Annotated in this window: 47 protein-coding genes, 3 tRNA genes and 1 other annotated feature (1 of these 51 running past the window's edge); of the genes, 2 read left to right on the top strand and 48 right to left on the bottom strand. The window is 49.9% G+C overall.

The window, feature by feature from the left end; genetic code table 11:
• The 7 genes from ACFVVF_RS23535 to ACFVVF_RS23505 all read right to left on the bottom strand — a co-directional run.
• On the bottom strand, window positions 1-896 hold the 5' portion of the coding sequence (locus tag ACFVVF_RS23535; protein ID WP_387814843.1) for a TIGR02677 family protein. The gene continues 586 nt to the left of window position 1, outside the view; the window shows 896 of its 1,482 coding nt (coding positions 1-896); the start codon lies at window positions 894-896; the stop codon falls past the left edge of the window.
• Window positions 897-971: 75 nt separating this feature from the next.
• Complete coding sequence (locus ACFVVF_RS23530) at window positions 972-2,714, bottom strand: UvrD-helicase domain-containing protein (RefSeq protein ID WP_387814841.1); 1,743 nt, start codon at window positions 2,712-2,714, stop codon at window positions 972-974.
• A 5-nt stretch (window positions 2,715-2,719) separates the two neighbouring features.
• Window positions 2,720-4,861: an ATP-dependent nuclease gene (locus tag ACFVVF_RS23525; protein ID WP_387814839.1), complete on the bottom strand. Its 2,142-nt coding sequence runs from the start codon at window positions 4,859-4,861 to the stop codon at window positions 2,720-2,722.
• A 693-nt stretch (window positions 4,862-5,554) separates the two neighbouring features.
• Window positions 5,555-5,640, bottom strand: a tRNA-Leu gene (locus ACFVVF_RS23520).
• A 17-nt stretch (window positions 5,641-5,657) separates the two neighbouring features.
• Window positions 5,658-5,734, bottom strand: a tRNA-Ile gene (locus tag ACFVVF_RS23515).
• Window positions 5,735-5,770: 36 nt separating this feature from the next.
• A tRNA-Met gene (locus ACFVVF_RS23510) sits at window positions 5,771-5,847 on the bottom strand.
• A gap of 123 nt (window positions 5,848-5,970) precedes the next feature.
• Complete coding sequence (locus ACFVVF_RS23505) at window positions 5,971-6,135, bottom strand: hypothetical protein (RefSeq protein WP_387814837.1); 165 nt, start codon at window positions 6,133-6,135, stop codon at window positions 5,971-5,973.
• A gap of 82 nt (window positions 6,136-6,217) precedes the next feature.
• Between ACFVVF_RS23505 and ACFVVF_RS23500 the strand changes: the two genes are divergently transcribed.
• Window positions 6,218-6,736 carry a 2'-5' RNA ligase family protein gene (locus ACFVVF_RS23500; RefSeq protein ID WP_387814836.1) on the top strand — a complete coding sequence of 173 codons (519 nt, stop codon included), beginning with the start codon at window positions 6,218-6,220 and terminating at the stop codon, window positions 6,734-6,736.
• Window positions 6,737-6,835: 99 nt separating this feature from the next.
• Here ACFVVF_RS23500 and ACFVVF_RS23495 read toward each other — a convergent pair whose 3' ends face one another.
• From ACFVVF_RS23495 to lspA, 17 genes are all read right to left on the bottom strand, one after another.
• Window positions 6,836-8,377, bottom strand: a complete 1,542-nt coding sequence (locus tag ACFVVF_RS23495) for an ABC transporter substrate-binding protein (protein ID WP_387814834.1) — start codon at window positions 8,375-8,377, stop codon at window positions 6,836-6,838.
• Between the two features lie 6 nt (window positions 8,378-8,383).
• Complete coding sequence (locus tag ACFVVF_RS23490) at window positions 8,384-9,268, bottom strand: ABC transporter ATP-binding protein (RefSeq protein ID WP_387814833.1); 885 nt, start codon at window positions 9,266-9,268, stop codon at window positions 8,384-8,386.
• 6 nt (window positions 9,269-9,274) lie between these two features.
• Complete coding sequence (locus ACFVVF_RS23485; RefSeq protein ID WP_387814831.1) at window positions 9,275-12,169, bottom strand: ABC transporter permease; 2,895 nt, start codon at window positions 12,167-12,169, stop codon at window positions 9,275-9,277.
• A gap of 3 nt (window positions 12,170-12,172) precedes the next feature.
• Window positions 12,173-13,258 (bottom strand): efflux RND transporter periplasmic adaptor subunit, encoded by a 1,086-nt coding sequence (locus ACFVVF_RS23480; RefSeq protein WP_387814829.1) that lies wholly within the window; start codon window positions 13,256-13,258, stop codon window positions 12,173-12,175.
• Window positions 13,224-13,991: an ABC transporter ATP-binding protein gene (locus tag ACFVVF_RS23475; protein WP_387814828.1), complete on the bottom strand. Its 768-nt coding sequence runs from the start codon at window positions 13,989-13,991 to the stop codon at window positions 13,224-13,226. The genes ACFVVF_RS23480 and ACFVVF_RS23475 overlap by 35 nt, the downstream gene beginning before the upstream one ends.
• A gap of 175 nt (window positions 13,992-14,166) precedes the next feature.
• Window positions 14,167-15,894, bottom strand: coding sequence for a methyl-accepting chemotaxis protein (locus ACFVVF_RS23470; protein ID WP_387814826.1), 1,728 nt, complete (start codon window positions 15,892-15,894; stop codon window positions 14,167-14,169).
• Window positions 15,895-16,076: 182 nt separating this feature from the next.
• Window positions 16,077-16,724: an orotate phosphoribosyltransferase gene (pyrE, locus tag ACFVVF_RS23465; RefSeq protein WP_387814824.1), complete on the bottom strand. Its 648-nt coding sequence runs from the start codon at window positions 16,722-16,724 to the stop codon at window positions 16,077-16,079.
• Between the two features lies 1 nt (window position 16,725).
• Window positions 16,726-17,451 carry an orotidine-5'-phosphate decarboxylase gene (pyrF, locus tag ACFVVF_RS23460; RefSeq protein ID WP_387814822.1) on the bottom strand — a complete coding sequence of 242 codons (726 nt, stop codon included), beginning with the start codon at window positions 17,449-17,451 and terminating at the stop codon, window positions 16,726-16,728.
• Entirely contained in the window at window positions 17,435-17,566 is a 132-nt protein-coding gene (locus ACFVVF_RS23455; RefSeq protein ID WP_387814820.1) for a hypothetical protein, read from the bottom strand. The genes pyrF and ACFVVF_RS23455 overlap by 17 nt, the downstream gene beginning before the upstream one ends.
• Window positions 17,567-17,572: 6 nt before the next feature.
• Window positions 17,573-20,794, bottom strand: coding sequence for a carbamoyl-phosphate synthase large subunit (gene carB, locus ACFVVF_RS23450; RefSeq protein WP_387814818.1), 3,222 nt, complete (start codon window positions 20,792-20,794; stop codon window positions 17,573-17,575).
• Complete coding sequence (locus tag ACFVVF_RS23445; RefSeq protein WP_042159856.1) at window positions 20,781-21,926, bottom strand: carbamoyl phosphate synthase small subunit; 1,146 nt, start codon at window positions 21,924-21,926, stop codon at window positions 20,781-20,783. The genes carB and ACFVVF_RS23445 overlap by 14 nt, the downstream gene beginning before the upstream one ends.
• Before the next feature lie 40 nt (window positions 21,927-21,966).
• Window positions 21,967-23,259 (bottom strand): dihydroorotase, encoded by a 1,293-nt coding sequence (locus tag ACFVVF_RS23440; protein WP_387814816.1) that lies wholly within the window; start codon window positions 23,257-23,259, stop codon window positions 21,967-21,969.
• Window positions 23,260-23,326: 67 nt separating this feature from the next.
• Window positions 23,327-24,226, bottom strand: a complete 900-nt coding sequence (locus tag ACFVVF_RS23435) for an aspartate carbamoyltransferase catalytic subunit (protein ID WP_387814814.1) — start codon at window positions 24,224-24,226, stop codon at window positions 23,327-23,329.
• Entirely contained in the window at window positions 24,223-24,795 is a 573-nt protein-coding gene (pyrR, locus tag ACFVVF_RS23430) for a bifunctional pyr operon transcriptional regulator/uracil phosphoribosyltransferase PyrR (protein ID WP_387815086.1), read from the bottom strand. Before pyrR ends, ACFVVF_RS23435 begins: the two co-directional genes overlap by 4 nt.
• 1,046 nt (window positions 24,796-25,841) lie before the next feature.
• A complete protein-coding gene (locus ACFVVF_RS23425) occupies window positions 25,842-27,077 on the bottom strand; it encodes an LL-diaminopimelate aminotransferase (protein ID WP_387814812.1) in 1,236 nt (411 codons plus the stop codon).
• A gap of 147 nt (window positions 27,078-27,224) precedes the next feature.
• Window positions 27,225-28,214: an RluA family pseudouridine synthase gene (locus ACFVVF_RS23420; protein ID WP_387814810.1), complete on the bottom strand. Its 990-nt coding sequence runs from the start codon at window positions 28,212-28,214 to the stop codon at window positions 27,225-27,227.
• On the bottom strand, window positions 28,195-28,719 hold the full coding sequence (gene lspA, locus ACFVVF_RS23415; protein ID WP_387814808.1) for a signal peptidase II: 525 nt from the start codon (window positions 28,717-28,719) through the stop codon (window positions 28,195-28,197). Before lspA ends, ACFVVF_RS23420 begins: the two co-directional genes overlap by 20 nt.
• A 151-nt stretch (window positions 28,720-28,870) precedes the next feature.
• On the opposite strand from lspA, the gene ACFVVF_RS23410 reads away from it, so the two are divergent.
• The gene (locus ACFVVF_RS23410; RefSeq protein ID WP_387814806.1) at window positions 28,871-29,593 is read left to right on the top strand and encodes a TraR/DksA C4-type zinc finger protein; all 723 of its coding nucleotides are present in this window, start codon (window positions 28,871-28,873) and stop codon (window positions 29,591-29,593) included.
• A 59-nt stretch (window positions 29,594-29,652) separates the two neighbouring features.
• Here the strand turns inward: ACFVVF_RS23410 and ACFVVF_RS23405 are convergent, their stop codons facing one another.
• The 24 genes from ACFVVF_RS23405 to ACFVVF_RS23290 form a co-directional block, all read right to left on the bottom strand.
• Window positions 29,653-30,024, bottom strand: coding sequence for a DUF5665 domain-containing protein (locus ACFVVF_RS23405; RefSeq protein ID WP_387815085.1), 372 nt, complete (start codon window positions 30,022-30,024; stop codon window positions 29,653-29,655).
• Window positions 30,025-30,135: 111 nt separating this feature from the next.
• On the bottom strand, window positions 30,136-33,228 hold the full coding sequence (gene ileS, locus ACFVVF_RS23400) for an isoleucine--tRNA ligase (RefSeq protein WP_387815083.1): 3,093 nt from the start codon (window positions 33,226-33,228) through the stop codon (window positions 30,136-30,138).
• A 41-nt stretch (window positions 33,229-33,269) separates the two neighbouring features.
• Window positions 33,270-33,588, bottom strand: a binding site (T-box leader).
• Between the two features lie 92 nt (window positions 33,589-33,680).
• Entirely contained in the window at window positions 33,681-34,190 is a 510-nt protein-coding gene (locus tag ACFVVF_RS23395) for a DivIVA domain-containing protein (RefSeq protein ID WP_387814804.1), read from the bottom strand.
• A gap of 100 nt (window positions 34,191-34,290) precedes the next feature.
• Entirely contained in the window at window positions 34,291-35,073 is a 783-nt protein-coding gene (locus ACFVVF_RS23390; RefSeq protein ID WP_387814802.1) for a YlmH family RNA-binding protein, read from the bottom strand.
• An 18-nt stretch (window positions 35,074-35,091) separates the two neighbouring features.
• Window positions 35,092-35,343 carry a YggT family protein gene (locus tag ACFVVF_RS23385; RefSeq protein ID WP_387814800.1) on the bottom strand — a complete coding sequence of 84 codons (252 nt, stop codon included), beginning with the start codon at window positions 35,341-35,343 and terminating at the stop codon, window positions 35,092-35,094.
• 28 nt (window positions 35,344-35,371) lie between these two features.
• Complete coding sequence (locus ACFVVF_RS23380) at window positions 35,372-35,824, bottom strand: cell division protein SepF (protein WP_387814798.1); 453 nt, start codon at window positions 35,822-35,824, stop codon at window positions 35,372-35,374.
• 4 nt (window positions 35,825-35,828) lie between these two features.
• Window positions 35,829-36,542 carry a YggS family pyridoxal phosphate-dependent enzyme gene (locus ACFVVF_RS23375; RefSeq protein WP_387814796.1) on the bottom strand — a complete coding sequence of 238 codons (714 nt, stop codon included), beginning with the start codon at window positions 36,540-36,542 and terminating at the stop codon, window positions 35,829-35,831.
• 8 nt (window positions 36,543-36,550) lie between these two features.
• The gene (gene pgeF / locus ACFVVF_RS23370) at window positions 36,551-37,411 is read right to left on the bottom strand and encodes a peptidoglycan editing factor PgeF (RefSeq protein ID WP_387814794.1); all 861 of its coding nucleotides are present in this window, start codon (window positions 37,409-37,411) and stop codon (window positions 36,551-36,553) included.
• Between the two features lie 32 nt (window positions 37,412-37,443).
• Window positions 37,444-37,722 (bottom strand): PRC-barrel domain-containing protein, encoded by a 279-nt coding sequence (locus ACFVVF_RS23365; protein ID WP_188892978.1) that lies wholly within the window; start codon window positions 37,720-37,722, stop codon window positions 37,444-37,446.
• A gap of 164 nt (window positions 37,723-37,886) precedes the next feature.
• The gene (locus ACFVVF_RS23360) at window positions 37,887-38,939 is read right to left on the bottom strand and encodes a stalk domain-containing protein (RefSeq protein WP_387814791.1); all 1,053 of its coding nucleotides are present in this window, start codon (window positions 38,937-38,939) and stop codon (window positions 37,887-37,889) included.
• Between the two features lie 143 nt (window positions 38,940-39,082).
• Window positions 39,083-39,865: an RNA polymerase sporulation sigma factor SigG gene (sigG, locus tag ACFVVF_RS23355; protein ID WP_042159827.1), complete on the bottom strand. Its 783-nt coding sequence runs from the start codon at window positions 39,863-39,865 to the stop codon at window positions 39,083-39,085.
• A 104-nt stretch (window positions 39,866-39,969) separates the two neighbouring features.
• On the bottom strand, window positions 39,970-40,692 hold the full coding sequence (sigE, locus tag ACFVVF_RS23350; RefSeq protein WP_042159826.1) for an RNA polymerase sporulation sigma factor SigE: 723 nt from the start codon (window positions 40,690-40,692) through the stop codon (window positions 39,970-39,972).
• A 49-nt stretch (window positions 40,693-40,741) separates the two neighbouring features.
• Complete coding sequence (gene spoIIGA, locus ACFVVF_RS23345; RefSeq protein ID WP_387814789.1) at window positions 40,742-41,665, bottom strand: sigma-E processing peptidase SpoIIGA; 924 nt, start codon at window positions 41,663-41,665, stop codon at window positions 40,742-40,744.
• A gap of 1,116 nt (window positions 41,666-42,781) precedes the next feature.
• Complete coding sequence (gene ftsZ, locus ACFVVF_RS23340; RefSeq protein ID WP_387815081.1) at window positions 42,782-43,909, bottom strand: cell division protein FtsZ; 1,128 nt, start codon at window positions 43,907-43,909, stop codon at window positions 42,782-42,784.
• 15 nt (window positions 43,910-43,924) lie between these two features.
• Complete coding sequence (gene ftsA / locus ACFVVF_RS23335) at window positions 43,925-45,166, bottom strand: cell division protein FtsA (protein WP_387814787.1); 1,242 nt, start codon at window positions 45,164-45,166, stop codon at window positions 43,925-43,927.
• 241 nt (window positions 45,167-45,407) lie between these two features.
• Window positions 45,408-46,163: a cell division protein FtsQ/DivIB gene (locus ACFVVF_RS23330; RefSeq protein WP_387814785.1), complete on the bottom strand. Its 756-nt coding sequence runs from the start codon at window positions 46,161-46,163 to the stop codon at window positions 45,408-45,410.
• A gap of 74 nt (window positions 46,164-46,237) precedes the next feature.
• On the bottom strand, window positions 46,238-47,515 hold the full coding sequence (gene murA, locus ACFVVF_RS23325) for a UDP-N-acetylglucosamine 1-carboxyvinyltransferase (RefSeq protein ID WP_387814783.1): 1,278 nt from the start codon (window positions 47,513-47,515) through the stop codon (window positions 46,238-46,240).
• 15 nt (window positions 47,516-47,530) lie between these two features.
• Window positions 47,531-48,436: a UDP-N-acetylmuramate dehydrogenase gene (murB, locus tag ACFVVF_RS23320; protein WP_387814781.1), complete on the bottom strand. Its 906-nt coding sequence runs from the start codon at window positions 48,434-48,436 to the stop codon at window positions 47,531-47,533.
• A gap of 463 nt (window positions 48,437-48,899) precedes the next feature.
• Window positions 48,900-49,997: a stage V sporulation protein E gene (gene spoVE / locus ACFVVF_RS23315; protein ID WP_387814779.1), complete on the bottom strand. Its 1,098-nt coding sequence runs from the start codon at window positions 49,995-49,997 to the stop codon at window positions 48,900-48,902.
• Window positions 49,998-50,043: 46 nt separating this feature from the next.
• A complete protein-coding gene (gene murD, locus ACFVVF_RS23310; protein ID WP_387815080.1) occupies window positions 50,044-51,474 on the bottom strand; it encodes a UDP-N-acetylmuramoyl-L-alanine--D-glutamate ligase in 1,431 nt (476 codons plus the stop codon).
• 153 nt (window positions 51,475-51,627) lie between these two features.
• Window positions 51,628-52,590, bottom strand: coding sequence for a phospho-N-acetylmuramoyl-pentapeptide-transferase (mraY, locus tag ACFVVF_RS23305; protein WP_387814777.1), 963 nt, complete (start codon window positions 52,588-52,590; stop codon window positions 51,628-51,630).
• Between the two features lie 4 nt (window positions 52,591-52,594).
• Window positions 52,595-53,995 (bottom strand): UDP-N-acetylmuramoyl-tripeptide--D-alanyl-D-alanine ligase, encoded by a 1,401-nt coding sequence (locus ACFVVF_RS23300; RefSeq protein WP_387814775.1) that lies wholly within the window; start codon window positions 53,993-53,995, stop codon window positions 52,595-52,597.
• A complete protein-coding gene (locus tag ACFVVF_RS23295) occupies window positions 53,992-55,479 on the bottom strand; it encodes a UDP-N-acetylmuramoyl-L-alanyl-D-glutamate--2,6-diaminopimelate ligase (protein ID WP_387814773.1) in 1,488 nt (495 codons plus the stop codon). The genes ACFVVF_RS23300 and ACFVVF_RS23295 overlap by 4 nt, the downstream gene beginning before the upstream one ends.
• Window positions 55,480-55,521: 42 nt before the next feature.
• Window positions 55,522-57,465 carry a stage V sporulation protein D gene (locus ACFVVF_RS23290; protein ID WP_387814771.1) on the bottom strand — a complete coding sequence of 648 codons (1,944 nt, stop codon included), beginning with the start codon at window positions 57,463-57,465 and terminating at the stop codon, window positions 55,522-55,524.
• Between the last annotated feature and the right edge of the window lie 206 nt (window positions 57,466-57,671).

The following is a 57,671-nucleotide window of genomic DNA, read 5'->3' as shown; positions in this document are numbered from 1 at the left end:
CTCGCGTGACCAGTAATATCCTCAATCCACTCCTCAGCCTGTTTCAACATTACTGTGATATCACCATTTTCAGCAAAATAAGCTGTTATACCTTGTATATCACGTAAACACTGTAATTTCTCCCTGCCCTCATCAAGACGTGTACCATCTGACCTTACTTGCTCACTTGAAATAGCAGCAACTTCTTCAGAAATATATTCCGTATACGGTTGAAGAACTTGAAGTTTATACCGAATGTATTCTCGTCGTTGATATATCTTTTCAATGTTTTGAGAAAGATATTTTGTAATAATATCCCTGTAGTCCCGGTAGCCAGATAAATCAATTACGTCCTTCGGACGGTGTCTGGGGAGATCGCTCAGGTAGTCCTCCATTGAACGAGCAAAGTCAGTAAATGTTCTTAACGTAGAATGCCAAAGTCGATAAGTATCCTCCCAGTCAACACGGTAACCTTTTCCTACATGCTTGGCAGTCCACTCAACTAGTTCAGCGAGACTCTGAATAAAATGTTCGAGCGCCGTTGGATTAAGACCCGCCGCCTTATCTCCTTCTTCTTCTACTTCTACTCTTAATTGCTCCAGTTTTAGAGCAACACGTTCTGCTTGATAAATACGAGGCAAGTTCTTGAGTTCCCGAAGATTAGCAGGCTTGCTTTGCGTAGGAACCAACCTAATCAAGCCCCACTTCACCAATTGATCAAGATTTCGCCGACAACTTAATTCATCATAGTCTGGATAAACCAACCGAACTGCATTAAGAACCCTATCTGAATGAATGTAATGAATATGGGCTTTATGTTCACGGTAAAAGAAGCGCATAATAATGCGACAGTAGGGAAGTTCTAAAACTAGATATTCTGCTTCCTTCATATTATTCAATGCGGCTTTATCGGTCATTAATTGAGCCCCCAATCTCAACTTTCATGGAACGGCATCAGCCCTTACTTAACATATCCTATGAAATGCAAAAAACTAATCCAAATCGAACATGTTGCATAAATTGATTAATTCGTCTGTTGGAGTTAGCGAATCTCCTCTTTTCGTAGTTCTCCCTTGTTCCGAGAATAAATACAAATTTTTTTTTGAACGTGAACATGCAACGTAAAGTAATTTTAGTGTTTCAGTAGTTCTACTATCTTTTTTATTAATAATAAGATCCCAATTCGGTATTAATCCATTTAAAAATCCAAAAGCAATAACAGTTGTATATTCTTCACCCTTCACTCCGTGATAAGAATTTATAACCACTCCACTTTTTTCTTGGAAACTTTTTTTGAAAGTATTCATGTCTGCAGATAAACTATAGTCAGTAATTCTCTGATTAATTTTATCGATAAAATCAGTGTATGCTTTTTTTAAGTGGTTCTCTTGTTCTAAATCAATTACACAACTAGAGCACAAAAAATCTAATGTATTTGTTAACGTTTCTACCCCATTCTCATCACATACTTCTGCAGAATTAATGCATTTTAAAATAAAGTAACAATCAACGTAAATAGGAAGATGTATTTTATAATCCTCTGTTAAAATTGAAATGATTTCATTCGCTATACGTTTCCTCATGCTAGTGTTCTTTCCAGCTACTGAAAACTTGAGTTTAGAAATAAGATAGAAAACATTCATTGGATCATATTTGATGGGCGTTACATCCGGAGCATCAAACCCTACATTAGGCAACAACGCACGCAGCGATTTGCTGACAGGATATAAAAGTGCCCATTGTGGTGCAATGATACAGATTTCTTTTTCAGGAACCCCGAGTTCTAATTGTTCGTTGATAATTGTTGCGATTTTTACGGGAAGATCATCCTTATCTATTGTTTTGTCATGAGTTATTATCCCTAATTCATCTTTCAAATTTGATTCAGATGAGATATCTGATGAAGCTACTTGAAAGTTAGAATAAAAGTCAATGACTCTTTGAGTGGAACGATAACAACCATCCAGTTGTTCCACTTCAAAATTCGTACCACATATTTCATCCAATTCAGTTTTACTTTTAGCTATGCCACCTATCCCACCGTATATTGCTTGATTAACATCGCCTATAAAAAAGAATTTAATTCTATTATTTTCACAAGCAATGAGCCCCAATATCTTGTACTGTATGTCATTAGTATCTTGATATTCATCAACATGAATACTTCGCAGTATGTTAGAAAGATTTTGTCTTATAAAAGCATTATTATTTAGCAATTCAAATGATAAATCTAAAATTATATCAAAATCGATTTCTTTATTTTCTTCCAGCCTTCTTTTATATTCTTTATCTATTTTAGGGTGTGCGAACGGATCTTCATTGAACCCTAATCTAATTTGAAACTGCTCACATATTTCTTTAATATACCTTTTTTGGACAAATTCATCTATGATACGATATCCCCGACTTATACGTTTTGAATACATAGAATATGGTCTTATAATAAATTCCAAACAAAATTGATGAATAGTTCCTGCCCAAATTTTAGAAAGATCAATATTAAAGCTTAAAAGTCTATTTCTTATTTCTTCAGACGCACGATTTGTATATGTAATTGCAATATTTAAATTATTTGAATCGGCATGCATTATTGAAAGAAATGCTAGTCTATAAGTAAGTGTTCTAGTTTTTCCGCTACCAGGACAAGCGGTTAAAATCGCATTTTTATCACTTGTACAAACTGCTCTTTGCTTGGGATTCAGATCAGCTAAAAACCATAATTCTTCTACGTTCATTGTTTTCACCCTAGATAAAGATTGTCCATTTTTTCTAAAAACAACGAGACTATATCTGAGGGATAAGCCTCACAAAATCTAGATATTGCCTGTTCCTTCTCTTCCACGGTTACTGCTCCTTTCATTATTGAAAGCATCTCGTCATTGCTTACGCCATACGCAGATAAAGAATAAGACACCATTTTGAGTTTGATTTCTGTCGTAATAATTTCTTCGCAAGCAAATGCTATTGCAGATAAGATATAAGCAGGTATCTGAACGGATTCATCTATTTTACTAGCAAGTAATGTCGCATACCATCCTTTACCAACTGATTTAGCCAATGTTAATACAGTATTTGCACGTTCTTGATCTGTTCCCTTCAAAGATTTTTTATGCCTCTGTATTGTCGCAGCATCAGAGTAATTAATGTCAATAATTTCACTTATAAAAGTTAAATTATCATTGCTGTTCGCAAATTCAACTTCAAATGTATTTTCAGCATAGAACGTTGAGACCCAAGGGTTATTCTCAAATAAACGATTAAGCTTAGTTTGTCTACTAATTCCTCTTTGCTCAGCATTTTCACTATAAAAAGAACTGCTAACTTCAACTGCTTGAATATCTCTATCAGTAATAATGGAACAACGTCGTTGAATTCTGTCATTATCAAACAAACATGCAATGTACTCAAATACAGTACTCCCGACATTTACTAATCCTATCCCCAGCTCATCGAGTGTCACTCCCAACCCAATTTTGACCATATTAGGAATTAAGATTTCTTCTCCATCACCCTCGACTAGAAGAACTCCTTTTGAGAATAACAAGACAGACCGTTTTGCATCAAGGTATCTTTCAATACACTCAGATAACTTTAAATTTTTCAATTTAAGGTTATCCTCTCCAAATTGATCCAAATTTAAAATGGGTTGCATTACATGCGATACGTTTCCGATAGTCTTTACAACGTTTATCTTGCTAATCTCTGAAACTTCCGAAAGATGGGCTGAATGAGTTGTCATAATAACTTGAGTATAATCTTTCGTAAGTTTTAAATTGTCAAATAGGGTCTTCTGAATATGAGTGTGAATATGTGCTTCAGGTTCTTCAATAATCATTATGTTAATAAGTTCACGGGTACGGTTGAATTTGTATTCAACTAATTTAAGCGCCATATAGATCATATTTAAATGACCAAGTCCCAATAATTCGATATCATTCTGATTAGATGGCTTTATTGATAAATAACGAGACAACGCGTTTATTTCATCATTAAGCTGCGATTCCAATGCAATTTCAGGAGAATAGACCATTCCAATCATGTCCATGAGCTTAGAATTAACTTGTTCGCCAATTTTTCCAATCTGCTCTACTTCAGAAATAGAAGCATTCAACTCACTAATCTTTTCTTTTATCCTTTCAATATCAGTTGGCTTAATCTGGGCTTCTACCACCTCTACGATCCTTCGAATAGGATTTCTGGGCTTACGCATTTCATTCGCAACATCTCTTAGCGCATCTATAAACATTACTGAGATATGTTCCTGAACATCTGTAATATTCAGCTTACTTCCTAATACCGCTGCGTCATCATCGTCAGGGTTACAATAAACTCCATGTTCAAAATCACCCACAATATTTCTGTAAACCTCTGGATCTGTAAAATCAGTTTGTGAACGTGATGTATAATAAAACTCATAATCAGATAGCTTAACCAATCTAATACATTCATCAAATTCTGCTTTTGAATCCGCCTCATAAAGTTTCTTTCTTAAAGCTTTCTGAGGTCGAATAAATAAAGTGACTACTCCAATATCCTCATTACCGCTATTGATATAAGATTTAAGGAAATTTTCATTTTCTTCTTCTGGAACAATTTCGGCACAGACTTCATTCTCCTTGTCTGTTGTTGTAATGTCCACAAAAACACCAGATATAATAATCCAATGTCCACGCCATTCGTTCAGATCATATGAAAAGTCACTATCTTTTAGTTTTTTACTATTATAATAATAAGAATCATCTAATAGAAGTCTTAATGCATTAACAGTATTAGACTTTCCGGAATCATTCTCACCAATAATCGTATTGGCACCTTGAGAAAAGTTAAATTTTACCGATTTCAAATTTTTATAATTAACTACCTGTAAATATTTCAAGTACATAAAAACATTCTCCTTATCCACCGCAGATTTATACAATAGATTACGTTACTTTTCGGTAATTTGTATTGTTGAGAAATTGGTGCGGTTGCGGGATAATTTGCAACCACCACAAAAGATGAACCTAAACCGGCTCAAAAGAATGGTTATTAATATGTCCATAGTAATTCTTAGGCCACAATACCATTATCATATCAAAAACTATTAGAACTAAAATTCGACACTTTCCTTGATTACCCTTTTTTAATAGTTACTAAATGAACTAAATAAATTATATACTATACCCCAATATTTATATGTTATAGGCAGTTCTAGCAAAAAACCTATCGCACAGGTTTCATACACAGTCTGATGTGTCCTGCTCTTTCTACTCTCTTTTCTAAATTCCATTATCAGTAGGATCCACAAAGAACCTTCGCCACAATGTTTGTTCACTAAGATTATTCGCTTTCTTCCAATTGATGAACTATATAAATGCTTCTTCCATCCTTGCTGGTGCAGATTTCTTCACTCCCGTTCATCCTTTATCAGCAACGAAAAAAACCTCCTTCAACTACCTGAGCTAGTCAGATAAGTCAAAGGAGGTTTTTTCATTTCCATTCAAATCCTGTATACTTTATTCAAATACACAGAACTATGTTTTTATTGCAAGTATGTACATCGTAAAAAACCAATAAGTTCAAGGTTTTTTTAGTATGCCGAGGACGGGAATCGAACCCGTACGGTGGTCACCCACCGCAGGATTTTAAGTCCTGTGCGTCTGCCAGTTCCGCCACCCCGGCATGGTTGATGTTTCAAATGGTGGGCCCTGAGGGACTCGAACCCCCGACCAATCGGTTATGAGCCGACCGCTCTAACCAACTGAGCTAAGGGCCCTCGTAAAAATGTCCGTGCGACATTTAATCGAAAGGTTGGTTGCGGGGGTAGGATTTGAACCTACGACCTTCGGGTTATGAGCCCGACGAGCTACCGAGCTGCTCCACCCCGCGACAGTTCCATTTGGTAAAACATCGTAATGGCGACATCAATTAATATACAACATACGCTATTACATAGTCAAGCATTTTTTTCTCTGCTAAGGAAAATAAATGAACAACGCCATTTTTGAAGCTTTACGGCAAGAAACGGACCCCGTATCTTCCCTTACGCGAGCGGAACACTTCGATCTCCCTAGGACAATCGTAGCCGTATACCCACCAGTCATTCTCCATCCTTCGAACGAGGACGCCTGCCTGAAACTTCGTTTCGTACAGCCTAACCCAATATATCCATTTCACTGTCGTATCCCTCCTTGGTTTTTAGAGTACCCTAATTTAGCAGAATATAAAGATGCTCCCACGGAGCAAAAAGGAGCTGATCATGATGATGCAATTCGGCATTGCTGCATTTCCGTCAAAAGAGGTACAGGATTTCGCCAACGGCTGGCGGATCCGCCATGATCCCAAATATAATGCGATCCCTCCTCACCTGACTCTCCGGGACAAGGAAGAGCTGTCCAAAGAGCAATTGAAAGAAGCAGTAGCACATTTGGACACGGTCACTTCCGCTTTATCGCCGTTCACGATCCGATTTAATCGCGTGTCCACCTTTTTCCCGGTCAGCAACGTGCTCTATTTGGCGCTGGAAGACCCGCTGCCCGTTCAGCAGCTTCAGCAGGCAATATGCAGCGGGCCGCTAGCTATACCCGCTCCTAACTACGTCTACACGCCGCATGTTACGATCGGCCAGCAGATGGAGCCAGGCGAGCTGCATGACTTGTATGGCAACCTCCGGATGTCCGATGTGAGTCTGGAATCGGTCATCGACCGGATACACCTGCTTCATGCGACGGAGAACGGCTTCTGGACCGCCTATCAGTCGTTCCAGTTCCGCGCTTGAATTTCTGCCCCCAACAAAAACGAGCAACGCATACAGGACCTCTAAACGTCCCATACGCGTTGCTCGTTTTGATATTCATCCTGTATTGCTGCTTAACGCTTACTCTCCGGCTGCTGCTTTCAAAGCCGCTTCGTCATTGAGAGGCTTCACATCGATCGTTCCGCCTCCGTCAGTAACGCCGCCGGTCGGATTGTTCTTCATTTTCTCAAGGATAGCATTGCCTTTCGTTTCCCATTCCTGCAGAGCCTCTTTAACTGTCTTATCGCCTTTGACTACTTGCTGGAACAACTCATAGCCAGGCTGCTGCGCTTCCCACAGGTTAGGTTTTGTCCGCCACAGCGCATCAGCGTCGGTCGAAGTCGGAGGTACCGGCTTCAGCGTCGTGAACGCGTTAATGTTGTAGTTTGCGCCGTTTTTAGGCTTAATGAACTCTTTACGCGACACCAGCTCATATGTGCTGCGTGCTTTCAATTCAGCCCATTCTTTGCTGTTCGTGAATTCGATAAATTTCCAAGCGTCGTCCGGATTTTGAGCGTTTTGGTTAATCCCCATCAGCTGGCTGTAATAGATATTGCCGCCGACACCTGGTTTTGTCGCATGTGTAGGAGGTGTAACAACATCCCATTCAAACGTTTCAAAGCCTTTGATTTTCGATGCGTTGTTCATTGTATTGTTAATTTCGTTAATGTAGCCATAATCGCCTACCGTCATAGCCACTTTACCGCTAATGAACAAGTCACCGGAAACCGGGTTAAAGCCTACATCACCTGATGCTTGTTTTTCGTTGATTTTCTGCATATCTTCTTGCGTCGGAGAAATCTTCTCTTTGTACAAGCCTGCAACCGTCGACCATGCCATTTCCCAGTCACCGGAATTTACGAGCATTTTCTCGCCTTTGTCATCCCACATTTTCAGCTGCAGCGCAGCTCCAAAGGTCTGTGCGTCGCTGAAGCCGTCGCCTCCCCAGCGGTTGATTGACAGACCGAATTTGCGGTCCGCACCTGTGCCGTTAGCTACCAGACGGGCTTTGGCAATAATATCGTCCCATGTCATGTTGTCCGTTGGAGGCTCAACACCTGCGTCTGCAAAGATCTTCTTGTTATAGTAAAGAGCGGAGGATGAGAATGTTGGCGTCAACGCATACAGATTGTCGTCGCCTGCCGCTTTAATGCCGTCGATAACCGTTGGAACGTAGTCGCTCAGATCGAATTTCGCTTTCTGAATGAGCGGATCAAGCTGCTTGAGCAGGTTATCCTGCGTCAATCTCCGCAGCATGCTGTAGTCAATTACGACAACGTCTACCGGGTTTTTGCCGGTAAGCATTTCTTTCATTTTCTCATAAGGGTCCGGCTGATTGTTTGCGCCTTCTGGATTAGGCGTTTCGAAACGCTGTTCGTTCCAGTCAATCGCATTAACGATTTCGAATTCGATGTTTTTGTGTGTCATCTCATACATATCCGTGTACTGTTGACGGAAATATTGATCATTGTCTCCGCTTCCGTACAATACCCCAATCCGAAGTACGCGTTTTTCCGCTTCGCTATTCCCTCCGCTTCCGCTGCATGCTGACAGAAGAGCGATTACCATCGTTAGTGTCATGATGATAGCTACCCATTTTCTAACCGCTTTCCCCTTATTCATATTGACCTATCCCCCCAGTGATTTAGGCGGCGTAATGATGATACGCTCACCGTCAAATTCCATTGTTGCTTTGTCTTTGATCTCGAGTGCCGACAAATATTCTTTCGGCACCTGCAGCCGGCCTACCCGGTCAACCACGACATAGGCCTCGTGTACGGCTTGCAGCCCTGTACCCGTATGCTCTTCCTCACCTCCACCCGAAGTCATATTCGGATTCCGCTTAATGAATTCCGTACTCGTAAGCCCGTCGCGAATGGCTACGACGCGGTCTACTTTGCCGGCTAACGACAGGTCATGGGTTACGATGACTATCGTAATGCCCATCTCGCGGTTCAGCCTGCGGAAAATGCCCATGATCAGATCAGAGGTTGCCGTATCGACGGAACCTGTCGGTTCATCGGCAAGCAGCATTTTCGGACGATTGGACAAAGATATTGCAATCGCTACCCGCTGCTGTTCACCGCCGGAGAGCTGATGCAGCTTGTTATGCATCCTCTCCTTCAGACCGACCCACTCCAGCAGCTGCTTTGCATAAGGACGGTCTACTTTGCCGGAGAGCATCATCGGCATCTCCACGTTTTCTAGAGCCGTCAAATACGGCAATAGATTGCGGGCATTGTTCTGCCAAATGAAGCCGACGGTTTCCCTCTTGTACTTCACAAGCTCATCATCGGTGATTTTGAGCAAATCCCACGGTCCTACACGTACGGAACCAGCGGAAGGGTGGTCAAGACCACCCAATATGTTCAGGAGAGTTGATTTGCCGCTGCCGCTGTTGCCGATAATGGCCATCAGCTCTCCGTCTTCCACCTTCAAGTTCAAGCCTTGCAGAGCGACGACCTCAAGATCGTCTGACTTGTAAATTTTGACTAGACCTTCGCAATCAATCATTGTTGATTACCGCTCCTCTCCCATTTTGACCGCTTGATGCACACGCAGCCTGCGGATATGCAGGAAAAGCAGCATCGCGCCTGTCAGCATCATGAAGCCGACGACAGCGTATAGCTGGTTCGTATCCTTCGAATCAAAGATGACCCGGAACGGCGGAACGGTTTCCGCTATATTCTCCGCTGTCTGCAGAAACGGCAGGAACAGCAAGCTCGTTACTTTGCCGATTGCAACGCCAAGTCCGATAGACAGCCCCGCCGTGAACAGCTGCTCCAATAGCAGCATGCCGGTCAACTGCTTGCGGGACAGTCCCATCGCCCGCAGCACACCGAATTGAACGACACGGCCGGATAAATTAAAGAACCAGTAAAGCACATAGCCCATCAGCGTGACGATAACCGACACGAGGAATCCGAGCGATAGGATACCGAATACGCCCCCGCGGGTCGGATGCTTCGATTGGATCGTCAGCTCGGTTCGAACGTCCTTCACAGACGCCAGCTCCAAGCCTTGTTTCTGCAGTGCTGTGATGATTGGAGCAACCTTCGCATCCGGCTTCATCTTCAGCCAGACCTCGTACGGCATAATCGGAAGCTGATCGTACAGATAGTCCAGATTCGTAATGACAAATGGCGACTGATCCGGGTATTGACTCGGCCAGTATGGCAAAATGCCTACGATGACAAAATCAAGCTTGCCTTCCGCAAAGCCTACAGAAATCGGATCTCCCGGCTTCAGCTGATACTTCTCCGCTACCTTGGAAGGAATAAGTGCTGCTTGCTCATACATCCCCAAATAATTCAAATAATTGTAAGGATGCGTAGGGAATAAATCGTTGCGGAACCAGGCCACCTTGGCAAAATCGACATTGTCGATGCCCATTACCGTTCCTTGGCCGATGGAACGGCCGGATACGACAACATTGCCTTTCGTCTGGAGCACGCGGGCCGCTGCCTCGACGCCTTCCAGCTTGCGGAATAATTCAAACGGCGGTTCTGTGTACAATATTTTGCTTGGCGGGGTTTGACCGCCACCGCCGCCACCACCGTTTCCGCCGCCACCTGGGCCGCCTCCGTTACCGCCTCCGCCATTACCTCCACCGTTGCCACCGCCGCCATTACCCCCGCTAGGCTGTTTAAATTCAGGCGTACCGTACCAAGACGTCTGGATAATGACATCAGAGCCGTATTTGTACAGCGTGCGTTCCGTAGAGTTCAAATCGATCGTACGTGCAGCCGACGCGTTGTACACGCCAAGGCCCAGCGTTAAGATCAGCAGAATCATCAACGGATAATAGCCTTTGGATGAACGGGACAGCTGCGTCAGCGTCAAGTAAAGCGGCACCGGCAAAAACTTGCGTCCGAGCCAGTTAAACAGCTTGAGCAGCCATGGGAACAGCCTTAAGCAGAACAATCCGAATGCGAATATCGCAAGCGCCGGAACGAAGAAGAGAAACGGCTGCACATTCAGCTGGTCGGTCGTCATTCCCGTCTGGAACGTCAGCATTTGACGCTGATTGAACAGATACCAGCCGTAGCCTGCTGCGCCCATCAGCAAGACGTCCAAGAACCAGCGCTGCCAGAACGGACTGCGGTCCGAACGGGCCAAGTCCCGCTTATAGCTGACAATCGACGATCTTGCATAGATGATGGCCGGAATGACTGTGGACAATATCGCCAGCAGTACAGCTGCGCCGCCTGCAATAATGGCTTCAGTCGAAAAACCGACCGGTATCGATTTGCGGTTGACGAATGACAGGAAGCCATTCGCCGAACCGATGCTTTTGGCCATATACCAGCCCAGCATCGGACCTATCACCATAGCAACGCCGCCTAAGATTAGGCCCTCCAGCAGATAGATCCCTATAATCTGCCTCGTCCCCGCGCCACGGCTCCGGAGTACGGCGATATCGCTCCGCTGCTTGTCGAGCGACTGACGTGCATTCATCGCGATGAAGTAGAAGACCATCGCAATCATTGGCGCTGCCAGCGTGAACAGCAAGGTCTGCAGCTGCAGGCTTTGCTTTTTGAATTCATTGAGCGTATCGGCGAAGGAAATCTCAACTCTCGTTTCCTTCAGCTTCTGATAGAGCTCAATATTCAAGCGCTCCAGCGTACGTCCTAGCGGCGAGAGCTGGCTCGTCTTCACATTGGACAGATCGAAAGCGTAGTACCAGCTTGCATTGTGAAGCGGAATGCCCGCTTTCTCGAACAAGGATTTGGTCATCGCCTGCTCGCTGATCTGGAACGTGCCCATCAGCCCTTCAAGCCCTTGATACCAGAATGGATCGGACTCGTTCAAAGGCTTAATCGCCCCGACGATTTTGACGCGAAGCGTCAGATTAAGCCCGCCATAGATCGGGTATTCAAACACATCGCCAACATGGACATCATTACGGAACATCGCTTCCTCGAACATGACCGTCTCAATTATTCCATCAGAAGGAGCATCAACAAACCAGCGTCCTTGAGCCAATTCCACTTTATCCTTTAGGCCCGACATCGACATCATCGTCAACTGCCTGCTTCGGCTTGCATCTACCTTAGAAGGATCCTCAGGAATAACATCCGCGCTGCGGATAGAGTACGAGCGAACGGCCGTATTGTAAGGAAAGCCGATCTTGCCTGGCACCTCTTCAGTAATAAAGGAGCTGACATCCGTTAAGGCAGCCAGATCCGTCTTCCCGCCTTGTGACTGATACCGCATAAGCAGCGAGCCTGCCGGAAGACCTGTGCTCTTCTGCTGAAGCGACTGGGCGACTACCCGCTTCAAGGCGCCGTCCGCATACATCGGAATACTCGTTGCAAATGCAACAGCCATCGTCAAACCCGCCAGCGTGCTGATTGTCATCCAGCGGGTATTCCACATTTTACGAAATAGAAACCGGAATAACGGTATTCCCATTAGCTATCGACCTACGACTTTCTGCCCTGGCTTCAACCCTGCCACAATTTCAATCTGTGTCGGCGTTTGCTGACCGATCTCTACATCCACCTCGCGTTTGCCTTCTGCATCCACGACCTGTACATAGGTGCGGGGGCCAAGCGTACGAAGCGTTGACGGCGGAATAACGATAACGTTTTCCTTCCTTTTCGTAATGACTGTAATCGATAACGGAGTTCCACGGTTCAGGTTTTTAGGCATATCCTTGATCTCGACGAGCATAAAGTCCTCCGGACGCTCCTGCTCCGGCTGGCCATTGGGATTGCCGCCGCCTCCTCCACCGTTACCGCCGTTGTTTTGATCGTCACTCACAATCGGCATGGTTTTTACTGTGCCATTGAATTTCCCTGCATTATTAATCTCCACAGAGATTGGCATGCCGACGGCGATTTTTGCAAAATCATCCTTCGACAGCTTCGCTGCAGCCGTCAACTTGCTCGTATCGGCAATAACGACGATCGGATCATAAGCTTTGATCATATCGCCCTTTTTCACTTTCAGCGTAACGATAGTGCCGCTGAATGGCGCAACGAGCGTCGCTTTGTTGATCTCTTCCGCAAGGTCGGAAATCTTCTGCTTCTTCTCTTCGAACGCGATCATTTTCTCCTCAAACTCGATCGGGTCCATCTCATCCTTCTGGCGAAGCGTATCCTTCATTGCGTTCTCTTCACGCTTGAAGGCCAGACGCTCGTTTCTCAAATCCCGCTGCATCAGATCGACGTCCAGCACGCCAATGACTTTGCCTTTCTCGACCTTGTCGCCAACCTTCACATTAAGCTCCTTCAAATGCTTCTCGCCCAGTGTAAAGAACAGCGTCTCTTCCTGCATAGAGATCAATTTCCCGACCACTTGCACTGTCGATAACAGCGTAGTTGTCGTTACTTCGTATTCAGGCTTCTTCGCAATTTGCGGCGGAGCGATGGAAGGCAGCACTTCCTCCTCGCTTTCCTTCGGCAATAGCGAGCAGCCGCTCGTTAGCATAATGGATGCTGATAACATAATAATTGCACTTCGTTTAAATAAACTTCCCGTCCACCATTTCATAGACATGATCGGCAACCTCCAAAATCGTAGGATCGTGTGTAGTCATACATATCGTAACTTGTTCGGTGCGAATAATATTTTGAAAGACTGCCATAATCTGTGCTGACATATTTGAATCCAGCTCCGCTGTCGGTTCGTCCGCAAGCAGCAATATTGGCTGATGCGCGATGGCCTTAGCGATCGCAACCCGCTGCTGCTCGCCGCCCGAAAGCTCAAACGGCCGGTGATGCATCCGCTTCTCCAGTCCTACCAGCTCAAGGCAATGAGCAGCACGGTCCTTCCAGAGCGCTCGCGGCGTGCCCGCCATGCGGAGCGACAGTATGACGTTCTCCCATGCCGACAGCAGCGGCATAAGCGCAAACGCCTGAAAAATAAAGCCCATTTCCTTGCGGCGGACCAGCGTCCGGTCATCGTCGCTCATTTTATGGAAAGGCCGTCCACCGAACCAGATCTCCCCGCTCGTTGGCGTATCGAGTCCTCCCAGACAGTTGAGCAGCGTTGTTTTGCCTGAACCGGATCGTCCCCGGAGCATGACAAGCTGATTAGGCCTGAGCTCCATGTTCAGACCCTTCAGCACTTTCAGAGGAGCGCCGCCCGCTTGGAATACGCGTTCTACATTTATAACCTCCAACAGCTTGCCGTTATGTAACTTTTTGTCGGGCGGCTGTACGCTTTGCTCTATTGGCTTTGCTTGCTCCGTCTGCTCCACTTCTGCATTAACCCGCTTCTTGAATAACATGAATTGCTGCCATACCTCCCCTTACCCTTTTCATAATTCTCATCTTACACGATTAGACGCAGGACGAGGTGAAAAAGTTACATCAATATGCAATATCTTCTTCCGTAAAAATAAAAAAACTGAATTCGCCCGTTTTCCTAACGAAACAAGCGAATTCAGTACACTTTTCAAACCTCTATTTTACTTTAAAATGATGGATCGCGCGGTTCAATTCGCTAACGATATCATCCAGGTGAACTGCAGCGGAAGCGATGTTGTCCATCAGCGCCAGCTGCTCTTCCGTTGCTGCCGCAACGCTCTCCGTACGCTCTAGATTGGAGGCTGCCGACGATGCAGACTGCTCCATCGAAGCGTTCACTTCCTCGGAGCTTGCCGACATTTGCTGCGTAATCGCCGAATTTTCCTGCAGCTGCTCCGTCATATTGTCGATAGCGGCCACGATAACTGTCAAGCTTTGCTGAAGCTCGGCAACCCGGTCATTTCCGCGCTCTACTTCCGTCAGCGTCTGCGACATATAATCCGAAGCGCCCGAAATATCGCTTCTTGTCTCTGCTACCAGCTGATGAATGCCGTCCGCCGATTCCAGGGAATTCGCCGCCAGCTTACGGATTTCACCGGCTACAACGGCAAAGCCGCGGCCTTGTTCGCCGGCACGAGCCGCTTCTATAGAAGCGTTAAGCGACAAAATATTCGTCTGATTCGCAAACACGGTAATGTTTTCGGCAATCGTGCCGATTTGCTGGGAGCGAACTTGAAGATGGCCGATGACATCTGACAGTTGGCCAATGACCTGTTTGACCAGGCCCATTTGCTCCACAAGACGCTCCAGCGCTTCTTGCCCTTGACCGGCTTCCTCCGAGGTCGACTTGGATTGCTCCGCCGCAGTTGTCGTATTTTCTGCAATCCGCTGAATGCCGATCGTCATCTCCTCAATCGCTTTCGCGGTCTCCTCGGCGCTGCGTGCCTGCACCTCAGTACCGTTAGCAACCTCTTGAATATTGGTTGCAACATGATGAGAGGCTGCAGCCGATTCCTTAGATACAGCGTTGAGCTGCTGGGATGAGGAGCTGACATCCTGCGCATTGGCAGCAATCCCGGTAATGAGCTGCTTCATCACTTCGATCATGCGATCCACTGAACGCGATATGTCGCCAAGCTCGTCCTTGTTGTACTTCAGGCTCGTCTCAGCAGTCAGATCGCCGTCGGTTACCATTTGCGTCTTTCTCATAACGGTATTAACCGTGCGCATAACTGTCCGTATCGAGAAGAAAATCAGCAGAATCAATACAATAGATACGAATCCCATTCCCGCCAGATTTCCGATCTGCGTTCCCTTAAACTGCTGCTTGCTGCTGTTGATCTGATCTTCCGCAAATTGATTCAGCACGTTCCCGATTGCATCGAGTCCAGAACGGGTTTGGTTGAATTGCTCACGCAACTTTAAGTCTACAGCTCTATCGTAATCAGACTTTGCCGCTTTCATAATGGAATCCGACCATGCTGTAAAATCAACGCTGAATTTGTCAGCCAGCTCGGCAATCGACAAGCCTGTCTGTTCATCCGTCAATTCCATCAGTCCGCCTGATTCCATAATTTCCTTTGCAGCGGTCAGTCTTTCTTTGGCTTCTTTAATATTCAGCTCAAGATCTTTATCCCACTTTTCCTTGTCCGCGCTGCTGATCTCGTCCTCCGTCAAATACTGATAAGCCGACAACGCTTGATACAAGTCGCGGTCTGCATTCAAGACGAGTGTAGTCGTCCGGTTAGACACCCCGTAAACATCATGTGACATTCTCGTATTCGTCTTTTCCAGTTCCCCCAACAAATATAAACCCGAGAACACATAGAAAAAAAGCGGCAGCACACCAATTAAAGCCAGTCTCCATTTCAAGTTAAATCTCATCCGTATTCCGCCCCTTTTTACCATGTCTGATTGAAAGTTTCCATGATAATATATCGGCAAATCAGGTTGAAACCAACATGAAATCAAATCATATTTTGCAAAAAAACTGTCGAAAAAGACAAAAACAGACCTTTCTGAATGAAAGGTCTGTCCGGATAACTGGAAATGTTCGCAAGCAGCTTTTACTTGCCGAAGGAATGAGGATCTTGACGCCAGGATTGCAGCAATTCAACGTCCCCGCTCTCAACCTTGCCAGCTTCAAGTGCGGCTTGAATCAGTGCCGTATAGTTCGAAAGCGTCTCAAGCGGCATATTCTCTGCTGCAAAAGCGGCGGAAGCCGATTCGAATTGATACGTAAAGATTGCGAGAACAGCAAGAACTTCTGCTCCGGCTTCACGAACAGCCAGGCCCGCTTTGAGCGAGCTGCCGCCTGTGGAGATCAGATCTTCGATGACGACGACCTTTTGACCCGGAAGAAGCTTGCCTTCAATTTGATTCTGTTTGCCGTGTCCCTTCGCTTTATCGCGAATGTAGACCATTGGCAGGTTCAGCTTTTGCGATACCCAAGCCGCATGAGGAATGCCTGCCGTCGAAGTTCCGGCAATGACTTCCGCATCGGGATAGTTCTCACGGATAACGGCTGCAAAGCCTTCTGCGACCAGGTCGCGAATAGCCGGGTAAGACATCGTCAGCCGGTTGTCGCAATAAATCGGCGATTTAATGCCCGACGTCCATGTGAACGGCTCATTCGGACGAAGCGCCACCGCTTCGATCTCCAGCAATTTGGCCGCAATTTGGGCCGGCAGATTCGTCAATGTCACTTCACTCATCTTAGATCAGCTCCTCAATAATGGATTCTAAAGCAGCACGGGGATCGCTAGCAGCCGTAATCGGACGGCCGATTACCATGTAGTCCGTGCCTTGGTTCAAGGCTTCACGCGGCGTCATAATTCGGGACTGGTCATTAAGCGCTGCGCCGCTTGGCCGGATGCCTGGCGTAACCGTCTGGAATGAAGCACCGCAAGCGGCCTTAATCGCTTCAACTTCCATCGGAGAAGCGACCACACCGTTCAGCCCTGCCTGCTTCGCAAGCTGGGCGTAACGGATAACTGCGTCCTCCACCGTTCCAGCAATTCCGATCTCATTGTTCAACGTTGCCTGACTCGTACTGGTCAGCTGCGTCACCGCAATGACCGCAGGACGGGCTTGTCCGGAATGAAGCGCAGCATCTGCGCCTTCCAGAGCGGCTTCCATCATGGCTGCTCCGCCAGCCGCATGGACGTTGAACATATCGACGCCCAGCTTCGTTACGCTATTCGCGCCGCCTTTGACCGTATTCGGAATATCATGCATCTTCACATCAAGGAAGACCAGATAGCCCTTTTTCTTTAACTCCTCTACAAAGGACGGTCCGGCTGCGTAAAACAGCTGCATGCCTACCTTCATATAGCACGGAATGCCTTGCAGCTCCTGAAGCAGCCGCTCGGCCGCTGCGGCATCAGCATAATCTAGCGCAACCATTATTTTGCCGGCTGCTTGCTCACGCGTTAATCCCATTATTTTTCGCCCCTTTCGGCTTTTTACCCGTAATAAACGGCCATCCGCCGGCTTCGCAAGACCGATGCCATATCGGCCCGGACTTGCGAAGCAACAGCGCTGGCCGTGCTTTCACTTGCTATTATTTAGGCTGCAGCACTGGCATTGCACGGGACGAGAAGTTGATCGTCTCCAGCATGCGGAGCAGGGCGCGAACCGTATCGAGCGAGGTCATGCAGACTACGCCGTTCTCTACCGCTTCACGGCGGATCCGGAAGCCGTCGCGCTCCGGTGTTTTGCCTTTGGTCAACGTGTTGACAACAAAGTGCGCTTCACCTTCACGGATAAGGTCGAGGATGTTTGGCGTGCCTTCGCTAAGCTTGTTCACGCGTCTTACGCGCAAGCCTGCCGCTTCAAGCGTGTCGGCTGTGCCGCCAGTTGCGATAATTTTGTAGCCCAGATCGTAGAAGCCGCGCAAGAGTTCTGTCGCTTCCTCTTTATCTTTGTCCGCTACTGTCGCGATAATCGCGCCAGTCATCGGAATTTTCATGCCTGCGCCAATGAGGCCTTTGTACAGCGCTTTGGCATATTGCTCGTCACGGCCCATAACTTCGCCAGTGGATTTCATTTCCGGCGTCAGTGTCGGATCGACACGGCGCAGCTTCGCGAAGGAGAATACCGGCACTTTTACCGATACATAGCTGTCTTCCGGCCACAGGCCGTCCACATAGCCAAGATCAGCAAGCTTAGTACCGAGAATCGCTTTCGTTGCCAGGTTCGCCATCGGCACGTTCGTTACTTTGCTCAAGAACGGTACTGTACGGGACGAACGCGGGTTAACCTCGATCACGTATACTTGATCGTTATGAATAACGAACTGGATGTTGACCAGACCGATAACATCGAATTCTTTCGCGATTTTGGTCGTGATATCGATGATTTGGTTTTTAATGTCATCCGACAGCGATTGCGGCGGGTAGACTGCGATGGAGTCGCCGGAGTGAACCCCTGCGCGCTCGATATGCTCCATGATGCCTGGGATAAGAACTGTTTCGCCGTCGCAGATTGCGTCGACTTCGGCTTCTTTACCCAGCATGTAACGGTCGATCAGTACCGGATGCTCCGGATTGATTTTTACCGCAACTTCCATGTAGCTCAGAAGCTCTTCATCGGAGTAGACGATTTCCATAGCGCGTCCGCCAAGGACGTACGATGGACGAACGAGCACCGGATAGCCGAGCTTTTGTGCCGTTTCAACCGCTTGGTCAACCGAAGTGACCGTGCTGCCTTCCGGCTGTGCAATGTTCAGCTTGCGAAGCAAAGCTTCGAACTTCTTGCGGTCTTCCGCAGCATCGATGCTCTCCAGGCTGGAGCCCAGAATGCGAACGCCTGCTTTCGTCAGCGGCGCAGCAAGGTTGATCGCCGTTTGGCCGCCGAACTGAACGATAACGCCAATTGGCTTCTCTTGCTCGATTACGTTCATAACATCCTCGAAGAACAGCGGCTCGAAGTAGAGTCGGTCGGATGTGCTGAAGTCCGTCGATACCGTTTCCGGGTTGTTGTTGATAATAACCGCTTCGTAGCCGGCGTTTTGGATCGCCCATACCGCGTGAACCGTCGAGTAGTCGAACTCGATGCCTTGGCCGATACGGATCGGGCCGGAGCCGAGTACGAGAACTTTCTCTTTATCCGATTTCGTCACTTCATTCTCAACTTCGTATGTTGAATAGTAGTAAGGCGTAGTCGCTTCAAACTCGGCTGCGCAAGTATCTACCATTTTGTATACAGGCAGAAGGTTCAGCTCTTTACGGAATGCGCGGATATCATGCTCATTCGTATGGCTGCCGTTCGGGAAGCCTTCATTGCGGATCTCGGCGATGGAACGGTCCGAGAAGCCTTTGCGTTTCGCTTCATAGAGCGTGTCGCGCGTCAAGGTAGCTTCGCGGCGGATGCGATCCTCGAATTGGACGATCGATTCAATGCGGTCCAGGAACCACCAGTCGATTTTCGTAATGTCTTGAATTTCTTGCAGCTTGTAGCCGCGGCGGAAAGCTTCCGCTACGAGGAACATCCGCTCATCGTCCGGCTTCTCAAGGCGGGCGCGCAATACAGCGTCATCCAGGGAAGAAGCTTCTTTCAGATGCAGACGGTGTGTGCCGATTTCAAGCGAGCGAACCGCTTTGTGAATCGACTCTTCGAATGTACGGCCGATAGCCATAACTTCGCCAGTCGCTTTCATTTGCGTACCGAGCTTGCGGTTGGCGTTGACGAACTTGTCGAACGGCCAGCGCGGAATTTTCGATACGATATAGTCAAGAGTTGGTTCAAACATCGCATAAGTTTGACCCGTAACCGGGTTAATGATTTCATCCAGCGTGTAGCCAATCGCGATTTTCGCTGCCATTTTTGCAATCGGATAGCCAGTTGCTTTGGAAGCGAGCGCCGACGAGCGGCTTACACGCGGGTTAACTTCGATAACATAGTATTGGAAGCTGAACGGATCCAGCGCGAACTGAACGTTGCAGCCGCCCTCAATGTTCAAGGCGCGGATAATCTTGAGCGATGCGGAGCGCAGCATTTGGTACTCACGGTCCGACAGCGTCTGGGAAGGCGCTACGACGATACTGTCGCCTGTGTGTACGCCAACCGGGTCGAAGTTTTCCATATTGCAGACAACGATACAGTTGTCGTTCGCATCACGCATAACTTCATATTCAACTTCCTTCATGCCAGCAATCGATTTCTCGATCAGACACTGGTTGATTGGGCTGTAACGAATACCGGAAGCAACCGTCTCAAGCAGTTCTTCTTCGTTGGAGCAGATGCCGCCGCCTGTGCCGCCAAGCGTATAGGCAGGACGAACGATGATCGGGTAGCCGATTTCGTTGGCAAAAGTGACAGCTTCGTCAACCGTCGTTACGATAACGCTCTCTGGTACTGGTTGTTCAAGCTCACGCATCAGATCGCGGAACAAGTCGCGGTCCTCTGCTTTTTCGATAGCAGTCAGCTGCGTACCGAGCAGCTTCACATTCTCAGCTTCCAGAACGCCTGCGCGTGCCAACTCAACAGCCATGTTCAGGCCTGTCTGTCCGCCCAGTGTCGGCAGCAAGCCGTCAGGACGCTCTTGGCGGATAATTTGAGATACGAAGTCCAGCGTAATCGGCTCGATGTATACTTTATCAGCCATGTTCGTATCAGTCATGATTGTAGCCGGGTTGCTGTTGATCAGAACAACCTCATAGCCTTCTTCCTTCAACGCTTGGCAAGCTTGTGTGCCGGCGTAATCGAACTCCGCCGCTTGTCCAATGACAATCGGGCCGGAGCCGATAACGAGAATTTTTTTGAGTTCATTATTTTTGGGCATACTGAAGCTCTCCTTTCAACGTTGCCGCAAGTATAGCTTGACGAGGCTTCTGCGGGTTATTTTGCTTATGTGTACGAATCATCTCAAGGAACTCGTCAAACAAATAGCTGGAGTCGAATGGACCTGGCGCAGCTTCCGGATGGTATTGTACCGTGAAAGCCGGATATTTGTTATGTTTCAAGCCTTCGATTGTTTTATCATTGTTGTTGATATGCGTAACGGACAAGTCCGTATCTTTGATCGACTCTTCCAGAACCGTGTAGCCATGGTTTTGGGAAGTGACGTAGCATTTGTTCGTCGCCAGTTCTTTAACCGGGTGGTTGCCGCCGCGGTGGCCGAATTTCAGGCGGGTTGTGTCAGCGCCGCAAGCGAGTGCGAACAGCTGGTGACCAAGGCAGATGCCGAAGATCGGATATTCGCCGAGCAGCTCGGAAATCATTTTAACCGCATGCGGTACATCTTTCGGGTCCCCAGGGCCGTTGGACAGCTGAATGCCGTCTGGAGCAAGCTTGCGGATTTCGTCAGCAGTCGTGTCATGAGGTACGACAACCACGTCGCAGCCGCGTTTTGTCAGCTCGCGCAGAATACCGCTTTTCGCGCCGAAGTCAACAAGAACGATACGTTCGCCGTTGCCAGGGCTCGAGAATACATGCTTCGTCGATGTGCGGGCAACTTGGTCGGTCATAAGCTGTGTCAGGCCAAGACGCTCTTGCAGCTCTTCAACACGCTCTGTACCCGTTGTCAGGATACCTTTCATCGTGCCGTGCTGGCGAAGAATACGAGTCAGCATGCGAGTGTCGATGTCGCTAATGCCTGGAATGTTGTATTCCTTAAGCAATTGGCCGAGGGAATATTGCGCACGCCAGTTGCTTGGCACCGGCTCATGACGGCGTACAACAAAGCCGTGAATGCTTGGGCTGATCGACTCGAAGTCGTCGCGTGAAATGCCGTAGTTGCCGATGAGCGGGTAAGTCATCGTTACGATCTGTCCGCAGTAGGACGGGTCGGAGAGCACTTCTTGGTAACCTGTAATCCCTGTATTAAACACGACTTCTCCCAACGTTTGCGTTTCTGCGCCGAACGAGAGTCCCGTGAACAACGTTCCGTCTTCCAACAATAATCTTGCTTGCATCCGTATCACTCCTCAGGTCATCTTAATTCTCAGTAATGTATCAGTTAGCGGATTCGCTGTACACGACAGCTCCGTTCACAATTGTCGTTACCGGCCAGCCTTGCAGCTTCCAGCCGCCGAATGGCGTGTTGTTGCTTTTCGATGCGAAGGTCGATGGATCAACTGCCCGCTCGCTGTCCAGATCAATCAGGGTCAGGTCAGCTGGTGCACCTTGCTCCAGCCGTCCAGTCGGCAAGCGGAATACGCGAGCCGGATCGCTGGTCATGCGCTGCAGCAAGAAGCCAAGCGTCCATTTGCCTGTCAGTACGAACTTCGTATAGAGCAGCGGGAAAGCTGTCTCGAAGCCAACGATGCCGAATGGCGCCAGTTGAATTTCACGTGCTTTCTCTTCCGCGCTGTGAGGAGCATGGTCCGTTACGATCATATCGATCGTGCCGTCCTCCAGCGCTTCGATAACAGCCTGCACATCGCGAGGCGTGCGAAGCGGCGGGTTCATTTTCCAGTTAGTATCCAAGCCCGGAATATCTTCGTCCGACAGCACCAGGTGATGCGGGCAAACCTCAGCGGTAATCCGTACGCCAATCGACTTGGCCAGACGAATCAGGCGAACCGATTGCTCAGTGCTTACGTGGCAGACATGATAGTGAACGCCTGTCGACTCCGCAAGCAGCGCATCACGGCCGACATGGATGGCTTCCGATTCATTCGGAATGCCCTTCAGGCCGTTTTTGCGGGCAAACTCGCCTTCGCTGAAGAAAAGTCCTTCAACGAGCGTGTTGTCTTCGCAGTGTGCGATGACCGGCATATCCAGCGATTGCGCCAGCGCCATTGCATCTTTCATCATTTGCGCGCTTTGCACGCCTACGCCGTCATCCGTAAAGCCGATTGCGCCAGCTTCTTTCAGTGCTGCGAAGTCAGTCAGCTCACGGCCGAGCTGGTTTTTCGTAATCGCCGCGTAAGGCAGGACGCGCACAACGCCTTCGCTCGCATTTTTGTCCAAAATGTACTTCACCGTTTCCGGCGTATCCGTTGAAGGTCTCGTATTCGGCATGCAGGCGATCGTTGTGAAGCCGCCTTTCGCCGCCGAGCGGGTGCCCGTTGCGATATCCTCTTTATATTCAAAGCCCGGGTCACGCAAGTGCACGTGCATATCGATCAGGCCTGCGGAGAGCAGCTTGCCTGCCGCATCGATCACTTCAGCAGACCCCGTATCCGGTGCATTAACTCCATCTATAATTTCGGCAATTTGTCCGTCTTCCACACGCACATGCTTGTTCAGCAAGCTGCCAGAAGCTTCATCCCATACGCTGCCGTTCAGAATCCATAATGTCATTGTTTGTTCCCCCTCCGGTTTTATTCGGTTCGCATTCTATCCGTCCGCTTATGAGCGGGCGTTTTCGTTAGCTTAGTGCCCGTTCGACAACCGCCATCCGGATTGGCACGCCGTTTTCCATTTGCGGAAAAATGCGTGATTGCGGGTGCTCGACGAGCTCGTCGTCGATCTCTACACCGCGATTGATTGGAGCCGGGTGCATGATGATGGCATGCTCTGCAATTTTGGCTGCGCGCTCTACAGTCAATCCGAAGTGCTCGCGATAGCTTTCCGCCGAGTTCAGCATGCCGCTCTCGTGGCGTTCCAGCTGTACGCGAAGCATCATGATGACATCGGCTTTCAACGCCTCTTCCATGGAGACATATGGAGCATCAAGCTCATCTGCCTTCATATTGCCCGGCGAGCAAAATTGGACATTTGCTCCGAACTTCCGCAGCGCATACAGATTGGAGCGCGCTACCCGGCTATGCAGTACATCGCCGATGATGGAGACGTTCAAGCCCTTCAGGCTGCCGAATTGCTTGCGCATCGTGTAAAGATCAAGCAGCGCTTGTGTAGGATGCTCGTTGTTACCGTCGCCTGCATTGATAAGCGGCACCTTAATCTTTGTTGCCAGCTCTGCCAGTACGCCGATTGGCTTCAATCGGATGATGCCGGCATCAATGCCCATCGATTCCAGCGTGCGAACCGTATCGTAGATCGATTCGCCCTTCTGTACGCTTGATACGGCGGCTGAGAAGTTCAGCACTTCCGCTCCGAGTCTTTTCTCGGCTACTTCGAACGAGAACCTTGTTCTCGTGCTGTTCTCGAAAAACATATTGGCTGCGAATTTCCCCTGCATGACCGTGTGCACCTTGTTCGGGTGCTGCTCCCAATAAGCGGCACGGTCCAGAATCGATTCGATTTCATCTTTCCCTAGATCTTTCAAACCGAGCAAACTCCGTTGTTTCAGTTGCGTCAGCGTCATCCGGCTTGCCCCCTCTGATGTATGATCTTTACTTGGTCTTTGCCGTCAAATTCGGTGAGGGATACTGCGATTTGCTCCTGCTTTGAGGTAGGAACGTTCTTGCCTACAAAATCCGGCCGAATCGGCAGCTCCCGATGTCCCCTGTCCACCAGCACCGCAAGCTGAATGCTTTGCGGTCTTCCGCAATCCATCAGTGCGTCCATCGCTGCGCGGATTGTTCTGCCCGTAAAAAGAACATCGTCGAACAAAATAATTTTCTTATCCTGTACGCTGAAGTTCAAATCGCCGATTGCCGCTGCAATCTCGATATCGGCTTTTAATCCTGCTGCCACCGTCTTCCGGTCGTCCCGGTAAGAGGTAATGTCCAGATCGCTCACCTGCACCGGCTTGCCTTCGATTTCCCGGATGCGTTCAGCGATTCTTCTGGCTAAGTAAATGCCCCTTGTCCGAATGCCGATCAGAACACAGTTGTCTATGCCTTTGTTCTTCTCCACGATCTCGTGGGCAATACGCGTTAGCGCCCGCCGGATCGCTGTTTCATCCATGATGACCAGATGCTCGTCTTCCATATTCGAAAAGCCGCCTCCCGTCCGTTCCATCTTGTGCTTGCTGATCTTCCGTGCTGTAGCTGTGTTGCATTGCGTTGTCGCTAAGGAGGCAGAGCATAAAAAAAACTCCTAGCGATTGACGCAAGGAGCCTGAGACCGTCAGAACACATTAGGCTGGATTTGCCGACAGCCGTCCCTTCTGGACGCGGTTCGACAAAGCCCGTACATGTGCTTGCCCGATCTGTTATTCACGCTACCTTGCCAGCCTCACAGGGCTGAGTTAAAGGTACTGCTATATATCAAAGGAATTATCACACATTCGACAAAAGATGTCAAGGTCATTTGCTCCCATTGGTGAAAAAAGAACGTTGCTTAGCTGTGAGTCAGTTGATGAGCTGTAAAGTAGTTGATGAGCTAAGGCTGTTACTGTTGCTAAAGCAGTAGATGAGCGCAGAGCGCAGCATGAATGACCGGGCAGCACACTTCGTCGGTAAACCTCATGCAGTGGAAAAAATGAATGGTTACGAGCAGGAAAGGCGTTGTTTAGTTTGTAAAGAATAATTGGCGTAAAAGCTGCGTTTGACGTTGTACTCGAAAGGATCTAAGTTGCGCATCAAGCCTGCCTATCTCTACTGAGTAAATTTCTAACCAGTCTTCCCAGGCTCCCCAATCCTACCTCACTGCGGCCTTATCAAAATAACGAACCTGCTTCGTTATTTTGCGAACCAACTTTCGCTGCAGCTGTCGCATACGGACCGACCCCACTCTACTGCGAACATAGTTTCGCTACTGGTGAACCTGCGTTCACGGATAGCGAAGAAAAGTTCGCTATCCATCGGCAGACAGCTGCCGGCCCCTTCTACTGCGAATCCAGCTTCGCTTTTTAGCGAATCCGATTCGCTAATCCATGTTCAACAAGCAAGCTCACTATTTTTGAGCTGCGGCTTGCTTTACAGCCACAGCCGCTGCTTAAACAAATGGGCTAATTTAACTCCCCAACTCGCCCTCGCTCAATAAAAAAAGCTCCGGCAAGGGCCTCACCCCTGCCGGAACTCTTATTCACTCGCCTACAGCGAAAGATTGCGGATACGCTCAACCGCTTTTTCCGTATTCTCGCGGCTGCCGAACGCCGTCAGACGGAAGTAGCCTTGGCCGCTTTGGCCGAAGCCGACACCCGGCGTGCCTACGATATTCGCTTCCGACAGAAGCTTATCGAAGAATGCCCATGAATCAAGGCCGTTTGGCGTTTTCAGCCAAATGTAAGGGGCGTTCACGCCGCCGAATACTTCCAGACCAATTGAAGCCAGGCCTTCGCGGATAATACGGGCGTTCGTCATGTAGAAATCGACGAGAGATGCGATTTGCTCTTTACCCTCAGGCGAGTAAATAGCTGCCGCGCCGCGCTGCGTCACATAGGATACGCCATTGAATTTCGTCGTGTGGCGGCGGTTCCACAGATCATTGATAAGCACTTCGCCGCCATTCGCATCCAAGCCTTTCAGGTCGCGAGGAACGACTGTGTACGCACAGCGAACGCCGGTAAAGCCGGCAGTTTTTGAGAAGCTGCGGAATTCGATTGCAACTTCACGCGCTCCTTCTATCTCATAGATCGAATGCGGCACGTCATCTTCCTGAATGAACGCTTCATAAGCCGAATCGTACAGGATGATGCAGTTGTTCGCCTTAGCGTAATCAACCCATTTTTTCAGCTCGTCCTTCGACAGTGTCATGCCAGTCGGGTTGTTCGGGTAGCAGAGGTAGATGAGATCGACTTTGCGGTCCGGCAAGCTAGGCGTGAAGTTGTTTTCCGCCGTGCACTCCAGATAAACGATGTTCTCATACCGGTTCGTCTCTTTGTTGAACTTGCCGGAACGGCCAGCCATAACGTTCGTGTCAACATATACGGGATATACCGGATCCTGTACAGCCACGATGCTGTTCTCGCTAAAAATCTCCTGAATGTTGCCGACGTCACATTTCGAACCGTCGCTGACGAACACTTCATTCGTTTGGATATCGATGCCGCGAGCCTTATAGTCATTCTCGATAATCGCATTAATCAAGAAATCATAACCTTGCTCAGGGCCATATCCGCGGAAGGAGCCTGGAGATGCCAACTCGTCCACAGCTGCATGCATCGCTTTCGTAACGGCATCCGGCAAACCGCGCGTTACATCGCCGATGCCTAAGCTGATAATTTCAGCATTCGGATTTTCTTGAATAAATTTATTGCGGCGTTTGGCAATTTCAGAGAACAGGTAGCTGCCCTGCAGCTCCAAATAATTATGGTTAATATTCGTCATGAACGTTCACCTATCCTTATTCTTCATTAATCGTCATCCATCTAAGCTTTAGAATAAGAATAATATACTTTCCGGCTCTTAATAATGAAGAATATAACGAAATGTTTGCATTATTGCGCAAGTTCTCGTCTTTGGGATAGATGAATATTAACGTAAACGGAGCGAGTTAAGCACATGCTCCATATCAGCAGGAATCGGAGCTTCAAATTCCAGGTACTCTCCGGTTCGCGGATGAGAGAAACCGATCACTGCAGCATGCAGTGCCTGCCCTTTTAGTGCAACGGTCTTGTTCCTTCCATATACCGGATCACCGGCAAGCGGATGCCCGATATATTTCATATGAACGCGAATCTGATGCGTGCGGCCCGTCTCCAATTGGAGCTCCACAAGCGTATAGTCATTCAACCGCTCCATGACGATAAAATGGGTCACCGCATGCTTGCTGTTCCGGTCGGTCACGACAAACATTTTCCGATCCTTCGAATCGCGGCCCACAGGTGCATCAATAGTACCCTGATCATGTTGCAAATTATCATGCACAAGGGCAATATATTTGCGGGTGACGGAATGCTCCTTCAATTGCTCTGCCAGCGACAGATGCGCCAAATCGTTTTTGGCAACCATCAGCAGTCCAGACGTATCTTTATCGATACGATGAACAATACCCGGGCGCAGCATTCCGTTGATGCCGGACAAATCCTTGCAATGATGCATCAAAGCATTGACGACTGTGCCGGACGAATGACCCGGTGCAGGATGAACAACCATCCCCCGGGGCTTGTTGATGACAATGACATCACCGTCTTCGTACACAACATCCAGTGGAATCGCTTCCGCAACGATTTCTGCATCTTCAGGCTCCGGAACGCTTACAGCAACCTCATCGCCCGGGTTCAATTTATAATTGGCCTTTACAGCGGCACCGTTGACTGTAACAGCTCCCGATTTGATCCAATCCTGTACTTGCGTACGGGAAATTGCAGGATCATTCAAGCTTTCCGTTACGAATTTATCAATTCTTTCGCCGGCTTGCTCTTCAGAAGCAATGACCGTCAACTGCTCCTCAAGCTCATCATGCTCCAATACCAGCTCTACTTCGACTTCGTTCTCATTTTCGTTATACAGGTTGCTGCTCATGCTCGTTAGTTTCCTTGTCCTCTCCGTGGCTTGCTTTATCTGATTTTTCATTTTTAGCCGAAATTAGTGTATCGATAAGAATTAGCGCAACACCGACGCAAATGCCTGAGTCCGCTACGTTGAAAATAGGGAACGTATAGCTGCCGAAGTTGAACATCAGAAAATCGACAACTTCTCCGTACAGGGCACGATCGAGGAAATTGCCGAGGGCTCCGCCAAGTACAAGTCCAAGCCCTGTCAGCAGCCAAACTTTGCCTGAATTCCGATTCGCATGGGCATACCATATAATCCCCGCGACGATTAAGACCGTAATGACTATGAAGAACAATCGCTGATCTTGCAAAATGCTAAAAGCAGCTCCGCGGTTCCGATGCGAAGTAATAAGAAAGAAATTGCCGATGACGCTGATTTGATCGTATAGATTCATCTGGGTCGCCACAATTTTTTTCGTAATGTAATCGATGGCAAATACGATTACAGCGATCCAATAATAATAAAACCGCATCTTATCCCTCCTAGTTTGTCCCAAGCTATTGTAGCATAACGGCATAGGGCACAGCCAGCCTCTTCCACTCGTTTCCCAATGCGATGCGTTCATGAAAACAACCGCTATGGCAAAAGCTAATGCCACCTGAGGAAAGGAAGGTGCAGCGTAAATGACGACCTTATCGCAACAGCAGCTTGCGCAATTTCGCTCCCGGCTGGAAACGGACAAAAGCAACATCGAACGAAGGCTGGAGGAGACCGACCATAACGGTCTCGGTTCATCGCTCCGCGATCAGACCGGCGAGCTTTCGCCAATTGACAATCATCCGGCCGATATTGGAACTGAGCTATTCGAACGAGGCAAAGATATCGCGCTTACTGAGCAGGAGGAGCTTCATCTCTCCCGGATAGATGCCGCTTTGCAAGCGATTGAAGACGGCTCTTACGGCATTTGCCGCACTTGCGGCGAGCCGATTCCGACAGAGCGCTTGGAGGCTTTGCCGGACAGTCTCTACTGTATACAACATTCGCCGCGGCAGCAAATTTCAACCGACCGCCCTGTAGAAGAATCAGTGCTTGCTCCCCCATTCGGCAGAACCAATCTGGATGAGCATGATTCCTACAACGGCTTTGACGGTGAAGATGCTTGGCAAATCGTCGAGCAATGGGGCAATGCCGATTCTCCAGCCATGTCCGAAAATCCCGATGCCGATGATTATGAGCATATCGGAACGGAAGCGGAGGAAAATGACGGCTTTGTCGAGTCGCTGGAAAGCTTTCTCGCTACCGATATTACAGGCCGAGAGGTGTCGGTTGTCCGAAATCGCCAATACCGCAATTATATCGAGAACGGCGAAGGTGATCCTCTTTTAGAGGACAATTTTGAAGACTAAAATTAACGTTAGCCAAAAGGGCGGCATAGCTCAGCAGCTTCATTCATGACTAGGCCGCCTTAATACGTTTTACCCTCCAACTGAATTTGTACGATTCGTACAATATCCGCGATATAATCCCCGATAATCGGTAAATTAAGCGCCCCCAATATTTGAAGCACATACAGAATCGTCGCTGCAAAAAAAGTAAACCCGATTGCGATGCCGACGCCCCTTGCCGTCCCTGCAAGCACGTTGCGCCAAATGAGCTTAAATGGATGATGCACCAAATCGACGTAATCGGCGATTTGTGATTTTTCCATATCGATGGCGATTTTATTGAGCATCTCCTGAACGCGGTTAAGCGAGCGTTCAATTCCTTCATGCTCATGTTCATGCCCGGATACTGAAGCTTCATTGCCTTTATTGCGGCCGTTATCATTCTTTTTCATACTCATGCGGCTTTCCCCCTTGGCATATAGAAAGGAAAAACGAGGCCTTGCTGGAAGGCACTCGTTTGTTGTTTTCCTTATACTATATCCTTAACCACATTGCCTGTATGCTTAACCGCGGATGAGAATTCCGATTTCTTTCTCGCCCAGCTGTACGCGCTCCATATCAGGGGCCGACTCGAAGGCTACGCTGCTTAGCAATACATTGTCTTGAAGCACGTCGCCAAACGCATCAAGCGAAGCCTTCAGCTCGCTGTCCACATCAAGCACAAGATCTACGCGCTTCTCGATTGGCAGATCGAGCTTTTTACGCGTGTCCTGAACAGCGCGGATTACTTCACGTACCCAGCCCTCTTGCTCAAGCTCCGGTGTAATGTCCGTGTTCAGCGCGGCAGTCACGCCGTTGCCCGAAGCGGAAGCGAAGCCCGATTTGGCTTGCTTCTCAACCAGCAGCTCGTCAACCGTAATCTCGATCGTTTCGCCATCGGCGGAATTGAAGGTCAAGCTGCCTCCGTTGACGGCATCGCGGGTCTGATCCGCAGTCAGCGACTTCAAATAGGCTTGGATCGGGCCGACGTTTTTGCCGTATTTTTTACCCGCTACTTTCAAATTAAGCTTCAGCGTGAAATCGACAAGGCCGCTGTCGCTGTTTTGCACGATGATCGATTTGACGTTGATCTCGTCTTTAATGATCTCTTCGTATTCCGCCAGCTCAAATTCACGATCCAGCGATACGATCAGCTCGGACAATGGCTGACGGGTTTTGATGCCTGTCTCGTTGCGGACGCTGCGCGCCAGCTCGACGATTTGCATCGCGCTCGCCATATCCCGCTCCAGCGTCTCATTGATCACCGATGCGTCTGCTGCAGGATAATCAGCCAGGTGGACGCTTCCGCCTCCGCCCAGATTGCCGTATACTTCTTCCGCAAGCAGCGGCGCGTAAGGCGCAATGACGCGGGAGAGCGTCAGCAGCACTTGGCGCAGCGTCTGGTAAGCGGCGATTTTATCGGCCGTCAAGCCGCTGCCCCAGAAACGGTCACGGGAACGGCGGATGTACCAGTTGCTCAGCTCGTCAACGAAAGTTTCAATCGCTCTCGCCGGATTCAGGAAGTCGTTGACCTCAAGACCTTTGACAACATTCTGGATCAGGCTGTTCAGTCTGGATACGATCCAGCGGTCCAGCTTGTTGCCGGATTGCGCCTCGGCGTGCTCTTCATGGTTGAAGCCGTCGATCGATGCATACAAGGCGTAGAACGCATGCGTGTTGACGATTGTATCGATGACTTTCGACTTGGCTTCGCCTACGATGCCGCGCGAGAAGCGTTTGCTGTTCCACGGCGCGCTGTCCGACAGGAGCGCCCAGCGGAATGCATCCGTACCGTATTCGTTGATGATTTCCCAAGGATCGATAACGTTGCCTTTGGATTTGGACATTTTTTGCCCGTTCTCATCCAGGATATGTCCAGTCGAGATAACAGCTTTATATGGAGCTTTGCCGTTATACAGCGTCGATACAGCCAGCAAGCTGAAGAACCAGCCGCGCGTCTGGTCGATGCCCTCGCAGATCATGTCCGCCGGATACTGATCCGCGAACTGCTCCGCGTTCTCGAACGGATAATGCTGCTGTGCAAACGGCATGGAGCCGCTGTCGAACCATACGTCGATAACTTCCGGCGTCCGGGTCATGACTGCACCTTCTGCGAATGGCGATTTCAATTTGATCTCATCGACATATGGCTTATGCAGCTCGATATCCTCCGGCACTTCGCCAACTGCCCGCTCACGCAAGTCCGCAATGCTGCTTGGGGCGTATTCCTTGCCTGTCACTTCGCATACCCATACGTTCAGCGGCGTTCCCCAATAACGGTTCCGGCTGATGTTCCAGTCGATCAGATCCTCAAGGAATTTGCCGAAGCGTCCTTCACGGATGTGGCCCGGGTACCAGTCAACGCCGTTGTTGTTGGCGATCAGCTGATCCTTAACCTTCGTCGTCTCGATGAACCAGCTCTCTGTCGCATAGTAGAGAAGCGGCGATTTGCAGCGCCAGCAGAACGGATAGCTGTGCTCGTAACGTTCTTTGGAGAAGAGCAGTCCGCGCTCGCTAAGCATTTTCACAATATCAACGTCGCAGTCTTTCACGAAACGGCCCGCAAGGTCCGTCACTTCATCGATGTAGCGGCCGGCATTGTTGACAACGCTCAGCATACTGATGCCGTTCTGGCGGGCAACCTTGTAGTCGTCCTCACCATGTGCTGGTGCAATGTGGACGATACCGGTACCGCTCGTGTCGCTGACGAAATCGCCAGGGATAACAACGTGGCCTTTCTCGATCGGCACATAACGGAATGGCGGCTCATAGCTAAGTCCGACCAACTCCGACCCTTTAACAGTCGAAAGCGTCTCGTAGCCTTCCTTCAGCACATCGTAGGCCAGGTTTTTCGCCACGATATAGACTTCGCCGTCTTTGGAAGCGCGGATGTATTCCAGCTCCGGATTAACCGCAAGTGCCACGTTAGCCGGCAGCGTCCAAGGCGTCGTCGTCCACGCCAGAACAAACTCGCCGGAATCCTGCAGCTTGAACTTCGCTGTTGCACTCAGATCCTTCACATCTTCGTAGCCTTGAGCCACTTCATGCGAGCTGAGCGTCGTCTGGCAGCTCGGGCAATACGGGCTGACGCGATGTCCGCGGTACAGCAGCCCTTTGCTGTGAATCGTCGATAACACATGCCATACGCTTTCGATATATTCGTTTTTCAGCGTGATGTACGGATTGTCGAGGTCGGTCCAGTAGGCGATCGCTTCTGTCAGCTCGCGCCATTGCTTCTCATAGACGAATACGCTGTCTTTGCATTTTTTAATAAACGCTTCAACGCCGTAATTCTCGATCTCCTGTTTGCCGGAGATGCCAAGCTCCTTCTCCACGCCAAGCTCGACTGGCAAGCCATGCGTATCCCAGCCCGCTTTGCGGACGACGCGGTAGCCGGACATCGTTTTGTAACGCCCGATAAAGTCTTTGATTACGCGGCCCAGTACGTGACCGATATGCGGAGCGCCGTTCGCTGTTGGCGGCCCCTCGTAAAATACATAGTTCGGCTTGCCCTTCCGGTTCTCGATTGATTGCTTGAACGTATCATTCTCTTGCCATTGCTTCAGCACGCGAAGCTCGCGCGCTCTTGCCTTTTCCTTCACATCTACGCGTTGCATCATCCATACCCCCTGAAAAATAAATAAAGTCCCGTCCCTGTAAAAGGGACGAGACTTGTGCTCGCGATACCACCCTCGTTCCGCTTGCGAGTCTGGACATGCTCCAGCCGCTTGCGGCACCTCTGGCGCGAATATAGCCTATTCGCGGTCCCTGTAACGGAGGACAGTCCGTCAATCCTTAGTCCTTGTACAGTCACGGCAACCGGTTGTAGAACCGTTAATTCACCTGACAACAGCAAGTTTCAGCACTGCTTCTCGGAGATGATTTTCCGCTTTCGTTCGAACGCCGGCTTTCAGCAAATCGCCAGCTCTCTGGGGAACAAACAGATTAAGCGTACTCGTTCTCGTCAATGAAGTTTCGTTCTATTGCAATTGTTAATATTAATATTTATATTTATAGCTTATCGCCGAACGGTTGTCAAATGGCTTTGCCTCATTCGGGCTTCAGCCCATTAGCCGCGTTGAAGCTGCTCGTTGAAGGAAATCTGCGATGCCGGCTGCTGGTTCTCCAGCGTATCCCAGCCGTCTTGGCTGAGCAGCTCAAGCTGAGCCTCCACAAGCGTCCGGAACCGTGCCCGGTAAATCGAAGCCTGCTTCTTCAGTTCTTCGACCTCCAGCGATACTTTACGCGACTTGGCAAGCGATTCATTAATAATGCGATCGGCGTTTTTCTCCGATTCTTTAATAATGAGCTGCGCTTCCTTCTTCGCGTTGTTGCGGACTTCATCCGCTGCTTCCTGCGCAACAATGATCGTCTTGCTCAATGTTTCTTCGATGTTGGAGAAATGGTTGAGCTTCTCTTGCAGGTTGAGCATTTGGTTCTGGAGCTCTTTATTCTCACGGATGATGGACTCGTAATCCTTGATGACCTGATCGAGGAATTCATTAACCTCGTCTTCGTCGTAGCCGCGCAATCTTCGTCCAAATTCCTTGTTATGTATGTCCAATGGCGTCAACGGCATTGGCGCACCTCCTTAACGTATTAGCCGGAAACCGGCCTAAATTCGGATATACTCGATGTGCAAAGGATTCGACAGTTGTTACCAAAATCCTTCAAAGCCGCTAAATAAATTTGCCAATGCGCACGCGGATTCTGCCCTTTTTCGTCACGCCGTCCGTTTCCAAAACCTTGAAGCGGCCAAGCCCTTTAATCGAAACGACGTCCCCCATCCCAAGCTGCTCGGAAGGATTCTCTACCGTCTTCCAATTCACTCGGCATCTGCCCGCGCGGATCGGATCGACGATTTTTGTCCGGCTTATCCGGTGTACATCACTTGCAATGCCGTCCAGCCGCATAGACGCCACTGTAAACGTCATTTCCTGAAGCTCCGGCACGACAGCTTGCAATTGATCCAGCGGAATGACATCGGTCATCACGTTGACACGGTGCACCTGTCTAAGGTGTATATTTAAGTAATCGGCAATTGTATCAAGAATAATGATATGGCAAAACGATTCATGCACATGAATATCGCCAATCCGGTCTCTTTTAATGCCAAGTCCTAGAAGCGCACCCAAATAATCGCCATGGTCCAGACCTTCGAGGGAAGCGGAGCCGCCATTCACCGCAAGCACGGATAGTCCGGCAGGCTCATCCTCCAGATACATATATTCAGGAGCAATGATCGCCCGCCGGCGCTCCGCTTCCGGATAGCCTCCCTCAAACCGGATCTGTACATCCGGATTGCGGTTGGCCAGCGCCTCAATAATCTGAGATTGTCTCGGGTCCAAAAAATCGGTCCGCTTCAGCTCATGCTGCTGGGCGGACCGTTCAATCCATTCCCAAGCCCGGTCGACAAAAGCTTTCTCGTCCGGGTGGAAATGTTCATATATCGTTGGTTTCATACCAAAGTCATCCTTTGTCTAGAATAAACCGATAAAAAACTCAATTACGGCAACTACGCCGAGTGCGATAAAGCGCAAAGCGAAAATCGCCACGATTGGAGAGATGTCCAGCATTCCTCCGATAGGAGGAATGAATTTGCGGAAGATGCCCAAGTACGGCTCTACGACTTTGCCGAGCATTTGGCCGATAAAACTTTCCCTTGCATTAGGCAACCAAGAGAGCAATACGTAAGCGATAATTAAAAACCAGTAGATCTGTTGAAGACCCATTATTACATCAGAAACGGTCAATTCAAGGTCACCTCATTTTATTGTAATCGTTATCCTCCGCCAGCATTTCCGTGATGGTCCCTTGTATTTCTACCGAATCCGGTGTGCACAGAAAAATGTTCGGGCCAAGCTTCGAAATATTCCCGTTAAGCGCGTATACTGTTCCGCTTAAAAAATCGACGATCCGAACGGCCAGATCAGTCCGCACGCGCTGCAAATTAACGATGACCGCCCTGCGTGAACGCAAGTGATCGGCAATTTCTTGCGCTTCATCATAGGAACGGGGCTCATTCAGAACGACTCGGACATTTTTCTGAGAATGAATGCTGACGATATTGTTGGTGTTCTTCGTATTTTTACGTGATTCGAAGGGCGAGGTTTCAACCTCCTGCTCTTCTGTCTGCGTAACCCGTTCCCGTTCGACGACTTCTTCTTCATCCTGGAGGCCGAGATAATTCATAAACCGGTTAATAACGCTCATCAGATCATCCCTCTTTTCCCACTAATATTGTACCAAGTCTGATCCATGTTGCCCCTTCCTCAATCGCTACTTCAAAATCATTGGACATGCCCATCGACAGCTCCGTAAGCGGCTGCTCCAGTTCTACTTGCTCGTTCAGCTCGTCCCGTAATTGGCGAAGCGCACGAAAGATTGGCCGCGTCGCTTGCGCTTCCGTCTCATAAGGCGCCATCGTCATTAGACCTACCGGCTGCAAATGAGGGTAATTGCGAAGCTCAGCCAAGAAATCCCGTACTTGCTCCGGAGGCAATCCATGCTTGGAATCCTCACCCGAAATATTGACTTGAATAAAGCACGGCACCTTGATGGCGAGCTGGGACGCTTGCTTGTTAATCGCCTGTGCGAGCGACAGCCGGTCCAGCGAATGTATATATGTAAATTTGCCGATGACGTCCTTCGCCTTATTCGTTTGCAGCGAGCCGATAAAATGCCATACCGCTTGTCCATTCTGTCCTTCGGCTTCTGGTCCGCTGATCGCTTCCCACTTCCGCTGGGCATCCTGCCAGCGGTTCTCGCCAAGATGATGCAGGCCAAGCCGGTAAGCTTCCTCGGCTGTCTGCAGCGAGACGTATTTCGTCACCGCAATAACGTGAACGTCTTCCCGCTTCCGCCCGCTTCGTTCGCAGGCCTCTGCAATTCGTCTCTCTACTTCTTGGATTCTGTCTGTCAATTGTGTCATATCAACCATCACCTCTCCCGGATACCGATCCAGCTGGCCATCCGGCCGGTGGAGCCGCCTTCCATACGATGGGAAAAAAACTTTTCCCGATTGCATCCCGTGCACCACTTTGACAATTCGATATGAATCGGCAAAATTCCTGCTTTTATCATAATCTGTCGGTTAAATTGTTTCAAGTTTACCATAGCTTTGCCATTTGGCATCCTTTTCATCAAGGAATCATCCGCTTCCGCGGCCGTTCCATACGCTGCAAAACGGCTGGCAAGCTCATCTAACCGATCGATTACGATTCCATCCACCTCATAGCAGCAGTCGTCAATCGACGGGCCGATTGCCGCTCTCACCTGCTCCGGCTTCGTTCCGTAACGATCTGTCATCGCCTGAACCGTCTTCGCCGCGATCTCCAGCACAGTCCCCTTCCAGCCCGCATGAGCAAGCGCAACCGCTTCATGCTCCGGATCATAGAAATACAGCGGAACGCAATCGGCATAAAAAGAAGCCAGAAGCACGCCCGGCACATCCGTCATAATCGCATCTGTATCCTGAATTGCGGAGTCGCGGGAAAGCCGGCCTCTGCCCCGGTCTTCCAGCCCGATATGCCGCACCTCGCAGCCATGCACCTGCTCCCCGCAAGTCCATGCTTCAAACGGCCAATTCAGCGCCTCCGTCAGCAGGCTCCGGTTGCGGACGACATCCTCGTCGCGGTCATTAACATGAAGCGCTAAGTTTAGCGAGGTCCATGGCGCCCCGCTTACTCCTCCGTCACGGCCTGTAAATCCTGCAGTCAGCCGTTCATTTTGCTCCAGCCATGGAGACAACAAAAAAAGCGAAGGTCCCTTCGCCGATTGTACAGCTCTAAATGTTTCCATCCGGCACTCACCTCTGATAGCAGTTTACCGTGTTATGAGCGGGCGTGCAAATCTTCTTCTTCAATACGCGGCTTCGTATCGTCCATCCGAACCAGCACAACGTCTGTACCGATCTTAACGATATTGCGCCATGGAATGACGACTTCTGTGCCGCCGTTCCCGAACAGCCCCATAAATCTTGTATATTGCGGGATAACGATGGAGTCAATGCGGCCTTGACGCAGATCGAGCTCCAAATCGCTCACCTGCCCCAGTTTTTTACCGTCGACAATATTAATAACATCCTTCGTTTGAAAATCGGATATTTTCATTTCGCTTCACCACTTTTCCAGCGGAGTCGGGTTGAATGGGCGTTTGCCGCCCTCTTCTATATTTATATGTGGGATTTGCCCAAAATGTCCGATTCTGCGAAAAAAACAAATCCCCCGCCTGTTGCGAGGGATTCGGATGCTTATTTGGAACTGAAGCTTAGTTATTAGTTCTCGCGGTACAAATCAAGCTGATTCGTGTTGTTCATATCAAAGGATGTCCTAAACGTTTCCATGAAAGCTAAGATAACACGATCCCGCTCGCCAACAATATTGCCGTTACCGCTATTGTCTGTACCGAATGTAATCTGATAAATGCGGTCGCCAACTTGAATGCTCCAATATTCATCGTACAGTATGGAGAATGCATAATTCTGCGAAGTGGACACCACGCTGAATTCTCCTGCCGGCACCTTGGCGAATCTGGTTTCCATCACTACTTTCGAAGGATGGAGTTCTGCTATTTGTTGCTCCTGCAATTGCTTCAAGGTTAACTTCTTCTCGCTTTCCCTTACGCTGAATATGACAGAATACTGGCGATCCTTTGTAAATCCCTCAACGAAATAACAGTTCTCACAGCCCTCTCTTGCTTTTTCAAGCAAGTCAGGTGTAAACCCTTTAGGGGCCGCAATGGACCAGCCCTTGCTGCTATCACCGATTCGATATTTGCTGTCGACGACCGGTCGATTCACGCCCGTAATCCGAATCTCTTTGGTCTTGGCGTCGTAAGCGATCTTCCCGCCCAGCTTCTCCACAAATTCTCTAAGGGGAACCATGAGAGAACCTTTTTTCTCCACCGGTGCAGTGGAGAGCTCGAATGTTTCCGTCTTATTCGTCACATTCCCCTCCTGCCCCTTACGCTGGCCAATCACGAAGGAAAACCACTGCTTTTCGTATAACCTCGTCTTTAATAAGAAGCGTTTATCCTCCTTGTCGTAGCTATAATCCAGCCTGAACATCCGAATTAGGACGTTGGCAGGACCCATCGTAATACCGTTCTTTTCGTAGACAGGTTGAACTTTCATCTCCATGCCGTTCACTACTGCGGTAGTGCTTCCAAGCTTCAGCACCGCGTCAGAGCGCAGCGGTTTGTGCAGGCTGCTCTCCACAGTCGAGGCAGCGGTTGCAGTGCCGATAGGCATGCAGATCGCAAAGCACAGCATCATGAAAACCAACGATAAATAAGTTCGGCTTGCCTTCTTCTGTTTACTTTGTCTCATTTGTTCCTCCATCTTAACCCATGAAATGTAATGCTATTGATTAGGCAGCAAATTGACTTTCTTCCATATTTTATATAATCGACTAGTAAATTTCAATGAAAAAGACGAGCCCCGTACTGCTTCGAGGCTCGTCTTTCATGTGCTTACGTCTTCACATGCTTCTGCATTTGCTGTATCGCTGATTTTTCCAGTCTCGATACTTGAGCTTGCGAAATGCCGATTTCATCGGCCACTTCCATCTGCGTCTTGCCTTCGAAAAACCGCATGGACAAAATCATCTTTTCGCGGTCATTGAGCTTGTGCATCGCTTCTCTTAACGCGATTTCTTCAATCCAGGATACATCCTTGTTCTTATCGTCGCTAATCTGATCCATCACATAAATCGGATCGCCGCCATCATGGTAGATCGGTTCGAATAACGATACCGGGTCTTGAATAGCGTCCAGAGCGAAGACGACATCTTCCTTCGGCACATTCAGCGCCTCCGAAATTTCGAATATCGTCGGTTCGCGGGAATTCTGATTCGTTAAGCTGTCACGCACCTGCAACGCTTTATAAGCAATGTCCCGCAGGCTTCGCGAGACGCGAATCGGGTTATTGTCACGCAAGTAACGGCGGATTTCCCCGATGATCATCGGGACGGCATAGGTGGAGAATTTTACGTTTTGGCTAAGGTCGAAATTATCGATCGCCTTCATAAGTCCGATGCAGCCGACTTGGAATAAATCGTCTACAAATTCTCCCCTATTGTTAAACCGTTGAATAACGCTAAGCACAAGCCTCAAGTTGCCGTTAACTAATTTCTCTCTTGCTGCCCACTCATTTCGGGTTTGCAACGCGGTGAACAACTCCCGCATTTCGGCATTGGTCAGGACAGGCAGTTTCGAAGTATCCACTCCACAGATCTCGACTTTATTTCGGGTCAACGTGATTACCTCCCAAGGAGAAACATTAATGTACATTATCTCCTTGGACCCCTTTTTTATTCCTCCGCTGACAATGCCGCCCTACCCTGCGCCCTGCTTGATTTTTATACCATTTTATTAAATTCCTTGCGCAAACGCTTAATAATTCTTTTTTCCAGGCGGGAAATATAGGACTGGGAAATGCCGAGCAAATCAGCAACATCCTTTTGCGTTTTTTCCTCGCCGTCCGCTAATCCGAAGCGCAGCTCCATAATAATCCGCTCCCTTTCGGACAGCTTATCCAGCGCCTTGTGAAGCAGCTTGCGGTCAACCTGCTCCTCGATATTGCGGTAAATCGTATCATTCTCCGTACCGAGCACATCAGACAGCAGAAGCTCGTTGCCATCCCAATCGATGTTAAGCGGCTCGTCAAAAGAAACCTCCGTACGCGTCTTGCTGTTGCGGCGCAAATACATCAAAATTTCGTTCTCGATACATCGAGATGCGTAGGTTGCGAGCTTGATTTTTTTCTCCGGGTCAAACGTATTAACCGCTTTAATCAGGCCGATCGCCCCAATGGAGACGAGGTCCTCGATATGAATGCCAGTATTCTCGAACTTGCGCGCAATATATACGACCAGTCGCAGATTGCGTTCGATCAGCATCGCACGAATCGCCGAGTCTCCAGATGGCAGCTTATCCAGCAAATACTCTTCTTCCTCGCGGGTCAAGGGCGGCGGGAGCGCCTCGCTGCCGCCGATATAGTAAATCTGTTCACCTTTTAATCCGAATAAAATCAAAACTCTATAATAATATAACTGCAGGACTAATTTCCATTTGACGAGCATCCGGCCCATCCCTCCCCGGTAAGTTGTAGGTTTCTCATGCAACAATCGATCATTGGTTGTTCTGAACGAGAGTCGGATGGATAATCGCTTGATAAGCGCTGTCTGCCGTAAGCTTGCCGCCATCTAAACCAACGAGCACCTTCTTGTTGACAAACACCTGTCCTTCCCGCTCGATCCGAACAAAATCCGGCTTCAAAGCGAGCATAAATTGCGACCCGCGGTTTACTCCCCGATAGGGAACGAGCCTCAATTTGTCCTGCCATTCAAAATGCTCCCCGCCCAGTCCTGCTACCAGCCGATCTACCTGCTCCTCCCGGATGCACTGCAGCCATGATGGCGGCAGCTGTTCCGACCAGAGCGAGGCCTCCACGACCATAACCGGCGTTCGAGTCAGCGGATCATACAATTGATTGCCGGTATCGACCAGTCCGATGCATCGCTGTTCCAGCTCATCGATACAGATCGTCACTTCAGCTAGATGAGTTTGCACCAGCTCCCTTTCCCGGCGCTGCGTCAACACGGTGCGGTATATATACAGACCGATACAAAACGCTGCCAACAAATAGATGAAACCCATTTTTAATTCAACCTGCATGCCGCCTTTAATGAAATTGACGGTTCGCCATACCTCGCCCGAGCCTTGCATCAACAAATAATGAATGCCGATAATCGCCCCGGCTGCTACGAAATTAACTGTGTAGAAGGCTGCGATATTTCGTAAAAAATGCTGCAGCGAGACGAAACGGAAAGCGACCCACAACATGAGCAGCGAGACGGATACCTTCACAAGAAGCGTAAACAGAAACGACAGCTGCGGGTACAGCATCATAACAACGTAACTGGCGCCAATAGCCGACGCTGACAGCACCCGCCACGGGCTCGCTCTCATATGACGTACCCAAGCCGTCGTCAACAGCAGGCTGCCGTCCACTAGCAGCTCTCGCAAAAACATTACATCGACATAAACAGCCACGGCGTCACCTTCCTGCGATTCCGGCCGCTAGCGAATGGCCGGCACCCGGAGAGAACGATTGACATCAGTATATTCAAATCCTATTTCAAAGTCTGTCTAATCATGACGAGATGATAGAACTTTTTTTGTCGATCCTCCATATAAAAAACGGCATAGATTAACATCGTCAGCATCATCGTCTCTACTCTGATCCGACAGTTTCCTAATCGATAAGAGATGAGATACCTTCCGTGAAATAGTGAAAGGCTGCGAAAATAATAGCGGTATGCCCGCTTGGAGCACTTCTGCAGATTCGTGCAGAATGGTAATCGACGCCAGGAAGGGGCGCGTTATTGCCGAACTTAGACGGAGAGACGATGCGTGTTATGTCGATTGGGAGAGGGAAGATTGAACGAAGAATGTGAGAAAGCGCAGTGTATCTCAAAATGACTGCTAGTCTTGTGCAATGCAGCGCAAACTGCAGCCATCAGTCCGCTGCTTGGTGACTCGCAATACAGCGAACTATATATCCCTGCCTGGTGACGCAATATGGACAAACTGATGCGCTTATTCCACTGCTTGGTGACTCGCAGTACACAAGCCGCTGCGCTGAGTTACACTAACCGGAGGTATGCAAAGCTGTATAACCTGATAGGCCATGTTCCACTGTATCCTCGCGCACAAAGCCGCACAGGTTGATATGCTCAGTTGCCTTGTTAATGTTGCTTCTAACGGCTCGGAATTGCGAGGTAACTTACGAGGAGGTCTAACCGGTACATAATTTCGCTATACGCGAAGTTTTTTCTTTATCTTCGGCTCAAAAGCTAGATTTGTGAGTCATAAGGTAAGAAAGTTCATACTGGAGGAACTCTATTTCTTAATAGGGATGTACTTATTCGGCGGAATCGAGCTAATTGGAGTTGTCTGGCACATGAATAAAGAAAATTCGGCAGTTATTAGCGAAATTTATGTTCATCCAAGGCTCGATGGCAACGCTTTATGTTGACCAAGTGTCAATGGCGAGGCTGCTTGCCCAGCTAGCTAACGATGAAAAACAAAAAAGACGCCTTCCACCCAATGGATGGCGAGACGTCTAATTCATAGTGTATTCAAGCTGAGACAGCTCCTATTCGCCGCCTAGCGGTCGTTGCGAGGGCGATTGCGCAAGAAGGCAGGAATTTCAAGCTGATCGCTCGAAGTGTTCGAGCCAAACGGCTTTACGTTGTTCGCAGAAGTCGAAGGCTGCGAGCTTGCCTGACGCGATTCAGGCTCCGCTTGCGGAGAAGCTGCACGGCGTACTGCCGCCGATGGCTTATGTTCAAAGCCGGTAGCGATAACCGTTACTTTAATCTCATCCTTCAGCTCTTCGTCAATGATCGCACCGAAGATCATATTTACTTCCGGATCGGAAGCCGAAATAACGATCTCAGCCGCTTCATTGACTTCGTACAGGGACAAGTTGCTGCCGCCTGTAATATTCATAATGACGCCGCGTGCGCCATCGATGGATGTTTCCAGGAGCGGGCTCATAATCGCTTTTTTCGCCGCTTCCGCTGCGCGGTTCTCACCAGTTGCGATACCGATACCCATCAGGGCGGAGCCGCGCTCCGTCATGATTGTTTTCACATCGGCAAAGTCGAGGTTGATCAGACCAGGAACTTGAATCAAGTCAGAAATACCCTGTACGGCTTGACGAAGCACGTTATCCGCTTCGCGGAATGCTTCCAGCATCGGGGTTTTCTTATCGACGATTTCAAGCAAGCGGTCATTCGGTATAACGATCAGCGTGTCGACTTTTTCCTTCAACGCTTCAATGCCGAGCTCCGCTTGAGCGGAACGCTTGCGGCCTTCGAAGGTGAACGGACGAGTCACGACACCAACGGTCAAAGCGCCGCATTCGCGGGCGATTTCCGCGATAACAGGCGCAGCGCCTGTACCGGTGCCGCCGCCCATACCAGCTGTTACGAATACCATATCCGAGCCCTTCAGCTGGCTGATGACAAGCTCACGGGATTCTTCAGCCGCTTTCTTGCCAACCTCCGGATTTGCGCCAGCGCCCAAGCCGCGAGTCAGCTTATCGCCGATTTGCAGCTTATGCTCCGATTTTGCCAGATTCAGCGCTTGAGCATCCGTATTAACCGTTATAAATTCGACGCCCTTGACGCCGTTCTCGATCATTCGATTTACGGCATTGCTTCCGCCGCCGCCAACACCTATTACTTTGATTTGGGCAAGCTGCTCCAAATCCAAATCGAACTCCAACATCATCATTTCCCCCGATCAAATAAATTCGTTAAACATGCTTTTTATCCGTTCGAACATACCGGGTTTGGATGAAGCGGTGGAACCCGTCTTGCTTTTAGTCGTTTTCTTCACTGTACTTGATCCACGTGCTCCCATATATTTCGAGACGTATTGAATCATACCTACCCCGCTGCTGAAAGCCGGGTCGCGAACGCCAATATAATCCGGCAACGCGATGCGAACGGTAGACTCCAATTCAGCTTGTGCCAGCGCAAGCGTGCCTGGCATCGATACCGAGCCGCCTGTCAGCACATAGCCGTTCACTTTATCGCCATAGCCAAGACGGACAACTTCCTGCCGTACCAGCTGGAAAATCTCCTGCATGCGCGGTTCAATAATGCTCGCCAAATCGACCTGGGAAAATTCCTTCTCCAGGTTGCTGCCCATGCGCGTCACTTTGAACTTCACGTCCTCAGCGGAATCGCTCACAAATGCACAGCCGTATTTCAGTTTGATCTTCTCCGCTTGATCGGTTTGCGTACGCAAACCGTAAGCAATGTCGTTCGTCACATATTCGCCGCCAATCGGCAGCGTAGCAGTGGCCGCAAGTCCGCCCTGCTCATAGATCGTAATCGTCGTCGATCCTGCACCGATATCAGTCAATACTGTACCGATCGTCTTCTCGTCCTTCGTCAGCGACATGACACCCGACGCAAGCGACATAAGAATGACGTTTTTAATCCGCAGACCGGCCTTTTCCACGCATCTCATTAAATTATGTATGGCCGTTTTCGCACCGGTTACAACGGTCGCTTCCACTTCCAGACGTACGCCGATCATGCCGCGCGGATCAGAAATGCCTTCAAGTCCGTCGACCAAAAATTGCTTCGGAACCAAATTAATAATCTCTCGCTCAGGTGGCAACGCGACCACTTTAGCTGCCTGAACGACGCGTTCGATATCTTCTTCGCCTATTTCGCGATCCTCATTGGATACGGCAACGACGCCACGATTTGTCTGCAGGCCAATATGATTGCCTTGAATGCCGACATAAACGTCTGATATTTGAATGCCTACCATTCGCTCCGCATGCTCTACGGCATTGCGTATCGATTGAACGGTCTGGTCAATATCTACAATTGCTCCTTTGCGAATACCCTCCGAGTCGGCAGATCCAACTCCAATAATATTAATGGCTCCATTGTTAATCTCGCCAATAATAGCACGAACTTTGGATGTACCGATGTCCAAACTGACGATGATGTCGTTGCTGCTCAACCCGCGGCACCTCCGTTTCAACAAATAAAATTTAGCCTCAAATAGATGGCCTAGCCTAAACGTCTTTCTACATATTCAACGTAGTTGATATTTTCCCTCTTTTTTCAACAAAATTTTCATAACTCTTATTTTAATGCCCGAAAAGCGCATTCATAGCGCTCCTCGATCCCATTGGTGTCAAGTCTGTCATTAAAATGATTGACAACTAAAATTCTACCATTCTTTGAAGCTATTGAGTAGTCTATTTTTGATCTGTTTCCATATTTTCAGTAGAGTTTCCATCAAACGGAACATATGTGTCCGCCAAAAGCATCGTGATCTTGCCTGGCTCCTGCGTCTCAATGACTGCATTCAGTGCCTCGATTTTGCTTTCCAGAACAGAAATCGATGTCACGACCTCAAATTTGGTTCTCGTATAAATTTTGATCCGGTCGGGATACGCCTTGGACGGGTACGGAATAATTTCGGATAAATCGGAAAGCTGCTTGGCCGAAATTTTGCCCAGCTGCTTAGTCAGATCCATACGGAACGGATCGTCCTTCGCCCAACCCGACAGCACAGGCTTGTCCAGCAGCACATCATTGCTGATTGCCGTTACGCTCGTACCATTGGACATAATCGCGGTCATATTTCCTTCCGTGCCGATTTCGAACGCGACTACCGGATGCTCTTTCACCAAGATTTTCACAGCACCTGGAAAACGCTTCTCCACAGTTACTTCATCAATCGGCTTCAAAGCGCGAACCCGGTTTTCAATTCTTTCCTTCGAAACGCCGAAAAAAGCTTCGCCCACTTCAATATCAGCAGCTTGCTCGACTTCAGCAATGGTTGCATATTGTGCCCCGGCAACTTCAATCGATGAAATTTTGCTAATCGAAGAATTGAAGAACAAGACGGCCAAGATGACCACAAAAAGCAATAAAAGAACAGACAGCAGCTTTCGGCTGCCTTTTTTCGGGCGTTCCGGTTGTTTCAGCACAGGCATCTGAACACTCACAGCTTGTCCCTTCTTTCCATAAAAACATCCGGTCCCCCAGCTTGGCGGGATCCGGTATATGATCATTTCGAAAACTAGTTCGTAAGATTGTTAGGTACCGGGGAATTCCGGGTAATTCTTGCTCCAAGCCGGGATAACATAGACTCAATACGATCGTAGCCGCGGTCGATATGATGAATCTGCTCCACAACCGTCTTGCCGTTCGCAGCCAATCCTGCGATGACAAGCGCAGCTCCCGCTCTCAAGTCCGTCGCTTCGACGGTGGCACCGTACAACCGGGGAACTCCGCGAATAATCGCTGCGTTGAGATCCACCCGAATATCAGCGCCCATCCGGTTCAATTCGTCGACATGCTTCAGCCGGCCCTCAAAGATCGTTTCCTTCAGGATGCTGACGCCGTCGGCAAGAGTCAAGAGCACCATGACCTGAGACTGAAGATCGGTCGGAAATGCAGGATACGGAGAGGTAACAATCCGTTCGACCGCTTTCGGTCTTGACGCACTGCCTACTTTAATTATATCACCGTCTACGACAATTTGAACACCTGCGCGCCGAAGCACATGAATTAAAGAAGTCAAATGCGCCGGATTCGTGTTTTGCAGCGTTACCTGACCGCGTGTAGCCGCTGCGGCCACCATGATCGTACCGGCAACGATTCGATCGGGAATAACCTTATACCTGCATGGCTTAAGCGACTGTACCCCTTCGATCGTAATCGTATCTGTGCCGGCCCCGATAATTTTCGCGCCCATCGTGTTCAGAAAACGCTGCAAATCTTGAATTTCCGGCTCTCTCGCAGCGTTGCTGATCGTCGTCCTTCCTTCAGCCAGCACGGCAGCCATCATAATGTTCTCCGTCGCACCCACGCTCGGGAAGCTCAAATGAATGTCAGCGCCGTACAGTTTATCCGCTCTGCAAATAATTCGATTGCCCAATTCCTCAATCTCAGCGCCAAGCGCCTCAAGCCCTTGCAAATGAAGATCGATTTTTCGTTCGCCAATTGCGCAGCCGCCGGGTTGATATACCTGAACTTCTCCGAATCTTGCCAGCAATGGACCCATTAAAAAAATAGAAGATCGCATCTGTCCCATTAACGACTCCGGCACATGAGAGGTATGAGCGGCTTCCGTATCCAATACGACCGTATCCCCACTATGCTCGGCGCGGCATCCTAATTCGCGCAAAATGTTAAGCATGACCTCGATATCCAGCAGCTTAGGCACATGATCAATCGTCGTTGTGCCATCCGCCAGCAGACTGGCTGCCAATATCGGCAAAGCGGCATTTTTCGCTCCTTGGATAACAATGGATCCTGAGAGTGGTTTCCCGCCTTCAATCACCAATTTGTCCAATGTATCACCTCCGAATTACCGCTCACCCACCACCAATACTTCCGGTATTAACGAAACGCCGTACCGGTCCTGAATCGTTACTTGGATATGTGACATGAGGGTGAGAACATCTTCAGCTGTCGCTTGCCCGGTATTGATGATGAAATTCGAATGCAGCTCCGAAACTTCCGCTCCCCCAAAACGAGCCCCTTTCAATCCGGCCGCTTCAATTAATCTAGCGGCATGATCGCCAGTCGGATTGCGGAAAACGCTGCCGCAGCAAGGCAATTGCAGAGGCTGTGTACGCAGCCGTCTTTCCTTGTGCTCTGCCAGCGCTGCAGAAATTGCCAGCCGGTCGCCTGGGGCAAGCTCAAAGGCCGCTTCAAGAACCAGCCCTTTCTTCTCATGAAGAATGGAGTGACGGTAGGCAAACTGCATTTCCTCGCGTTCGTAACGAATAACTTCACCTGTTTCCGTTACTACTTCAGCTGATCTAAAAATACGTGATACATCGGATCCGTGCGCGCCTGCGTTCATGTAGACGGCTCCGCCTACCGTGCCGGGAATGCCCCCTGCAAATTCCAGTCCGCTAAGCCCTTCCTTGCTGGCCATTACGGCAAGCTTAATAAAGGAATAACCTGCTCCAGCATGAACAAGATTTCCGTCAAAGCGCACATAATCGAGTCCGTCGCGGGGTTTAATGACAACGCCGCGAATTCCTTTGTCGCTCACCAGCATGTTGGAGCCGCGGCCTAAAGAGGTCCACGGAATGCCATGCTTATGAAGCAAGCGGATGGCCGACACGAGTTCGTCTTTTCCTGCCGGGATCAGCATCAGATCGGCGGGACCGCCGATTTTCCACGTTGTATGTTTGGCCAGCGGCTCATCGAATAGCAGTTGGCCTAAACCGGCTTTTTCCAGCTCGGCTATAAATGTTTTCATGGGGTCGTACCTCCTTATGCTTCCTTGATGAAGGATGGATTTCGCTGCCGCTTCTGCGGCGTGAATGCCGCTGAATACGGGCTGCGTATACAGTAACCGGGCCCGAACGGGTGATGGTCACGATTTATAGAGTATCCTATGCCCAGCGCAGCCCGAGTGTGACAGCAGCCCATCCCTTCGCTCCCCTTGCGGAAAGCGGTCTTTCATTTCATTAATCTTTCTGGCATGGCCGATATAATTGGCTCTATAAGTTTCAGCAGCATGAAGCTGCGGCTATGCGTATGGATGTGTCTGCGGTTACAAACACAAAATGGGCGTCATGAACGCCCAAACCGGACACGCTGCCGCCCAAGGGCGGCGAATCGGCGCGGGTCCGTATCGAATAAAGCATAAACAAGACTCTACCATTTTATCTGGCATTGAAGCTTATGTCGACCATGGATGTGTATTGCTTCGTATTGCTTCATCTGGAGTAGCGTGAAATATTGAGCAAAATGCCTAGCGCCGTCAGAAGCAGCGTCAGCGATGAGCCGCCGTAGCTCACTAATGGAAGCGTAATGCCCGTTACAGGCATCGCGCCAATAACAACGCCGATATTGATCAGTACCTGTACACCGACGATGCCGGTAATGCCGACCGCCAGCAAGCTTCCGAACGTATCCGGCGCAGCGATTGCTGTCCGGATGCCCCGCCATACAAGAATAGCGAACAGCGTAATTAACGCCGCACCGCCGATAAAACCAAGCTCCTCTGAGAGAATGGAGAAAATAAAGTCAGTTTGCGGCTCCGGGAGATAGCTGAACTTCTGCCGGCTCATGCCAAGCCCCAGTCCTACCAGTCCTCCCGGGCCGATTGCATATAAGGATTGAATAATTTGATAGCCTTTGCCGAGCGGGTCCGACCACGGGTCCAAAAAGCCGGTAATCCGGTCAAGCCGGTAAGGCTCGGCAATAATGAGGCCAACAAGGCCAACGACACCAATCAGCGCAAGTGAACCCAAATGGCTGATTCTAGCCCCTGCCGTAAAGATGAGCAGCAGCGAAGCGCCAACCATAACGGCTCCCGAGCCGAGATCCGGCTGCAGCATGATTAGCCCGAAGGCTAGTCCCATCAAACCAAGCGGCGGAAGCAGTCCTCTCGTGAACAGCGTAATCGTCTGCTGCTTCTCCGCCAGCCATTTGGCCAGAAACAGCACCATCGCGAGCTTCATAAATTCCGAAGGCTGAATGCCGAAGGAGCTGATGCCGAGCCAGCTTCGCGCTCCGCCGCGTACGACGCCAATTCCGGGTATAAGTACGATGACAAGCAGCACGAAGCAGACGATCAGCGCGAGTTTGCCCCACTTTTTCCAAATTTGATAATTCGCATTCATCGTAAAGATCAAAGCACCAATGCCTAATAGAGCAAAGATAAACTGACGCTTCACATAGTAGAACTTATCGCCGAACTCATGGAAAGCGAGGACGGCGCTCGCGCTGTATACAATCACCAATCCAATGGAGAGAATGAGCGCAATCGAGATTATCATCCAGATGTCCGGGGCGGACCTGCCTTTGGCCATATTCAACACACCTCTTAGCTTGCGTAAGTAGGGACGAGCCCCCTACTTACAAGGTATGCGCCGAATCTTTAAAAATGCGCCCGCGCTGCTCATAGGATTCAAACATATCCCAGCTTGCGCATGCAGGCGACAGCAATACGATATCACCTGGCTCGGCAAGCAGAGCTGCTTGCCGCACAGCTTCCCGCAGTGTGGACTCGGCGTCCTCTACAGGTTCGACCATTCGGACACTCGCTAAACCCGCGAGCTCTGCTACAGCGGCTAGCTTCGCTCTCGTCTCGCCAAGCACGACCAGACCCTTCAGCCGGTCGCGAAACAGCGGCAGCAGCTCCATATAATCGGAGCCGCGGTCAAGTCCTCCCGCGATGAGCACAATTGGCGCGCTGAGCGAGCCAACGGACATCGTGGTTGCGATCGGATTCGTCGCTTTGGAGTCGTTATAGTATTTCACGCCGTTCACCTCGGCAGCGTACTCCAGGCGGTGTTCTACGCCCCTGAAGCCGCGCAGGGCGGCAGCAAGCGCTTGCGGGTCTGCGCCTGCGCTTAGACACGCAGCAATCGCAGCTAAAGCGTTAGCCGCGTTGTGACGGCCCGGTATGCCAAGCTCATCCACTGGCAAAATAACCGTCTCCGCGCCATCCTCACGTCGCCATACGATTTCTCTAGCTACAGCATCGTTCTCTGCGTCTGCATCTTTCGTAAATGGCGGCTCTACGCAAACGCCTTGCTCGAGCTTCTCATATAACGAGAACGGCAATACACGGCCCTTCACGCGAGCAGCAATTCCGCGGCACACGGGATCATCCCAGTTCAGCACAGCAACGTCATCGCTGCTCTGATTGGCAAACAGCTTTTCCTTCGATGCGACGTAGTCTTCCATGCCGCCGTGATAGTCCAGATGGGTTTCTGCGATATTGAGCAGCAGCGCCACCTTCGGACGGAAAGCGCCAGTCCCTTTCAATTGAAAGCTGCTAAGCTCGGCGACAATCCAGTCATCGGCGCTTGCAACGAGGGCCGCTTCACAAAGCGGTGTACCGATGTTGCCGGCGATGATCGGGTTTTTGCCCGCCGCTTTAAGCAGTTCGCCGATCCAGGTTGTCGTCGTCGTCTTGCCGTTAGAGCCGGTAATGCCGATAATCGGCGCAGGCGACAGCCAATAGGCGACCTCTACCTCGGTTACGACTTCTACGCCAAGCTCCTCCGCGCGGCGGATCGGGTCAGCGGTATAAGGGATGCCCGGATTTTTGACAAGCAGCGCCGTTTGCTCCGTGACAAGATCGTCCGGGTGATATCCGCATAGCACAGAAATGCCCAAAGCAGTCAGTTCATCCGCTTCGGGGCATAATTCACGTTCTTTTTTATCGTTGACAACAACGTCCGCTCCGAGGGCATGGAATACCTTTGCCACACTAACGCCGCTTCTGGCTAGGCCCAGTACGACCACCTTGCGGCCCCGGTAAGATTCCGGATGGTTCATCATTCAGCAGCTCCTTTTTGTATGTAGAAAAGCTAAAATGCATGGCTTTGTCCTCTGCATATTTATATATAGATGATACCTAATAAAAAGCATTAAGGACAACAAAATGTATGTTCGCATTTTGTTGTCCTGCATATTTGTGTGATGCTGCTGCTAGAATACGCGTGCGAGCGCCAGTCCCACAAGGGCGAATAAAAGTCCAACGGTCCAAAAAACAGAGACAACCCGCCACTCGGACCAGCCCGACAGCTCGAAATGATGATGAATCGGACTCATTTTGAAAATACGCTTGCCGCGAAGCTTGAATGAGCCGACTTGCAGGATGACAGACAGCATCTCCAGTACGAACACGCCGCCTATGACGATGAGCAGCAGCTCCGCCTTGGCCAGAATGGCAACCGCCGCGATGCCACCGCCGATACCAAGCGACCCTGCATCCCCCATAAACACCTTCGCCGGATGGGCGTTGAAGACGAGGAAGCCGAGCACTGCTCCGATCATCGCTGCGGAGAAAATCGCCGATTCATGCGCCGAAGCCTGAAGCGCAACTAGCGTAAATGCGCCAAAGGCGATAGCGCTCGTCCCCGACAGCAGGCCGTCCAGCCCGTCGGTAAAGTTGACCGCGTTGCTCGCGGCAAACATGATGATAACGACGAAAGGATAATAGAACCAGCCCATGTCAAAGCCCCAGCCAGTCAATGGTACGGATACGACCGTGCTATGATTCATATTGTACAATTGCGCGCATACGATGATGGAGAATAGCAGCTGGCCGAACAGCTTTTGACGGGCCGTCAGTCCAAGCGACCGTTTAAATACGATTTTAATATAATCGTCTAGAAAACCAACAAGTCCAAAGCCGATGGAGGCTGTCAGAAGCACCCAAAACTCAGGTGTCTTATCCGAAAATTTCAGAAAAGAAATGAGCAGCGCCAGCATAATGATAATGCCGCCCATCGTAGGCGTTCCGCTTTTTTTCAAATGGCTTTGCGGGCCATCCGTCCTGATTTGCTGTCCGAACTTCATCCGTCTGAGCAGAGGAATGAATAATGGTCCGAGCAGTAACGCTAGCAGAAATGATGCGCCTAATGAAAATAAAATGACCATCATATCCATTTCCTCACCCCACTTCCAAAGTTTGAACGATTTGTTCCATTCTCATGCCCCTGGACCCTTTGACGAGCACCAGATCGCCAGGTTCCAGCCGAGCCTTCAGCCACTGTGCAAGTTCATCTTTATCCGCAAAATGAGCGACAGAATCGGCTCCGAGAGCCGCTTTCGCTCCCTCTGCCGTCCGCTCCGACAGCTTGCCGAGCGTCAGCACCGCATCCGCCTTCTCCGGTGTAACATAAGCGCCTGCCTCGTAATGAAGCGACTCCTCCTCCGGACCCAGCTCCAGCATATCGCCGAGCACGATCCATTTCTTCCGGAAGCCTTCCAGCTTCTCTACCAGATCGATAGCGGCCCGTACGGCCGTCGGATTCGCATTGTAGGCGTCATTGAGAATCATCGCCCCATTATACGCTCGAACCGGCTGAATGCGCATCCCGGTCAGCGCAAGCCCGGCCAAGCCGGTACGAAGCTGCTCGCTAGATACGCCAAGACGGCGTCCAATTGCAATCGCAGCAAGCGCATTGCTCACATTATGCTGGCCCGGCACCGGAATTGCATATGGCGCATCGGAAGCTTCCCCTTGACGAATGACCGTAAAGGAGGACGATACGGCACCTATATCAATATTCGCAGCCGACCAGTCATTTGTGTCCTCCAGCCCGAAAGTTTGCAGCTCAAGCCCTTCAGGAAGCTCCATCGTTGCAAGCTCTGCCTTAAGGAGCGGCTCGTCGCCGTTGTACAGCAGCAGGCCGCGTGATTGCAGCCCCTGCACAATTTCCAGCTTCGCTTTTGCGATTCCTTCGCGGGAGCCAAGCTGAAGCAGATGGGCATCGCCAATATTCGTAATGATTGCAATATCTGGACGGGCAATGTTCGTCAGCAGCTCAATTTCGCCGAATCCGCTCATTCCCATCTCCAGAACGGCGCAATCCGTCTCTTCATCCAATTGAAGTACAGTCAGCGGCAAGCCGATATGATTGTTCAGATTGCCTTCTGTCTTATGAACGCGATATGACGTGCCAAGTGCGGCAGCTACCATATCCTTCGTCGTCGTTTTGCCATTGCTTCCGGTAATGCCGATTACCCGCACGTACAGCTCTTCCCGGTAAGAGGAGGCAAGCTGCTGCAGCGCCTTGAGCGTATCCCGCACTTTAAGCAGCGGAGCGTCGGCTAAAGCCTCCGGCACCTCGCGCCCCGATTGCCACATTGCAGCTGCAGCTCCGTCTTTCAACGCCTGCTCCACAAATTGATGGCCGTCAAAATTATCGCCAACGAGCGGAATGAACAGCTGTCCAGCTTGAACACGCCGCGAATCGGTCCCAACGCCTGCAATACGGACGTCGGCATCCTTCTTATTCCATTTGGCACCGCACATGCCGGCTATTTGCTCCAAATTTCGATTAATCAATGTAGTAATCCCCTTATCGCTTCTTTCGCCACGAGACGATCGTCGAAATCATGTGTTACGCTTCCGATGATTTGATACGTTTCATGACCTTTCCCCGCAATCAATACTACATCGCCGGGGCTTGCCATTTCAACCGCTTTTTCAATTGCCGCGCGGCGGTCGACCTGCAGCTCATAACGGTCTGGTGCCACTTTGTCGGCAATGAGGGCCGCTTCAATATCTTTAAGTATAAGTGCAGGATCCTCAGTTCGCGGATTATCAGAAGTAACGAGAACATAATCAGCATATTTGGCAGCAATCGACCCCATAAGCGGACGCTTGGTCTTATCGCGGTCTCCGCCGCAGCCGAACACGCAGATGATGCGCGGCGGAGCAAGCTCCTTTACTGCCCGCAGTACGTTTTCCAAGCCGTCGGGCGTATGGGCATAATCGACGATAACGGCAAAGCTTTGACCCGCTTGCACCGATTCTACCCGCCCTGGCACGCCAGGAACAGCTTCAAGACTCGTCTTCACCTGCTCCAGAGGCACACCTTCTATTAAAGCGGCAGAAATGGCAGCCAGCGCGTTGTAGACGTTGAACTTGCCGACCATCTGCAGCGTAATATCCGCATCGCCGCGGAAGGTGCTCACATGGAATGAGGTTCCCTGCGCTGTAATAGAAATGCCGGAGGCACGCACATCTGCATCATTATCGATACCGTAAGTGATGACCTCGGCTGCTGTCATTTTAATAAATTCATTGGAGGCCGCATCGTCAACGTTGAGAACTGCGAAGGAGCGGTCCTGCTCCCGCGCCGGATATTCATTGCCCAGCCGTGAGAAAAAAAGTCCTTTGGCCGCTGCATATTTTTCCATCGTGCCATGATAGTCAAGATGATCCTGCGTCAGGTTCGTAAAGACGGCTGTACGGAACCGGCAGCCCTTTACCCGCCCTTGATCCAGCGCATGAGAGGATACCTCGATCGCGCTATGGGTCGTCCCCGCGTCGCGCATATCCGCCAAATAGCGCTGCAGCTGCAGCGCTTCAGGCGTCGTGCCCGACATTGGGATCGACTTGCCCGCATATCGCATTTCTACCGTACCGATAACGCCTGCGCTTTTGCCATTGTCATTCAATATTTGTTCGATCAAATAAGTTGTCGTCGTCTTGCCATTCGTACCTGTAACGCCAATCAAGCTAAGCGAACGGCTGGGATGGCCGTAGAAATGATCAGCCAGAACGGCCATCGCAACCCGGCTGTCCTTGACGATCAGCTGAGGCGCATCGATATCAAGCTTGCGCTCGGTGACGAAAGCAGCAGCCCCGCTTTCGAAAGCCTGAGGTGCATAATCGTGCCCGTCGACCGTATGGCCGGGCAGGCAAATAAACAAGTCGCCCTTCTGGACGCTGCGGGAATTTGTCTCCAATCCCGATATTTCGGTGTCTCCGGCGCCAACAAGCCGGGACGTTATGAGAAGTTCAGCCAATTCACTCAATAGCATGCTGCATGCCTCCTAGTCATATTGCTTCAACTACCATTATAGTCAATGGGAATGGGATATATCATCCTCATCGCCCAAATAAATCCGTATCGTCGAGCCGCGGTCTACACGCGCTCCCGCGGCCGGTGCCTGACGGATGACGGTATTGCCGGACCCTGCGGACGTCAGATTGAAATTCATATTCATATCTTCATAGATATCCGAGACGGTCTTGCCAACGAGATTCGGCACGGTTACAACCGGCGTCTCGCCCGGCTTATAATTACGGGTAATTTGCTTGTCTCTGGCAGGCACTTGAAGAATCGTCAGCGCGTCCTCCATAATGTTGCGAACGATCGGCGCCGCAACGACCCCGCCGAATTGAATGCCCTGCGGATTGTCGACGGCAACATAGACGACGATTTGCGGGTCATCCGCCGGCGCGAAGCCGATGAACGACACGATGTGCTCATTCGGCGAATAGCGGCCGTTGACGACTTTTTGCGCCGTACCGGTTTTGCCACCGACGCGGTAGCCGTCAATAAACGCATTGCGCCCGGTGCCTTTGGCTACAACGCTCTCCAGCGCCTCCCGGACTAGCTTGGATGTCTCCTCCGAAATGACCGTACGCACCGCCTCCGGCTCGGTTCGCTCGACGACCGCCCCCGTTTCGGGGTTGATCCAGCCCTTCGTCACATGCGGCTTATAAAGCGTGCCGCCGTTGACCGCTGCCGACACCGCGGTAATCTGCTGAATCGGTGTAACCGATACGCCTTGCCCGAAAGCTGTAGTTGCCAGCTCGACCGGACCAACTTGATTCATTTTGAACATAATGCCGTTCTCTTCGCCATTAATATCGATGCCGGTTTTTGTACCGAATCCGAAGTTTTTAATATAATTGAAAAGCTTGTCTTTGCCAAGCCTTTGCCCCAGCGTTACGAAGCCCGGATTGCAAGAATTTTCCACAACCTCAAGGAAGGTTTGGCTGCCGTGGCCGCCTTTTTTCCAGCACCGCAATCTCGCGCCGCCCACCTCTATCGCGCCTGGATCGAAAAATCTTTCATTTTTCAAATCGACTTTGTTCTCTTCAATAGCTGCGGCTAATGTAATAATTTTGAAAGTCGAACCGGGCTCGTAAGTCATCCAAATCGGCAAATTCCGGTTGTATACTTCCGCCGGCACCTCATTGTATTTATCCGGCTCAAAAGTCGGACGGCTTGCCATACCGAGCACCTCGCCGTTGTTCGGGTCCATTGCTATGGCAATGATATTGTCCGCCTGCAGCTGCGCCATCGCCTGATCCAGTTCACGCTCCATGACCGACTGAATTTGCTTGTCTATCGTCAGCTGCATCGTCAGCCCTTGTTTCGGCTCAACATATGTATCCGAAGAGTTCGGCATTTGACGGCCCTTCGCGTCGGACAAGAAAGACACATTCCCTTTGATGCCCGTCAGCATATCGTTATATTTCAGTTCTACGCCCGTAAGCCCCTGATTGTCAATACCGGTAAAGCCAAGGACATGCGCAGCCAAGTCTCCAAACGGGTAAAAGCGTTTGTTGTCCTCAGCCACAACGATGCCCGGAATCGCCAGTTCGCGCACCTGCTGCGCTTTCTCCAGCGTCATTTTCCGGCCGCCGGGCTTTAGTTGGACGAGCATCGTTTTTTTCTTGTTCAGCAGCTTTAAGAGGTCATCCTCCGTCATATCCAGAAATGGAGCGAGCGTCTTTGCCGCCGCAGGCTTGTCTTTGATCTGCACGGGAATAGCCCATACGGTAGGCGAACTGACGTTATACGCCAGCTTCGTGCCGTTCCGGTCCCAAATCTCGCCCCGCTTAGCCATATAAGGAATGTCCCGCCGCCAGGAATTTTCCGCTTTGGAAGCAAGCTGCTCCCCTTCCCACAACTGTACATATGCCAACCGCAGCACAAGCGCTGCGAAAGCAATAATCCCAACGATCAGCACTGCAAAAAGACGACGTCGCAATGTGACATTCGAAACTTTCATCGATCTATCCACTCCTCGGACTTATTGTCGCAGAGCGCGCACTGGCGCTCACTCCCAAACTATTCGGGACAAGGGTGCAATAGAACAAGCTTTATCGGCGCTGCGCGAATGCCGGCCCGTTCTGCCGTTCTTGGTTCCATGCAATCGCTGCTGCGATTGATGGAGTGAACCTGCGAAAAGTCAGAGCGGACTCGGCTTTCGCTTCG

Source organism: Paenibacillus sp. NPDC058174 (assembly GCF_042883865.1).
GTDB lineage: Bacteria > Bacillota > Bacilli > Paenibacillales > Paenibacillaceae > Pristimantibacillus.
Note: the sequence above shows the minus strand (reverse complement) of the source record. Positions and strands in the feature narration are given on the sequence as shown.

Bases quoted from the DNA above. Each gene is read 5' to 3' on its own strand.
- ACFVVF_RS23530 (WP_387814841.1), bottom strand. From the start codon at position 2,714: ATGAACGTAGAAGAATTATGGTTTTTAGCTGATCTGAATCCCAAGCAA.
- ACFVVF_RS23525 (WP_387814839.1), bottom strand. From the start codon at position 4,861: ATGTACTTGAAATATTTACAGGTAGTTAATTATAAAAATTTGAAATCG.
- ACFVVF_RS23500 (WP_387814836.1), top strand. From the start codon at position 6,218: ATGATGATGCAATTCGGCATTGCTGCATTTCCGTCAAAAGAGGTACAG.
- ACFVVF_RS23495 (WP_387814834.1), bottom strand. From the start codon at position 8,377: ATGAATAAGGGGAAAGCGGTTAGAAAATGGGTAGCTATCATCATGACA.
- ACFVVF_RS23490 (WP_387814833.1), bottom strand. From the start codon at position 9,268: ATGATTGATTGCGAAGGTCTAGTCAAAATTTACAAGTCAGACGATCTT.
- ACFVVF_RS23485 (WP_387814831.1), bottom strand. From the start codon at position 12,169: ATGGGAATACCGTTATTCCGGTTTCTATTTCGTAAAATGTGGAATACC.
- ACFVVF_RS23480 (WP_387814829.1), bottom strand. From the start codon at position 13,258: ATGTCTATGAAATGGTGGACGGGAAGTTTATTTAAACGAAGTGCAATT.
- ACFVVF_RS23475 (WP_387814828.1), bottom strand. From the start codon at position 13,991: ATGTTATTCAAGAAGCGGGTTAATGCAGAAGTGGAGCAGACGGAGCAA.
- ACFVVF_RS23470 (WP_387814826.1), bottom strand. From the start codon at position 15,894: ATGAGATTTAACTTGAAATGGAGACTGGCTTTAATTGGTGTGCTGCCG.
- pyrE (WP_387814824.1), bottom strand. From the start codon at position 16,724: ATGAGTGAAGTGACATTGACGAATCTGCCGGCCCAAATTGCGGCCAAA.
- pyrF (WP_387814822.1), bottom strand. From the start codon at position 17,451: ATGGGATTAACGCGTGAGCAAGCAGCCGGCAAAATAATGGTTGCGCTA.
- carB (WP_387814818.1), bottom strand. From the start codon at position 20,794: ATGCCCAAAAATAATGAACTCAAAAAAATTCTCGTTATCGGCTCCGGC.
- ACFVVF_RS23445 (WP_042159856.1), bottom strand. From the start codon at position 21,926: ATGCAAGCAAGATTATTGTTGGAAGACGGAACGTTGTTCACGGGACTC.
- ACFVVF_RS23440 (WP_387814816.1), bottom strand. From the start codon at position 23,259: ATGACATTATGGATTCTGAACGGCAGCGTATGGGATGAAGCTTCTGGC.
- ACFVVF_RS23435 (WP_387814814.1), bottom strand. From the start codon at position 24,226: ATGACGCTGACGCAACTGAAACAACGGAGTTTGCTCGGTTTGAAAGAT.
- pyrR (WP_387815086.1), bottom strand. From the start codon at position 24,795: ATGGAAGACGAGCATCTGGTCATCATGGATGAAACAGCGATCCGGCGG.
- ACFVVF_RS23425 (WP_387814812.1), bottom strand. From the start codon at position 27,077: ATGACGAATATTAACCATAATTATTTGGAGCTGCAGGGCAGCTACCTG.
- ACFVVF_RS23420 (WP_387814810.1), bottom strand. From the start codon at position 28,214: ATGAGCAGCAACCTGTATAACGAAAATGAGAACGAAGTCGAAGTAGAG.
- lspA (WP_387814808.1), bottom strand. From the start codon at position 28,719: ATGCGGTTTTATTATTATTGGATCGCTGTAATCGTATTTGCCATCGAT.
- ACFVVF_RS23410 (WP_387814806.1), top strand. From the start codon at position 28,871: ATGACGACCTTATCGCAACAGCAGCTTGCGCAATTTCGCTCCCGGCTG.
- ACFVVF_RS23405 (WP_387815085.1), bottom strand. From the start codon at position 30,024: ATGAAAAAGAATGATAACGGCCGCAATAAAGGCAATGAAGCTTCAGTA.
- ileS (WP_387815083.1), bottom strand. From the start codon at position 33,228: ATGCAACGCGTAGATGTGAAGGAAAAGGCAAGAGCGCGCGAGCTTCGC.
- ACFVVF_RS23395 (WP_387814804.1), bottom strand. From the start codon at position 34,190: ATGCCGTTGACGCCATTGGACATACATAACAAGGAATTTGGACGAAGA.
- ACFVVF_RS23390 (WP_387814802.1), bottom strand. From the start codon at position 35,073: ATGAAACCAACGATATATGAACATTTCCACCCGGACGAGAAAGCTTTT.
- ACFVVF_RS23385 (WP_387814800.1), bottom strand. From the start codon at position 35,343: ATGGGTCTTCAACAGATCTACTGGTTTTTAATTATCGCTTACGTATTG.
- ACFVVF_RS23380 (WP_387814798.1), bottom strand. From the start codon at position 35,824: ATGAGCGTTATTAACCGGTTTATGAATTATCTCGGCCTCCAGGATGAA.
- ACFVVF_RS23375 (WP_387814796.1), bottom strand. From the start codon at position 36,542: ATGACACAATTGACAGACAGAATCCAAGAAGTAGAGAGACGAATTGCA.
- pgeF (WP_387814794.1), bottom strand. From the start codon at position 37,411: ATGGAAACATTTAGAGCTGTACAATCGGCGAAGGGACCTTCGCTTTTT.
- ACFVVF_RS23365 (WP_188892978.1), bottom strand. From the start codon at position 37,722: ATGAAAATATCCGATTTTCAAACGAAGGATGTTATTAATATTGTCGAC.
- ACFVVF_RS23360 (WP_387814791.1), bottom strand. From the start codon at position 38,939: ATGAGACAAAGTAAACAGAAGAAGGCAAGCCGAACTTATTTATCGTTG.
- sigE (WP_042159826.1), bottom strand. From the start codon at position 40,692: ATGCTCGTCAAATGGAAATTAGTCCTGCAGTTATATTATTATAGAGTT.
- ftsZ (WP_387815081.1), bottom strand. From the start codon at position 43,909: ATGTTGGAGTTCGATTTGGATTTGGAGCAGCTTGCCCAAATCAAAGTA.
- murB (WP_387814781.1), bottom strand. From the start codon at position 48,436: ATGAAAACATTTATAGCCGAGCTGGAAAAAGCCGGTTTAGGCCAACTG.
- spoVE (WP_387814779.1), bottom strand. From the start codon at position 49,997: ATGGCCAAAGGCAGGTCCGCCCCGGACATCTGGATGATAATCTCGATT.
- murD (WP_387815080.1), bottom strand. From the start codon at position 51,474: ATGAACCATCCGGAATCTTACCGGGGCCGCAAGGTGGTCGTACTGGGC.
- mraY (WP_387814777.1), bottom strand. From the start codon at position 52,590: ATGGATATGATGGTCATTTTATTTTCATTAGGCGCATCATTTCTGCTA.
- ACFVVF_RS23295 (WP_387814773.1), bottom strand. From the start codon at position 55,479: ATGCTATTGAGTGAATTGGCTGAACTTCTCATAACGTCCCGGCTTGTT.
- ACFVVF_RS23290 (WP_387814771.1), bottom strand. From the start codon at position 57,465: ATGAAAGTTTCGAATGTCACATTGCGACGTCGTCTTTTTGCAGTGCTG.